Source organism: Mycolicibacterium sp. XJ2546, from assembly GCF_053483195.1.
Genome location: NZ_JBEFRW010000024.1, coordinates 1 through 56,277 on the forward strand (window position 1 = coordinate 1; position 56,277 = coordinate 56,277).

Annotated in this window: 55 protein-coding genes, 1 other RNA gene and 1 pseudogene (1 of these 57 only partly in view); 38 read left to right on the forward strand and 19 right to left on the reverse strand. The window is 66.5% G+C overall.

Annotation, left to right across the window (positions count from 1 at the left end; translation table 11 throughout):
* Positions 1-67: 67 nt before the first annotated feature.
* The 9 genes from ssrA to prfB form a co-directional block, all read right to left on the reverse strand.
* Positions 68-436: a transfer-messenger RNA gene (gene ssrA, locus ABQE44_RS24510) on the reverse strand.
* 106 nt (positions 437-542) lie between these two features.
* A complete protein-coding gene (locus tag ABQE44_RS24515) occupies positions 543-1,385 on the reverse strand; it encodes a maleylpyruvate isomerase family mycothiol-dependent enzyme (RefSeq protein ID WP_448395441.1) in 843 nt (280 codons plus the stop codon).
* A 15-nt stretch (positions 1,386-1,400) separates the two neighbouring features.
* A complete protein-coding gene (locus ABQE44_RS24520; protein WP_448432419.1) occupies positions 1,401-3,692 on the reverse strand; it encodes a putative bifunctional diguanylate cyclase/phosphodiesterase in 2,292 nt (763 codons plus the stop codon).
* Between the two features lie 136 nt (positions 3,693-3,828).
* A complete protein-coding gene (gene smpB / locus ABQE44_RS24525; RefSeq protein ID WP_448395439.1) occupies positions 3,829-4,323 on the reverse strand; it encodes an SsrA-binding protein SmpB in 495 nt (164 codons plus the stop codon).
* Position 4,324: 1 nt separating this feature from the next.
* Complete coding sequence (ftsX, locus tag ABQE44_RS24530) at positions 4,325-5,221, reverse strand: permease-like cell division protein FtsX (RefSeq protein WP_448395438.1); 897 nt, start codon at positions 5,219-5,221, stop codon at positions 4,325-4,327.
* Positions 5,221-5,910, reverse strand: coding sequence for a cell division ATP-binding protein FtsE (gene ftsE, locus ABQE44_RS24535; protein WP_448410613.1), 690 nt, complete (start codon positions 5,908-5,910; stop codon positions 5,221-5,223). The genes ftsX and ftsE overlap by 1 nt, the downstream gene beginning before the upstream one ends.
* 20 nt (positions 5,911-5,930) lie before the next feature.
* On the reverse strand, positions 5,931-6,383 hold the full coding sequence (locus tag ABQE44_RS24540; RefSeq protein WP_448432421.1) for an Rv3103c family proline-rich protein: 453 nt from the start codon (positions 6,381-6,383) through the stop codon (positions 5,931-5,933).
* Positions 6,376-7,326: a mechanosensitive ion channel family protein gene (locus ABQE44_RS24545; protein ID WP_448432423.1), complete on the reverse strand. Its 951-nt coding sequence runs from the start codon at positions 7,324-7,326 to the stop codon at positions 6,376-6,378. The genes ABQE44_RS24540 and ABQE44_RS24545 overlap by 8 nt, the downstream gene beginning before the upstream one ends.
* Positions 7,316-8,422 (reverse strand): peptide chain release factor 2, encoded by a 1,107-nt coding sequence (prfB, locus tag ABQE44_RS24550; protein ID WP_448395434.1) that lies wholly within the window; start codon positions 8,420-8,422, stop codon positions 7,316-7,318. Before prfB ends, ABQE44_RS24545 begins: the two co-directional genes overlap by 11 nt.
* A gap of 164 nt (positions 8,423-8,586) precedes the next feature.
* On the opposite strand from prfB, the gene ABQE44_RS24555 reads away from it, so the two are divergent.
* Positions 8,587-9,963: an FAD-dependent oxidoreductase gene (locus ABQE44_RS24555; RefSeq protein ID WP_448395433.1), complete on the forward strand. Its 1,377-nt coding sequence runs from the start codon at positions 8,587-8,589 to the stop codon at positions 9,961-9,963.
* Between the two features lie 21 nt (positions 9,964-9,984).
* Here the strand turns inward: ABQE44_RS24555 and ABQE44_RS24560 are convergent, their stop codons facing one another.
* Positions 9,985-10,338 carry a hypothetical protein gene (locus ABQE44_RS24560; protein ID WP_448395432.1) on the reverse strand — a complete coding sequence of 118 codons (354 nt, stop codon included), beginning with the start codon at positions 10,336-10,338 and terminating at the stop codon, positions 9,985-9,987.
* 22 nt (positions 10,339-10,360) lie between these two features.
* Here ABQE44_RS24560 and hisN point away from each other — a divergent pair, with 22 nt between their 5' ends.
* The 4 genes and pseudogenes from hisN to ABQE44_RS24580 all read left to right on the forward strand — a co-directional run bounded on the left by hisN (position 10,361) and on the right by ABQE44_RS24580 (position 14,670).
* Entirely contained in the window at positions 10,361-11,149 is a 789-nt protein-coding gene (hisN, locus tag ABQE44_RS24565) for a histidinol-phosphatase (protein ID WP_448395431.1), read from the forward strand.
* A gap of 113 nt (positions 11,150-11,262) precedes the next feature.
* Complete coding sequence (locus tag ABQE44_RS24570; protein WP_448395430.1) at positions 11,263-12,666, forward strand: acyl-CoA dehydrogenase family protein; 1,404 nt, start codon at positions 11,263-11,265, stop codon at positions 12,664-12,666.
* Positions 12,667-12,700: 34 nt separating this feature from the next.
* Positions 12,701-13,915 (forward strand): acyl-CoA dehydrogenase family protein, encoded by a 1,215-nt coding sequence (locus tag ABQE44_RS24575; RefSeq protein ID WP_448432425.1) that lies wholly within the window; start codon positions 12,701-12,703, stop codon positions 13,913-13,915.
* 122 nt (positions 13,916-14,037) lie between these two features.
* A pseudogene (locus tag ABQE44_RS24580) lies at positions 14,038-14,670 on the forward strand (alcohol dehydrogenase catalytic domain-containing protein).
* A 75-nt stretch (positions 14,671-14,745) separates the two neighbouring features.
* Here ABQE44_RS24580 and ABQE44_RS24585 read toward each other — a convergent pair.
* Positions 14,746-15,723: an esterase family protein gene (locus ABQE44_RS24585; protein ID WP_448395428.1), complete on the reverse strand. Its 978-nt coding sequence runs from the start codon at positions 15,721-15,723 to the stop codon at positions 14,746-14,748.
* A gap of 309 nt (positions 15,724-16,032) precedes the next feature.
* Here ABQE44_RS24585 and ABQE44_RS24590 point away from each other — a divergent pair, with 309 nt between their 5' ends.
* The 11 genes from ABQE44_RS24590 (at position 16,033) to ABQE44_RS24640 (ending at position 25,944) form a co-directional block, all read left to right on the forward strand.
* Positions 16,033-16,590 carry a TetR/AcrR family transcriptional regulator gene (locus ABQE44_RS24590; protein WP_448432427.1) on the forward strand — a complete coding sequence of 186 codons (558 nt, stop codon included), beginning with the start codon at positions 16,033-16,035 and terminating at the stop codon, positions 16,588-16,590.
* Between the two features lie 48 nt (positions 16,591-16,638).
* Positions 16,639-17,802: an acyl-CoA dehydrogenase family protein gene (locus ABQE44_RS24595; RefSeq protein ID WP_448395426.1), complete on the forward strand. Its 1,164-nt coding sequence runs from the start codon at positions 16,639-16,641 to the stop codon at positions 17,800-17,802.
* 14 nt (positions 17,803-17,816) lie between these two features.
* Positions 17,817-18,206, forward strand: a complete 390-nt coding sequence (locus tag ABQE44_RS24600; protein WP_448395425.1) for a nitroreductase/quinone reductase family protein — start codon at positions 17,817-17,819, stop codon at positions 18,204-18,206.
* A gap of 65 nt (positions 18,207-18,271) precedes the next feature.
* The gene (locus ABQE44_RS24605; RefSeq protein WP_448395424.1) at positions 18,272-19,384 is read left to right on the forward strand and encodes a homogentisate 1,2-dioxygenase; all 1,113 of its coding nucleotides are present in this window, start codon (positions 18,272-18,274) and stop codon (positions 19,382-19,384) included.
* Complete coding sequence (locus ABQE44_RS24610; protein ID WP_448432429.1) at positions 19,384-20,565, forward strand: alpha/beta hydrolase family protein; 1,182 nt, start codon at positions 19,384-19,386, stop codon at positions 20,563-20,565. The genes ABQE44_RS24605 and ABQE44_RS24610 overlap by 1 nt, the downstream gene beginning before the upstream one ends.
* On the forward strand, positions 20,562-21,767 hold the full coding sequence (locus tag ABQE44_RS24615; RefSeq protein WP_448395422.1) for a CaiB/BaiF CoA transferase family protein: 1,206 nt from the start codon (positions 20,562-20,564) through the stop codon (positions 21,765-21,767). The genes ABQE44_RS24610 and ABQE44_RS24615 overlap by 4 nt, the downstream gene beginning before the upstream one ends.
* On the forward strand, positions 21,764-22,669 hold the full coding sequence (locus ABQE44_RS24620) for a hydroxymethylglutaryl-CoA lyase (RefSeq protein WP_448395421.1): 906 nt from the start codon (positions 21,764-21,766) through the stop codon (positions 22,667-22,669). Before ABQE44_RS24615 ends, ABQE44_RS24620 begins: the two co-directional genes overlap by 4 nt.
* Positions 22,670-22,676: 7 nt before the next feature.
* Positions 22,677-23,297, forward strand: a complete 621-nt coding sequence (locus ABQE44_RS24625) for a TetR/AcrR family transcriptional regulator (protein WP_448395420.1) — start codon at positions 22,677-22,679, stop codon at positions 23,295-23,297.
* Positions 23,298-23,390: 93 nt separating this feature from the next.
* Positions 23,391-24,629: an acyl-CoA dehydrogenase family protein gene (locus ABQE44_RS24630; RefSeq protein WP_448395419.1), complete on the forward strand. Its 1,239-nt coding sequence runs from the start codon at positions 23,391-23,393 to the stop codon at positions 24,627-24,629.
* Positions 24,626-25,585, forward strand: a complete 960-nt coding sequence (locus tag ABQE44_RS24635; protein ID WP_448395418.1) for a phosphotransferase family protein — start codon at positions 24,626-24,628, stop codon at positions 25,583-25,585. The genes ABQE44_RS24630 and ABQE44_RS24635 overlap by 4 nt, the downstream gene beginning before the upstream one ends.
* Positions 25,582-25,944 carry a DUF6285 domain-containing protein gene (locus ABQE44_RS24640; RefSeq protein WP_448395417.1) on the forward strand — a complete coding sequence of 121 codons (363 nt, stop codon included), beginning with the start codon at positions 25,582-25,584 and terminating at the stop codon, positions 25,942-25,944. The genes ABQE44_RS24635 and ABQE44_RS24640 overlap by 4 nt, the downstream gene beginning before the upstream one ends.
* Before the next feature lie 21 nt (positions 25,945-25,965).
* Here ABQE44_RS24640 and ABQE44_RS24645 read toward each other — a convergent pair whose 3' ends face one another.
* Positions 25,966-26,601 (reverse strand): class I SAM-dependent methyltransferase, encoded by a 636-nt coding sequence (locus ABQE44_RS24645; protein ID WP_448395416.1) that lies wholly within the window; start codon positions 26,599-26,601, stop codon positions 25,966-25,968.
* A 50-nt stretch (positions 26,602-26,651) separates the two neighbouring features.
* On the opposite strand from ABQE44_RS24645, the gene ABQE44_RS24650 reads away from it, so the two are divergent.
* The 17 genes from ABQE44_RS24650 (at position 26,652) to nuoN (ending at position 43,671) form a co-directional block, all read left to right on the forward strand.
* Positions 26,652-27,041 (forward strand): nuclear transport factor 2 family protein, encoded by a 390-nt coding sequence (locus ABQE44_RS24650; protein WP_448395415.1) that lies wholly within the window; start codon positions 26,652-26,654, stop codon positions 27,039-27,041.
* Position 27,042: 1 nt separating this feature from the next.
* Positions 27,043-27,576 carry a YceI family protein gene (locus ABQE44_RS24655; RefSeq protein WP_448432431.1) on the forward strand — a complete coding sequence of 178 codons (534 nt, stop codon included), beginning with the start codon at positions 27,043-27,045 and terminating at the stop codon, positions 27,574-27,576.
* Between the two features lie 15 nt (positions 27,577-27,591).
* Complete coding sequence (locus ABQE44_RS24660; RefSeq protein ID WP_448395413.1) at positions 27,592-27,993, forward strand: Rv3143 family two-component system response regulator; 402 nt, start codon at positions 27,592-27,594, stop codon at positions 27,991-27,993.
* A gap of 166 nt (positions 27,994-28,159) precedes the next feature.
* A complete protein-coding gene (locus ABQE44_RS24665) occupies positions 28,160-28,534 on the forward strand; it encodes an NADH-quinone oxidoreductase subunit A (RefSeq protein WP_448395412.1) in 375 nt (124 codons plus the stop codon).
* Positions 28,525-29,079 carry a NuoB/complex I 20 kDa subunit family protein gene (locus ABQE44_RS24670; protein WP_448395411.1) on the forward strand — a complete coding sequence of 185 codons (555 nt, stop codon included), beginning with the start codon at positions 28,525-28,527 and terminating at the stop codon, positions 29,077-29,079. Before ABQE44_RS24665 ends, ABQE44_RS24670 begins: the two co-directional genes overlap by 10 nt.
* Complete coding sequence (locus ABQE44_RS24675; RefSeq protein ID WP_448395410.1) at positions 29,076-29,765, forward strand: NADH-quinone oxidoreductase subunit C; 690 nt, start codon at positions 29,076-29,078, stop codon at positions 29,763-29,765. The genes ABQE44_RS24670 and ABQE44_RS24675 overlap by 4 nt, the downstream gene beginning before the upstream one ends.
* A complete protein-coding gene (gene nuoD / locus ABQE44_RS24680; RefSeq protein ID WP_448395409.1) occupies positions 29,765-31,123 on the forward strand; it encodes an NADH dehydrogenase (quinone) subunit D in 1,359 nt (452 codons plus the stop codon). Before ABQE44_RS24675 ends, nuoD begins: the two co-directional genes overlap by 1 nt.
* Positions 31,120-31,983, forward strand: a complete 864-nt coding sequence (gene nuoE, locus ABQE44_RS24685; protein ID WP_448395408.1) for an NADH-quinone oxidoreductase subunit NuoE — start codon at positions 31,120-31,122, stop codon at positions 31,981-31,983. The genes nuoD and nuoE overlap by 4 nt, the downstream gene beginning before the upstream one ends.
* Positions 31,980-33,296, forward strand: a complete 1,317-nt coding sequence (gene nuoF, locus ABQE44_RS24690) for an NADH-quinone oxidoreductase subunit NuoF (RefSeq protein WP_448395407.1) — start codon at positions 31,980-31,982, stop codon at positions 33,294-33,296. The genes nuoE and nuoF overlap by 4 nt, the downstream gene beginning before the upstream one ends.
* Positions 33,297-33,385: 89 nt before the next feature.
* On the forward strand, positions 33,386-35,734 hold the full coding sequence (locus ABQE44_RS24695) for an NADH-quinone oxidoreductase subunit G (RefSeq protein WP_448395445.1): 2,349 nt from the start codon (positions 33,386-33,388) through the stop codon (positions 35,732-35,734).
* Positions 35,735-35,742: 8 nt separating this feature from the next.
* Positions 35,743-36,972 carry an NADH-quinone oxidoreductase subunit NuoH gene (gene nuoH, locus ABQE44_RS24700; protein WP_448395444.1) on the forward strand — a complete coding sequence of 410 codons (1,230 nt, stop codon included), beginning with the start codon at positions 35,743-35,745 and terminating at the stop codon, positions 36,970-36,972.
* Positions 36,965-37,489 (forward strand): NADH-quinone oxidoreductase subunit NuoI, encoded by a 525-nt coding sequence (nuoI, locus tag ABQE44_RS24705; RefSeq protein WP_448395406.1) that lies wholly within the window; start codon positions 36,965-36,967, stop codon positions 37,487-37,489. Before nuoH ends, nuoI begins: the two co-directional genes overlap by 8 nt.
* Positions 37,486-38,256 (forward strand): NADH-quinone oxidoreductase subunit J, encoded by a 771-nt coding sequence (locus tag ABQE44_RS24710; protein WP_448395405.1) that lies wholly within the window; start codon positions 37,486-37,488, stop codon positions 38,254-38,256. Before nuoI ends, ABQE44_RS24710 begins: the two co-directional genes overlap by 4 nt.
* On the forward strand, positions 38,253-38,552 hold the full coding sequence (gene nuoK / locus ABQE44_RS24715) for an NADH-quinone oxidoreductase subunit NuoK (RefSeq protein WP_448395404.1): 300 nt from the start codon (positions 38,253-38,255) through the stop codon (positions 38,550-38,552). The genes ABQE44_RS24710 and nuoK overlap by 4 nt, the downstream gene beginning before the upstream one ends.
* Before the next feature lie 72 nt (positions 38,553-38,624).
* On the forward strand, positions 38,625-40,505 hold the full coding sequence (nuoL, locus tag ABQE44_RS24720) for an NADH-quinone oxidoreductase subunit L (protein ID WP_448432433.1): 1,881 nt from the start codon (positions 38,625-38,627) through the stop codon (positions 40,503-40,505).
* Positions 40,499-42,082 (forward strand): NADH-quinone oxidoreductase subunit M, encoded by a 1,584-nt coding sequence (locus ABQE44_RS24725; protein WP_448395402.1) that lies wholly within the window; start codon positions 40,499-40,501, stop codon positions 42,080-42,082. Before nuoL ends, ABQE44_RS24725 begins: the two co-directional genes overlap by 7 nt.
* The gene (nuoN, locus tag ABQE44_RS24730) at positions 42,079-43,671 is read left to right on the forward strand and encodes an NADH-quinone oxidoreductase subunit NuoN (RefSeq protein ID WP_448395401.1); all 1,593 of its coding nucleotides are present in this window, start codon (positions 42,079-42,081) and stop codon (positions 43,669-43,671) included. Before ABQE44_RS24725 ends, nuoN begins: the two co-directional genes overlap by 4 nt.
* Before the next feature lie 7 nt (positions 43,672-43,678).
* On the opposite strand, the gene ABQE44_RS24735 is transcribed toward nuoN, so the two are convergent.
* Both ABQE44_RS24735 and ABQE44_RS24740 read right to left on the reverse strand, forming a co-directional pair.
* Complete coding sequence (locus ABQE44_RS24735; protein WP_448432451.1) at positions 43,679-44,224, reverse strand: TetR/AcrR family transcriptional regulator; 546 nt, start codon at positions 44,222-44,224, stop codon at positions 43,679-43,681.
* A gap of 56 nt (positions 44,225-44,280) precedes the next feature.
* Positions 44,281-45,780: an FAD-dependent monooxygenase gene (locus tag ABQE44_RS24740; protein ID WP_448432435.1), complete on the reverse strand. Its 1,500-nt coding sequence runs from the start codon at positions 45,778-45,780 to the stop codon at positions 44,281-44,283.
* An 85-nt stretch (positions 45,781-45,865) separates the two neighbouring features.
* Here ABQE44_RS24740 and ABQE44_RS24745 point away from each other — a divergent pair, with 85 nt between their 5' ends.
* Positions 45,866-46,642 carry an enoyl-CoA hydratase gene (locus tag ABQE44_RS24745; RefSeq protein ID WP_448432437.1) on the forward strand — a complete coding sequence of 259 codons (777 nt, stop codon included), beginning with the start codon at positions 45,866-45,868 and terminating at the stop codon, positions 46,640-46,642.
* A gap of 89 nt (positions 46,643-46,731) precedes the next feature.
* Here ABQE44_RS24745 and ABQE44_RS24750 read toward each other — a convergent pair whose 3' ends face one another.
* A complete protein-coding gene (locus tag ABQE44_RS24750) occupies positions 46,732-47,415 on the reverse strand; it encodes a PIG-L deacetylase family protein (RefSeq protein WP_448395398.1) in 684 nt (227 codons plus the stop codon).
* Positions 47,416-47,419: 4 nt separating this feature from the next.
* Positions 47,420-48,022, reverse strand: coding sequence for a TetR/AcrR family transcriptional regulator (locus ABQE44_RS24755; RefSeq protein ID WP_448395397.1), 603 nt, complete (start codon positions 48,020-48,022; stop codon positions 47,420-47,422).
* Between the two features lie 47 nt (positions 48,023-48,069).
* Between ABQE44_RS24755 and ABQE44_RS24760 the strand changes: the two genes are divergently transcribed.
* Together ABQE44_RS24760 and ABQE44_RS24765 are read left to right on the forward strand one after the other, a co-directional pair.
* Positions 48,070-49,203, forward strand: coding sequence for a phosphotransferase family protein (locus ABQE44_RS24760; protein ID WP_448395396.1), 1,134 nt, complete (start codon positions 48,070-48,072; stop codon positions 49,201-49,203).
* Positions 49,203-50,342: an Rv3169 family protein gene (locus ABQE44_RS24765; protein ID WP_448395395.1), complete on the forward strand. Its 1,140-nt coding sequence runs from the start codon at positions 49,203-49,205 to the stop codon at positions 50,340-50,342. Before ABQE44_RS24760 ends, ABQE44_RS24765 begins: the two co-directional genes overlap by 1 nt.
* A gap of 70 nt (positions 50,343-50,412) precedes the next feature.
* Here the strand turns inward: ABQE44_RS24765 and ABQE44_RS24770 are convergent, their stop codons facing one another.
* Both ABQE44_RS24770 and ABQE44_RS24775 read right to left on the reverse strand, forming a co-directional pair.
* On the reverse strand, positions 50,413-51,927 hold the full coding sequence (locus ABQE44_RS24770) for a flavin-containing monooxygenase (RefSeq protein ID WP_448432439.1): 1,515 nt from the start codon (positions 51,925-51,927) through the stop codon (positions 50,413-50,415).
* A gap of 40 nt (positions 51,928-51,967) precedes the next feature.
* On the reverse strand, positions 51,968-52,951 hold the full coding sequence (locus ABQE44_RS24775) for a TIGR03617 family F420-dependent LLM class oxidoreductase (RefSeq protein WP_448432441.1): 984 nt from the start codon (positions 52,949-52,951) through the stop codon (positions 51,968-51,970).
* A gap of 19 nt (positions 52,952-52,970) precedes the next feature.
* On the opposite strand from ABQE44_RS24775, the gene ABQE44_RS24780 reads away from it, so the two are divergent.
* Complete coding sequence (locus tag ABQE44_RS24780) at positions 52,971-54,332, forward strand: flavin monoamine oxidase family protein (protein WP_448432443.1); 1,362 nt, start codon at positions 52,971-52,973, stop codon at positions 54,330-54,332.
* Here the strand turns inward: ABQE44_RS24780 and ABQE44_RS24785 are convergent.
* The gene (locus ABQE44_RS24785; RefSeq protein WP_448395391.1) at positions 54,329-55,273 is read right to left on the reverse strand and encodes an alpha/beta fold hydrolase; all 945 of its coding nucleotides are present in this window, start codon (positions 55,271-55,273) and stop codon (positions 54,329-54,331) included. The genes ABQE44_RS24780 and ABQE44_RS24785 overlap by 4 nt on opposite strands.
* Positions 55,274-55,432: 159 nt before the next feature.
* On the opposite strand from ABQE44_RS24785, the gene ABQE44_RS24790 reads away from it, so the two are divergent.
* A protein-coding gene (locus ABQE44_RS24790) for an NADPH:quinone oxidoreductase family protein (RefSeq protein WP_448432445.1) crosses the window boundary here: on the forward strand, positions 55,433-56,277 show its 5' portion. 127 nt of this gene lie beyond the right edge of the window; the window shows 845 of its 972 coding nt (coding positions 1-845); the start codon lies at positions 55,433-55,435; the stop codon falls past the right edge of the window.

Genomic DNA, 56,277 nt, shown 5'->3' on the forward strand with positions numbered 1-56,277 from the left:
CGGTGGCGCCAGGCATCCGAAAAAACGAAGCGGGCCGGAGCTTTCACTCTGGCCCGCTTCACCATGGTTGTGGAGCTGCCGGGAATCGAACCCGGGTCCTGCGGTGTTCCCTCAAGGCTTCTCCGTGCGCAGTTCGCTATGCCTCTACTCGGATCTCTCGGTCACGCGAACAAGCCGAGATGACGATCCCAGTCGCTGTTGGTTGTCCCGATGAGTCCCGCGACCGGACTCACCGGTGGATCCCTCTAGCTGATGCCAGACACCGGGTCGAGGGCTCTCCCGGGCTGACAGACTAGCTGTCGCTTAGGCAGCGAGAGCGTAGTCGCGCTGATTGGAATCGGCGCTTAATTGGTTGCAACGACGCTTACGGTGGTCTCTTGCCTGCACCGGCACGCTTCCCTTGATTCGACACTCGAAGTCGAAACCGTTCAGCCCCTTGTCTAGTTGTCCAAACATCACCTGCCGAAACCGGCAGGACCATTCATGGTACGCCCTGATCAACAATGTGTTCCACCGATATCTTCCCGGCCGCGAAGGACCAGTCAGATTACGTAGTTGAGGCGCTCGACGATCCGCCTGCCGACGGCCTCGTCGCCGCCGTAGGTGACCGCAGCGTGGTCTAACGCGGTGCGTCCACCGGCCAGCCGCGTGAACAGCAGGCCGTCGAGCCGGATCGTCGACGTGGGCTCCTCGCCGCCGAAGTCGTCGACCACCTGTGCCCTACCGGCGACCGCCACGTTGATCGTGCGCCCCAGCGGACCCGTCAGCTCGATCGACACCCGGGAGCCGTCGGGCGCCCCGCCCAGCTTTCCGACGACGAAACCCATGCTGGCCGCCATCTCGTCGAGCGCCTGCTCGGCGGCGGGTCCCGCCATTTCGGCATCGGAGGCCGGGAGACCGACGCCGTCGCGGATGTCGTGCTCGTGCATCCAGCAGTCGAAGACCCGCACCCGCATGAACCGTCCGTAGCTGTCCGGTCCGGCCGGGGTCATCGTGACGGCGTTCCATTCGTCCTCGGACATCGCCGTCAGCGCCTCGCGGCGGCCGGCGGTGACGGCGCGGAACCGCTCGAGCAGCTCCGCGGAGCCGATTTGGCGCAGCCGGCGCACCCAGCGTTCGTTCATCGCCCCGATGTCGTTGCGCACATGCTCGAGCGCGGACACGTCGACATCGGTGTCCGGGGTGTCCGCGCCCGCCAACATCGATTCGGTGCCAACCATGTGCGCCGTGACGTCGTGCACCGTCCAGCCGGGCAGCGCCGTGGCCGCTTTCCAGTCGGCTTCGGAGAGACCCGTCAACAGGTCGGCGGTAATTCGCCACTCGGCGAACAGGGCGTTGAGGACTGCGCTCTTGTCGAGATTCGTCACTGGACGCGAGGAGCTCACGGCCTGACCGTACCGTTACGGTCTGTCGACGGTAAGAGATTCGACCGCACGGTCGGCGATACCGGTAGCTCTTCCGAACAGGTGCCCCTGCGCCAAGCCGCAGCCGGCGAGAAACACCATCTCCGCCTGCTCGTCGGTCTCGACACCCTCGGCGACCACTTCCAGGCCCAAGGGGTTGCACACTGCGATCACCGACCGGTACAACGTCACGTCCCGCGCCCGTTCGACGCCGGCCACCAGGCTGCGGTCGAGTTTGACGACCTGGACAGGCAACGCGTGCAGATAGGTCAACGAGTTGTATCCAGCGCCGAAATCGTCCAGAGCGACATTGACTCCGAAGGCGTTGAGCCGCTCGATCTGTGCGGCCGCCTCGTCGAGATCGATGATTGGCACGGTCTCGGTGATCTCCAGCGTCAACCGGCTGGGCTCCATACCGTAGCGGGCCAGGGTCCTGGCCACGATGTCGTGAAAACGACCCCCATGTAGCCGCGCCGCCCCGATGTTCACATGTAAATCAAGGTCCGTGCCAGCGGCGGTGAACTCCCGACAGCTCAGATCCAGGATCATCGCGTCCAGGACATGCCCGAGCCCCGCGGCCTCGGCAGCCGCCACGAACGTCTCAGGCGCGATCTGTGTGCCGTCGGGCGCTGTCCACCTCGCGAGCGCCTCGACGGCCACCGGAGTCGCCTCGGGCAGCCGAACGATCGGCTGGTAGAGCAGGTTGAACCCGGTGGGCGCATCGCCATGGGCGTGGCGCAGCGCGGTGGGAAAGTCCACGGCCAGACCCGCGATCGACGGATAGACCACGGCGATGTCTTTTCCCAGGCGCTTGCCTTCATACATCGACTGGTCGGCCTTGCGCAGCAGATCGTCCGGGGTCTGGCTGGTTTCGTCGGCGCGGTGCCGAACCAGGCCCATGCTGGCGCGGATCTGCACACTGGCACCGTGCACGGCGAACGGCTCTCGAAGCGCCGCCTGGATGCGGTCGGCGACGACTTCGGGGGGCGCCATTTCGCCGTTGATCAGGATTGCGAACTCGTCGCCGCCGATGCGGGCCAGGGTGTCTGTCTCTGCCACGCATCGAAGGAGACGTTCGCCTACGGCACGCAGCAATGCATCACCGCCGGCGTGCCCGAACCGGTCATTGACGTCCTTGAAGTCGTCGAGGTCGACGAATATCAGCACGAAATCGCCTCTGGCGGCGGCGCTTTCGAGTCTCTTGCCGAATAACAACCGGTTCGGCAGCCCGGTCAATGTGTCATGGTGCACTTGGTGCTCGAGCCGGCGCTGTGCGTCGTACAGTCGCACTGTGAGCCGCTGCTGTGCGCGCATCGCAAGGGCTTGGCGCGCGGCGACCAGCACGACCATCACCACCGCTCCACTGACCAGCACCGCGTCAAGTTGCTGGCCGATCATCACGTGGTAGCCGTAAAGCATTGCACTGCCGACAAATCCGGCGTACGGCAGGAGCAGCTGGACCCAGTCCATCACCCGATCACCGGCTTGCGCCGCCGAGTCCGATCGTGGTTTCGGTTCGGCCAGCGCGTACACCACCAGCACCATTCCGATGACGAACAGGCCGCCGCCCCACAGGTCACCGTTGTGCACACCGACGGTCCGGAAATAGGCCACGATCCGGTCCGCTGACGTGAGCAACATGATTCCGCCGGTCAGCAGCAGGCAGTTTGCCCGAGACGGCCGGCCGGGCCGGTAAACAATGGCCAAGGACACCGCCGCCACCACCGCGCACAATTGCAGTAGCGAATAAATCACCAATACGGCGGGGTCGTTCGACCGAGGGAACGCCGCGGCAGCCAGTCCGCCGTATCCGGCGATGTAGGACAGTAGCGAGAACGCGATGGCGGCCACCACCCCGTCCAGCACGAAAGCGACGAGGGAATACGGGCGCACCGGAATGGTCGCAGTACCGGCAGCCAAGCCGTCCGAACGGCCCAGCACGATCACGGCAGCGAAGATCAGCACCGCAGGGAGCAGATACGCCACGATCTCACTCGCGCCCGCCACGCGACCGCCGGCCGAACCCCCGTCCGTCCACCACAGCAACTCGCCGATGAGCCAGCTCAGACAAGAGACGGCGATGAGCACTCGCCACCATCGAGACGGACCGTGCATCCTGCGTGCCACCGCCAAGCCTCGGACCACGATCACTGTGCCCAGCACCGCCTGCAACGCCGTCAACCCGGCGGTGGCGACGTCGTGTCCCCACGGGGCCAGCGCGTTCACCACGACCAGCACGAGCAGGGCCAGCAAGTCGCCGTAACGCCTCCGCTGACCCCTGAGCGACACGCTTTCCACCTTCCCGCTTCGTCATGATGCCTTAACCGAAGCGGTAGCCCGGCCCGCTCGGCAAATACCGCATCCAACTTTTGCGGGAGGGAAAGTTACGGCGTGACGGGCGCACTCCCGCCATCAGCCCGATCGATCAGGTCATGCCTTTGGCGCGCCGCCCCAGCTCGCGGATGATCTCCCGGTCCGCATCGCGGCGGGCCAGGTCCTGGCGTTTGTCGCGGGCCTCCTTACCGCGCGCCAACGCCAACTCCACCTTGACCTTGCCGTCGGAGAAGTACAGCGACAACGGCACCAGGGTCAGGTTGCCGTCGCGGATCCGCCCGATCAGCCGGTCGATCTCCCGACGGTGCAACAGAAGTTTGCGGTTGCGCCGCGGGGTGTGGTTGGTCCAACTGCCGTGGTGGTATTCGGGGATGTGCACGTTGCGCAGCCACACCTCGCCGTCGTCGACGGTGGCGAACGCGTCGGCGAGCGACGCATGCCCCTCGCGCAGGCTCTTCACCTCGGTGCCCACCAGCTGGATGCCGGCCTCGAAGGTTTCCAGTATCGAATAGTTGTGTCGCGCTTTGCGGTTGGTCGCGACGACCTTGTTGTTACTGGACCTGGTCGGGTCGGCTTTTTTGGCCATATCAGCGCCGTATGTAGAGCCGCAGCGTGATGTAGGCGGTGACACCGGACATCGCGAGCCCCAGGAACAGCATGAACGGGGCGCTGAAGTACAGCACGTCGGCGTAGTCGACCTTCGCGATCAGGTTGGCTTGATAGAACTGGTTGAGCGCGTTGTCCAGGAACAACGCCCGCACCACGATCAGCCCGATGATCGCGATGATCACCCCGATGAGCGCGGCGAGCATCGCCTCCACTAGGAACGGCAACTGTGTGTACCAGCGGCTGGCGCCGACCAGTCGCATGATGCCGATCTCGGTACGACGGGTGTAGGCCGCGACTTGAACCATGTTGGCGATCAACAGCACCGCGCCGACCGCCTGCACCAGCGCCACGGCGAACGCCGCGTTGCTGATGCCGTCGAGCACCGCGAACAGCCGGTCGATGAGGTCCTTCTGGTTGAGCACGTTGAGCACGCCGGGCTGGCCGACCATGGCCTCGTCGAACTCGTGGTGTTGTTCAGGGTTCTCCAGCTTGACGATGAACGACGCCGGAAACGCGTCGCGCCCGGCGACGTCCTTGTACTGCGGGAACTTCTGGATCGCGTCCTCGTAGGCCTGATCGCGGTTGAGGAAACGCACCGAGCGCACGTCATCTCGGTTCTCGATCTGCTCACGCAGCGCCTGACACGGGTCGGCATCGCAGGTCGGGTCGTTGGCGGAGACATCGTTGGTCAAAAAGACCTGGCTCTCCACCCGATCGAGATAGATGTCGCGCGACTGGTCGGCCAACCGCAACACCAGCAGCCCACCGCCGAACAAGCCGATCGAGATGGCGGTGGTCAGGATCATCGCCACCGTCATGGTGACGTTACGACGAAATCCGGTCAGAACCTCGTTGATCAGGAAGCCGAAGCGCACTAGCGGTCCATTCCGTACACGCCGCGCTGCTCGTCACGAATCAGCCTGCCCAGTTCGAGCTCGACAACGCGCTGACGCATCGAGTCGACGATGTGATGGTCGTGGGTGGCCATCAGCACCGTCGTGCCCGTGCGGTTGATGCGCTCAAGCAGGTCCATGATGTCCTTACTGGTTTCCGGGTCGAGGTTGCCGGTCGGCTCGTCGGCCAAAAGCACCAGCGGCCGGTTGACGAACGCCCTGGCGATGGCCACGCGTTGCTGCTCACCGCCGGACAGCTCGGCGGGCAGCCGGTTGGCCTTGCCCGACAGCCCGACCATCTCGAGCACGTCGGGCACCACCCGGTTGATCACCTCGCCGCGCTTGCCGATCACCTCCAGCGCGAACGCGACGTTTTCGAACACGGTCTTCTGCTGCAGCAGCCGGAAATCCTGGAACACGCAGCCGATCACCTGGCGCAGGCCGGGGATGTGTCGGCCCGGAAGCTTGTTGACGTGGAACTTCGAGACGCGGATGTCGCCGGACGTCGGCGTGTCTTCGGCCAGCAGCAGCCGCATGAACGTCGACTTGCCCGATCCCGATGGCCCGATCAAGAAGACGAACTCGCCCTTGTCGATCTTGACCGAGATGTTGTCCAACGCAGGGCGCGCCGACGACTTGTACTGCTTGGAGACTCGATCGAGGGTGATCACGGTCGGCCAGTGTAGCGGGACTAGCTGGGTGGAGCCGTCGTCGTCACCGGCGGCTCGCCCGGCGCGGTCGGCGGCGAAGTCTCCGGAGCCGTTTCGGCGGTGTCGGTCTGCGGCGACAACGGGCCCGGCCCGTCCGGGTCCAGGGTCGTGGTCGGCGTCGTCTCGGTCGGCGAGGTCGGCGAGGTCGGCGTGGTCATGGTGGTGGTTGGCGTGGTGGTGGTTGGCGTGGTGGTCGTCGGGTACGACGGTTCGGTCGTGCGGCGCACGTTGGTGCGCGGCACCCACGTGTAGTTGGGGTCAGGGACGAAGCCCGGCGGCACGAACTGCGTTGACGGTGGGGGCGGCTCCGGTGCGGGCTCGTAGGTCTGCTGCAGCCACACCGCCGCGGCGAAGGCCACGATCAGCACAACTGTCGACGTGCGGAGCCGGCCGCCCAACAGACGGCTCGGGACGCGGAATTTGCGCTCAGCCACCGGGTCGCTCCGCCTTGGCTGCCGCAGGGGGCAGGGTTTCCACGGCCGGTGTCGCTCCGGTCTGGGTGACGACGCCGGCGCCGCTCAGCGCGCGGACCACGAGCACGCGCAGCCGCCTGCCGGCCTCGAACTGCTTACCGGGCAGCGTGCGCGCCACCATCCGAACGTTGACGTTGTCGAGGCTGATGCTTTCCACACCCATCAGCGACGGGGCGTCCAGCAGCAGGTCCTTGAGCAGGCGGTCGTCCATCGACGCCTCGCACACCTCGTGCAGGACGTCGTTGACGCGGTTGAGGTCGGCGGTGACGGGCACCGGGATGTCGACCACCGCACGCGCCCAGTCCTTGGACAGGTTCAACGAGCGCACGATGTTGCCGTTCGGAATGGTGAACACCTCGCCGTCGGCGGTGCGCAGCTTGGTGACCCGCAACGTGACGTCCTCCACGGTGCCCTGCGCGCCGTCGGGTGCGCCGAGCATGTTCAGCTCCACCAAATCGCCGAAGCCGTATTGCTTTTCGGTGATGATGAAAAATCCGCTGAGCAGATCCTGGACCAGGTTCTGGGCGCCGAAACCCAGCGCCGCGCCCAGTACGGCCGCCGGCGCCACCAACGAGCCGACCGGCACGTTGACGATGTTGGTGATCTGTACGGCGACCACCACACCGAGCAGCACGATGGACACCCACGAAATCACCGATGCGACGGCCTGCCGGTGCTTGGACGCCTCCGAACGCACCAGCGCGTCGCCGGTCTCGAAACCCACTTCGAGTCGTCGGGTGATTTTGTGCGCCGCCCAGTTGATAAACCGGGCGATCAGCACGGCGGCGAGCAGCAAGACAGTGATGCGAAGCCCCTTGGTGAGGATCCATTCGCCGATGTTGCCGTGCCAGAAGTCATGCCAGCCCTGGGCCGGCGAAAATGCTAGATAGCTGCTACTCGTCATCGCGTCTGTTGCGCCACCGAATTCCGGCTTCGAGGAACCCGTCGATGTCACCGTCCAATACGGCCGCCGGGTTTCCGACCTCGTAGTCGGTGCGCAGGTCCTTCACCATCTGATACGGATGCAGCACGTAGGAACGCATCTGGTTGCCCCACGAACTACCTCCGTCGCCTTTCAACGCATCGAGCTCAGCGCGTTCTTCTAAGCGCTTGCGCTCCAACAACTTCGCTTGAAGTACCCGCATCGCGGCCACCTTATTCTGCAGCTGCGACTTCTCGTTCTGACAGGTCACCACGATCCCCGTCGGAACGTGGGTGAGCCGGACTGCGGAGTCGGTGGTGTTGACCGACTGACCGCCGGGGCCGCTGGAGCGGTACACATCGACGCGCACATCGCTTTCCGGGATGTCGATGTGGTCGGTGGTGTCCACCACGGGCAGCACCTCGACGTCGGCGAACGACGTCTGTCGGCGGCTCTGGTTGTCGAACGGGCTGATCCGCACCAGCCGATGGGTGCCCTGCTCGACCGAGAGCGTGCCGTAGGCGAACGGGGCGTGCACCGCGAACGTCGCGCTCTTGATGCCCGCTTCTTCGGCGTAGGAGGTGTCGAACACCTCGACCGGGTAACCGTGCTGCTCGGCCCAGCGGATGTACATCCGCATCAACATCTCGGCCCAATCCGCCGCGTCCACCCCGCCGGCGCCGGACCGGATCGTGACAACCGCCTCGCGCTCGTCGTACTCCCCCGACAACAGCGTGCGCACTTCCATCGCCTCGATGTCCTCGCGCAACTGTTTGAGCTCAGCGTCGGCCTCTGCCAGCTCGTCGGCACCGCCCTCTTCGTCGGCCAGCTCGTAGAGCACCGGCAGGTCGTCGAGGCGCTGACGCAGCTCCTCGACGCGCCGCAACTCGCCCTGGGTGTGTGACAACTCGCTGGTGACCTTCTGCCCGCGGGTCTGGTCGTCCCACAAACTGGGATCGGAGGCTTCGTGTTCCAGCTTCTCGATCCGACTGCGCAGCCCTTCGATGTCGAGCACCCGCTCCACCGTGGTCAGGGTGGAGTCCAGGGCTGCGATATCGGCTTGACGGTCGGCATCCACGAGAAATCAGCGTACCGGCGTGTCGGTTCTGGATCACTGGCGGCAACGAGGCGACCGCACGTTTAGCATCGGGTGGGTAACCAGGCCCGCGAGGACGCGACAGCCCCCTGCGTCTCGCCAGGGCAGTGACACGGCCTACAGAAGGTTCTACAGAAGGTTGAGGTATGCGTCCATACCACGTGGCGATCGTCGGCTCGGGCCCCTCGGGTTACTTTGCCGCGGCATCGCTGCTGAAGTTCGCCGATGCCCAAGACGACTCCGATCAGAAGCGCGACGTGCGCGTCGACATGCTCGAGATGCTGCCCACCCCCTGGGGGTTGGTGCGCTCCGGTGTGGCACCCGACCATCCCAAGATCAAGTCGGTCAGCGCCAAGTTCGAGGCGACCTCCGCCGACCCCCGGTTCCGCTTCTTCGGCAACATCGCGGTCGGCGAGCACGTGCAGGCCGCCGAGTTGGCCGAACGGTATGACGCCGTGATCTATGCCGTCGGCGCCCAATCCGATCGGCCGCTCGGCATCCCCGGCGAGGATCTGCCCGGCAGCGTCGCCGCCGTCGACTTCGTCGGCTGGTACAACGCGCACCCGCATTTCGGGGAGATCGGGCCGGACCTGTCGAACGGGCGCGCCGTGGTCATCGGCAACGGGAACGTGGCGTTGGATGTGGCCCGCATCCTGGTCACCGACCCCGATGTGCTGGCCGCCACCGACATCGCCGATCACGCGCTGCAGGCGCTGCACGACCGCGGCGTCGAGGAGGTCCTCATCGTCGGTCGGCGCGGCCCGCTACAGGCTCCGTTCACCACATTGGAGCTGCGTGAGCTCGGTGACCTCGACGGCCTGGCCGACGTGGACGTGATCGTGGATCCCGACGACTTCGCTGACATCACCGACGAGGATCTCGACGCGGCGGGCAAGACCGTGCGCAACAACATCAAGGTGCTGCGCAAATACGCCGAGCAGCCACCGCGCGGCGCCAAACGGCGCATCGTGTTCCGGTTCCGCACCTCCCCGATCGAGATCAAAGGCGACGGCAAGGTGGAGTCCATCGTGTTGGGCCGCAACGAACTGGTCACCGACAACGGCCGCGTCGTCGCCAAGGACACCGGTGAGCGCGAGGAGGTGCCGGCCCAACTGGTGGTGCGCGCGGTCGGCTACCGCGGCGTGCCCACCCCGGGCCTTCCGTTCGACGAGCGCAGCGGCACCATCCCGCACACCGGCGGGCGCGTCGAGGGCAGCCGCAACGAGTACGTCGTCGGCTGGATCAAGCGCGGGCCCACCGGTGTCATCGGTAGCAACAAGAGCGACTCACAGGAGACCGTCGACACCTTGATCGCCGACCTGAGCGAGGCCGAGTTGCCCGAGCGCGACGCCGATCACGCCGAGCAGCTCGCGCGGTGGCTGACGCGGTGCCAGCCCAAGGTGATCACCAGCGAGCACTGGAAGCTGATCGACGAGTACGAGCGCTCGGCAGGTGAACCGCACGGTCGGCCCCGGGTGAAGGTGACCAGCATCGTCGAGTTGCTGCGAATCGGACACCGCTAGACGACGGCAGGCGCCGGGGACTCAGGCCGGCGGCGGATCCTGCGCCGGCGGGCCCTCCTGCGGGGCGAACCGCCAGTTGTCGGGGTTTTTCGGTGAGTACACGACGGGGAACAGTGCGCCCATCGTGGGCCAGTTGTCGACATCGACCTCGAGGCGCTGGTACACCACGTGCTCGTTGACCGTGGGCCCGTTGATGACGCCGGTGATGGTCGCGTACTGCTGCCCGGTGACGTCGGTGGGTCGTGGGCTGACCCCGGTGACCAGCAAGGTGCCCGACGGCCAGTCGGCTCCGGCGCCGCGACGACGCATGAGCATGGGCCCGGCGATCACGACGAGGGCACCGATGATGAGCAACATCGCCAGGAATTCCCACACACCGACATGGTAGGACCACAGCATGAGTTCCGAGGCCGATGACCTGACGTTGGCGCTGACGCTCGCCGATGAGGCCGATGCGTTGACGACCGCCCGCTTCGGTGCCGTCGACCTTGTCGTGGAAACCAAACCGGACCTGACGCCGGCCACCGACGCCGACCTCGATGTCGAGTCGATGATCCGCGGACGGCTTGGTGAACACCGGCCCGACGATGCGGTGCTCGGCGAAGAGTTCGGCGGCACCACGGAGTTCACCGGGCGCCAGTGGGTGGTCGACCCGATCGACGGCACCAAGAACTTCGTCCGCGGGGTGCCGGTGTGGGCGACGCTGCTGGCCCTGCTGCAGGACGGCATCCCGGTGCTCGGTGTGGTGAGTGCCCCTGCGCTGCAACGACGTTGGTGGGCACGTGCGGAGCACGGCGCCTATGCACGCGCGGGCGCGCAACCCGAGCGGCGGCTGCGGGTGTCGAAGGTCGACGACCTGGGTTCGGCGAGCCTGTCGTTCTCCAGCCTGTCGGGTTGGGCGGTGCGTGGACTGCGCGAGCACTTCATCGGGTTGACCGACGACGTGTGGCGGGTGCGGGGCTACGGCGACTTCCTGTCCTACTGCCTGCTGGCGGAGGGGGCCGTCGACATCGCCGCTGAACCCGAAGTGTCGCTGTGGGATCTGGCCGCCCTCGACATCCTGGTGCGGGAAGCCGGCGGCACCTTCACTGACCTGGCCGGGAAATCCGGTCCGCACGGCGGCAGCGCGGTGGCCAGCAACGGCCTGTTGCACGAAGCGGTCCTGGCCAGGCTTTCTGCGCCGTAGCTGTGAGGTGCGCTACAAAGCCAACGATCTTACTCAAGAGTCAGTTCCGATACCTTACTCTGGAGTCAGTTCGGTAAGCGCGAACGACAATTCCCATAGCGAGGCAGCTGAAAATGACCAATACCCTGCCGTCGAAAAACGGATCAAAGCCCCGGCGCACCGGCAAGGAAAGCGCCGTCGGCCTGCACAAACACAAGCGCACCGTGACCGACCTGGGCCTGGCCCTGGTGACGCCGCTGGTCGGTCAGGAGTTCCTCGACCGCTACAAGCTGCGTGATCCGCTCAACCGTGGCCTGAGGTACGGCGTCAAACAGGCGTTCTCGGTCGCCGGCGCGGCCACTCGGCAGTTCAAGCGGGTGTCGGGCAGCACCAGCGGCCCGACGCGGCTGAAGACCAGTGGCTCCGACTACTTCGACCTGACCCCCGACGACGAACAGCAGATGATCGTCGAGACGGTCAACCAGTTCGCCGAAGAGGTGATGCGCCCGGCCGCCCGCGAAGCCGACGATTCCGCGTCGTATCCCGACGATCTCGTCAGCAAGGCCGCCGAGATCGGGATCACCGCGATCAACGTGCCCGAGAACTTCGACGGGATCGCTGGGCATCGGGCGGCGGTCACCAACGTGCTGGTCGCCGAGGCGCTGTCCTACGGCGACATGGGGTTGGCGCTGCCCATCCTGGCGCCCGCCGGTGTCGCGTCGGCCCTCACCCACTGGGGCAGCGCCGATCAGCAGGCGACCTACCTCAAGGAGTTCGCCGGCGAGAACGTCCCCCAAGGCTGCGTGGCGATCGCCGAACCGCATGCTCTTTTCGATCCGACGGCGCTGAAGACGACGGCGGTGCGCACCCCCAGCGGCTACCGCCTCGACGGCGTCAAGTCGCTGGTTCCTGCCGCGGCGGCCGCCGAAATCTTCATCGTGGCAGCACAACTGGCCGGCAAGCCGGCGCTGTTCATCGTCGAGTCGTCAGCTGAGGGGCTCAGCGTGACGGCCGATCCCAGCATGGGCATCCGCGCCGCGGCACTCGGCCGGGTCACCCTGGACGGGGTGAAGGTGCCGCTGTCGGCGCGGCTGGGCGAGGAGGAGGCGCCACCGGCTGACTTAGACCGCGACTACTCCGAGGCCGTCGCGCTGTCGCGGCTGGGCTGGGCGGCGCTGGCGGTCGGCACCGCGCACGCGGTGCTCGACTACGTGGTGCCCTACGTCAAGGAGCGGCACGCGTTCGGTGAGCCGATCGCGCACCGGCAGGCGGTGGCGTTCATGTGCGCGAACATGGCGATCGAGTTCGACGGGCTGCGGCTGATCACCTGGCGCGGAGCATCCCGCGCCGATCAGGGGCTGCCGTTCGCCCGGGAAGCCGCGCTGGCCAAGCGCCTCGGCGCCGACAAGGGCATGCAGATCGGCCTCGACGGCGTGCAGCTCCTCGGTGGCCACGGCTACACCAAGGAACACCCCGTCGAACGCTGGTACCGCGATCTGCGCGCGATCGGCGTCGCCGAAGGCGTCGTGCTCATCTAGTTGACACTTACCTGGCCTATCCGAAAGACGAATCATGGCAATCAATCTGGAACTGCCGAAGAAGCTCGAGGCGGTCATCGAGAAGGCCCATCAGGGCGCCGCGGAGATGCTGCGGCCGATCTCGCGCAAGTGGGATCTGCGCGAGCACGAATACCCTGTCGAGCTCGACACGTTGGCCACCCTGTTCGAGGGCATCTCTGAGGCCAAGACCATCGCGTTCGCCGGCGCCGAGGCGTTCCGCGAAGGTGACGAGCCCAGGGCTGCAAACCACAACGGCGCCAACATGTCCGCGGTGCTCAACGTGATGGAGATCAGTTGGGGTGATGTGGCATTGATGCTGTCGGTGCCGCGTCAAGGGCTCGGCAACGCCGCGATCAGTAGCGTGGCCACCCCCGAGCAGCTGGAGCGGCTCGGCAAGGACGTCTGGGCGGCGATGGCCATCACCGAACCCGACTTCGGCTCCGACTCGGCTGCGGTGTCGACGACGGCCACCCTCGACGGTGACGAGTACGTGATCAACGGCGAGAAGATCTTCGTCACCGCCGGATCCCGGGCGACCCACATCGTGGTGTGGGCGACGCTGGACAAGTCGTTGGGCCGGGCGGCGATCAAGTCGTTCATCGTTCCGCGCGAGCACCCCGGTGTCACCGTGGAACGGCTCGAGGACAAGCTGGGCATCAAGGCCTCCGACACCGCGGTGATCCGGTTCGACAACGCCCGCATCCCCAAGGACAACTTGCTCGGCAGCCCGGAAATCCACGTGGAGAAGGGTTTTGCCGGGGTCATGGAGACCTTTGACAACACCCGCCCGGTCGTGGCCGCGATGGCCGTCGGCATCGCCCGCGCCGCACTGGAGGAACTCCGCAAGATCCTCACCGAGGCCGGGGTGGAGATCTCCTACGACAAGCCGTCGCACGCCCAGCGCGCCCCGGCCGCGGAGTTCTTGCGGATGGAATCCGACTGGGAGGCTGCCTATCTGTTGATGGTGCGGTCGGCATGGCAGGCCGACAACGACATCCCCAACTCCAAGGAAGCGTCGATGGGCAAGGCCAAGGCGGGCCGTGTCGCCAGCGACGTCACCCTCAAGGCCGTCGAATTGGCCGGCACTGTCGGCTATTCGGAGCAGACCCTGCTGGAGAAGTGGGCGCGCGACAGCAAGATCCTCGACATTTTCGAGGGCACCCAGCAGATCCAGTTGCTTGTGGTGGCGCGCCGGTTGTTGGGCCTGTCCTCGGCCGAACTGAAGTAACTACTTCTAGGCCGAGCACCTCCTCTGGCGAGCAGACGCAAAGTCGTACAAATCCGCCAAGATTCATGCGACTTTGCGTCTGCTCGCCGAAGAAAAGCATGCGGCGACTAACGTCGAGAGCCATGGAGAGCTTTCAGGCGCTGGTCGCGCAGCAGGTCGAAGATCGCATCGAAACGCAAGTCCAGACGCTGGACGAATCGGCGTTGCCCCCCGGCGACCTGACGATCCGCGTGCTCTATTCCAGCGCCAACTACAAGGATGCGCTGGCACTCACCCCCAAAGGCGGTGTGGTGCGCGACTACCCGATCGTGCCGGGCATCGATCTCGCCGGCGAGGTCGTGGCGTCGACCTCCAATGAGTTCGCGGTCGGCGACGCGGTGCTGGCCCACGGCTACGACATCGGCACCGGGCGCCACGGCGGCTACGCCGAGTACGCCCGGCTTCCTGCCGACTGGGTCGTCAAACTCGGCGGGTTGAGCCCACGCGAGGGCGCCGCGATCGGCACGGCCGGCTTCACCGCCGCGATGAGCGTGTAGGCGCTGCAGCGCCACGGCGTCACACCGGACGACGGGCCGGTGGTGGTCACCGGCGCGACGGGCGGCGTCGGCTCGGTCAGCGTCGGTCCGCTGAAGCCAGCACACCTCTCGGATTACGCCCGCGATGTCGACGTCAAGGACGTCGTGGGGGTGCTCGACGAGATTCGTGGCGGGCAGTACTCCGGGCGCGCGGTGGTGCGGGTGGCCGGCGGGTTCTGACGCACGCCGACGCAAAGATCCCCGGCGCTCGGGCGAACCGAGCACAACCGGGGATCTTCGCGTTGTGTTGAACCGTCAGGCGGCGCCGAGGTAGCGCTGCAGGTCAGGCTTCATCTCCTGCAGCTGCTGGCCCCAGTACTCCCAGCTGTGGGTGCCGTACGGCGGGAAGTTGAACACGCCGTTGTTGCCGCCCGCGGCGATGTAGTTGTCGCGGAACGTGATGTTGGTGCGGATCGTCAGACCCTCGAGGAACTCGGCGGGCAGGTTCGCCCCACCCAGCTCGTTGGGCGTGCCGTTACCGCAGTACACCCAGAGGCGGGTGCCGTTGGCGACAATTTTGGGAATCTGCACCATCGGGTCGTTACGCAGCCACGCGCTGTTGGGGTCCTCGGTCCTGCCCCACATGTCGTTGGCGTCGAACCCGCCGGCATCACCCATCGCCATGTTGATCAGGAACGGCCAGGTGCCCTCGGACGGGTTGAGGAACGCCGACAGCGCTCCGGCGTAGATGAACTGGTCGGGGTGGTAGACCGACAGGATGATCGCCGAGTTACCCGACATCGACAGGCCGACTGCGGCGTTGCCGGTGGTCGAGATGCCCCGGTTGGCGGACAGCCACTGCGGCAGCTCACTGGTCAGGAAGGTTTCCCACTTGTAGGTCTGGCAGCCGTTGTTGCCGCACGCCGGCTGGTACCAGTCGCTGTAGAAGCTGGACTGTCCGCCGACCGGCATGACGACCGAAAGGCCCGATTCGTAGAACCACTCGAACGCCTGGGTCTCCATATCCCAGCCGTTGTAGTCGTCGCGGGCACGCAGACCATCGAGCAGATACACCGCATGCGGGCCGCCGGGCTGAAACTGGACCTTGATATCCCGGCCCATCGATGGTGACGGCACCATCAGGTACTCCACCGGCAAGCCAGGCCGGGAGAACGCCTCGGCGGTGGCGGTGTTTCCGGTGAGGCCCAGCAGGCCGGGCATCACAGCCGCCGCTACCGCGGCCACCGCGAACCGACGGGCCCATGGGCCACGGATCTTGTCAATGACGCTCATACTGCAATTCCATCCATTTCCGGTCTACCGGGTTAACACCCCATTCCCCGGCGATCGAGCGATCGCCATCGACGGCGCAGCGATGTCTTCACTGCGTCGTCGTGCCCGCTCGACTGCCCCGGGGCCGTCGAACGGACCGAGAAACTTCAGTTGTCGCGTGAGCAGTAAAACATGTGACCAGCATGTGAGAAAGCCCGACCGGCCACGACTGCTGATTTGCCTGCGCCAACCTACTCTGCGAATCGGCCCGCAACAACGCGGTGATCGAGGGCCCGGTGGGGCTCGTTTTGGGGTCGTAGGCTGCGGTTCATGGCTAATGAGCGGGTGTCGCGGCTGTCGGTGGACAGCTGGATCGAAGCCGGCTACACGATCTTGGCCGAGGAAGGCATCAAGGCCCTCAAGCTCGACCGGCTGTGTGCCCGCGTCGGGGCCACCAAAGGCAGCTTCTACTGGCATTTCTCCGATATGGCCAGCTATCGCGCCGCGCTCGTGAAGGCGTGGGGCGAACTGCGCGACGAGGATCGACGGTTCTTCGCCGACGCGAGTGGCATGCCGCCACGCGCGCGACTGTCGCAGATGATGGCGTCCCTGGTGACGCCGCGGCACTGGACATTGGAACGGGCGATGCGCGAGTGGGCCCGCACCGATCCGGCGGTGGCCGCCAGCGTGCGCGCCTCGGATCAACGTGTGTTGGACGCGGTCCGGCAGGCGTTTCGTGATCACGGGTTCGACGCCAACGAAGCCGACCTGCGTGCCAACGCCACCTTCGCCGCCGGTATCGGCTTTCTGCACCTGCCCGGTCGTCGGCCCAGTTCCCGGGCGGCCGACCAGCGGGAACGTTTCCTCGACATCATGCTGCGGCGCTGACCCGCACACCCGCTTTCCATACAAAAAAGTATGGTAGCGTCCGCCGATATGCCCACGTTCTCCGCAGCCGACGCGATTACCAGCGAGTTCGTGGCCAAACTCGCCGATCGCGCCGTCGAAGCCGAGCGGCTGCGGCGGCTGCCGGCCGACACGGTCAGCGACTTCACGGCGACCGGTTTCACGGAGTTGTTGGTGCCCGCGCGCTACGGCGGTGAACAGGGCGCGTTTCCCTCGCTGCTCGACCCGGTGCGCCGGATGGCGCACGGTTGCGCCTCGAGCGCGTGGACGATCGGTTTCTACGCCCTGCACAACTGGATGCTCGCGCTGTTCGACGAACGGGCCCAGCAGGAGGCGTTCGCGACGCGCCCATTTTTGGCCCCCGCTCCCCTGGCACCCACCGGACGCGGTGTGCCGGTTACTGGCGGGGTGCGCGTGAGCGGCCGATGGTCCTGGGCCACCGGAGTGATGGACGGCAACTGGATCATCGTCGGAGCATTGTGCGGGCCGGACGACGCCATCTACCCCGCGCTGGCGCTGCTGCCCATCGACGCGGTGACCATCGATGACGTCTGGCACACCGACGGCATGCGCGCCACCGGCTCCAATGACGTGGTGATCGCCGACGCGTTCGTACCCGAGCACCGCCTCGTGCGGGTCGTCGACATCTATACCGGCACCGCGCCCGGCGCCGCCCTGCACGACGGTGACACCTACCGGTGGCCGATGGTGCCCGCATTGGCGTTGCTGGCGGCCATGCCCGCGCTGGGCAGCGCCGAACGCGCTGTCCAGATCTACGCCGAACGGCTTTCGGCGCGCATGCTGGCCTATGAGGGCGTCATGCAGAAGGACAAACCGATCGCCCAGGCCCGGCTCGCCGAGGCCGAGGTGCGGTTGCGCGCGCTGCGCGCCCTGCTGGCCGACACGGTCGGCGAGATCGAAACCGGCCTCGGCGCAGGCGATGAGATCGGGCGGCCGGTGCGCGCGGCGGCGCGCCTGGCCGCCGCGCACATCGTGGCCGAATCGCGCGCGGTGATCGGTTTGGTCCTGGAAGCGTCGGGCGCGAGCGCGCACTTCGTGGACAACGCGCTGCAACGCATCAGGCGCGACGTCGATGTGATCGCCGGGCACGTGGTGTTCGACTACGACACCAGCCGCGAACTGGCCGGCGCCCTCAGACTGGGTATGAAAGTGTCACGCACCGCAATGATCTAGACCGAAGGGGAACCATGGCCAAGGACCTACGCGACAAGATCACGATGCTCTTCCAGAAGAACGTCGCGAACCGGTTGACGCGACTGATGCCGTTCCAAACCCTGCTGGAGACCACCGGCCGCAAGACCGGCCAGCCGCGCCAGACCCCGTTGGGCGGCAAGCGCGTCGGCGACCAGTTCTGGTTCGTCTCGGAGTTCGGGGACAAGTCTCACTACATCCGCAATATCAAGGCCAACCCCAACGTGCGGGTGCGGCTCAACGGGCGCTGGCACAACGGCGTCGCGCATCTGATGCCCGACGACGACCCGCACGAGCGGCTGCAGTCGCTGCCTGGGTTCAACAGCTTGGGCGTGCGCACGTTTGGCACCAACCTGCTCACCGTGCGCGTCGACCTCACCGATTGACCGGACACCGGAACTAAAACTAAAGTCAGTTTTAGTTCTGTACCGGCCACGTCGAGGGAGTCGCCATGGAATCATTCGTCCACCTGCGCAAAGGCCGAACGCCGCGGCGGTTACACGCCGACCTCGACGGGCTGAAGGACGACGAGTTGGGGCGCGGCGGGTTCACCGGCCGCACGGCGAACATGTATCGCCGCAACGATCCCACCGCCTACCGCAGCAAGGGGCCGCTGCGGCCTCTCGACGTGTTGTCCAGCGAGCTCAAGCCCAGCGACGCCACCGACGCGGCCGGCGGCCCGCTATTGCTGTTCTCCAACCCCGATTGCCGGGTGTCGTTGAGTCGGCGCGGTGAGCCGATGCCGTTCTACACCCGGTACGTGGACGGCGATCTGCTGTGCTTCGTACATGCCGGAGCGGGCTTGTTCGAGACCGAGTTCGGCCCGCTGACCTACCGCACCGGCGATTGGGTGTACCTGCCCAAGGCGTGCACGTGGCGGCAAGTGCCCGAATCCGAGACCACCATGCTGATGGTGCAAGCCACCGACGAGTTCCGGGTGCCACCACCGGGCCAGCTCGGACGCCATTTTCCGTTCGACCCGTCGCAGGCCACGATTCCGGAGCCCGCCCCGTCAGAGGACGGTGCGGGCCCGACCGTCGACGGCGAATACGAGGTGCGGCTGATCCACCCGTCGGTACCCGGCGGGCCGACATCGCTTTACTACCAACACCATCCGCTCGACGTCGAAGGGTGGCGCGGGGACAACTTCGCGTTCACGTTCAACATCGAGGACTACAACGTGGTCACCTCCGACAGCGTGCACCTGCCGCCGACCGTGCACCTATTCATGGAGGCCACCGGTGTCTACGTGATGAACTTCCTGCCCAAACCCGCCGAGAGCGTGCCAGGGACCGAACGCACCCCGTGGTATCACCGCAACGTCGACTACGACGAGATCGCGTTCTTCCACGGCGGATCGCTCTACGGCATCCCGATGCCACCCGGGTTGATTTCGCATGCGCCGCAAGGTGTTCACCACGGCGCACCGGAGAAGGCTCGCGAGCGAGCGCGGCGCAAGTTCGACGACCACCAGCGGGTCGACTGGTCGGTGATCGCCGTCGACACCCGACGCCGACTCGTCCCGTCGGAGGAAGTTCTCGCCAACGACCTGGGGCAACACTGATGACAACCGCGGTGAAGCACGAATACGAGCGTATCCCCTATCTCGTTGCATACCAGAACAACTCGGGTGTGCGCGACGTGTACGGCGGGGTGGCCGAGTTGGTGGTGCTGGAAAGCCACCTATTGCGGCCCAAGGCCAAGCCGTCCGATACCGTGCTGGTGTTCATGCACCCGATCGGCGGCGGCGCGTACCTGCCGATGATGAACGGCCTGGCCCGAGCAGGCCATCACGTCATCTACTGCAACAGCCGGTTTCGGGGCACCGACTCGGCGCTGCTGATGGAGAAGGTCGTCGAGGACCTCGGCGAGTGCATCAAGGACGCCAAGAACCGGTTGGGCTACGAAAAGGTCGTGCTGGCCGGGTGGAGCGGCGGCGGGTCGCTGTCGGTGTTCTACCAGCAGCAGGCCCAACACCCCACGATTACGGCCAGCCCGTCCGGCGACGGCCCGGACCTGACCAAGCTCGGCCTGATCCCCGCCGACGCGCTGATGCTGCTGGCCGCCCACATCAGCCGCCACGGCACCATGACCGAGTGGCTCGACGCGTCGATCCTCGACGAGTTCGACCCGTCCAGACGCGATCCCGAGTTGGATCTGTACAACCCGGACAACCCCAACCAGCCGCCCTACACCCAGGAGTTCCTGGCCCGCTACCGCCAAGCGCAGATCGACCGCAACCGCCGAATCACCAAGTGGGTCAGGGAAAAACTAGCCAAACTGGCCGCTGACGGCCGGCCCGATGACGAGTTCGCGTTCGTCGTGCACGGCACGATGGCCGACCCGCGCTGGCTGGACCCGGCCGTCGATCCCAACGAACGCGCGCCCGGCACCTGCTATCTGGGCGACCCGCAGGTGGTCAACAACAGCCCCGTCGGCCTGGCCCGGTTCTGCACGCTGCGCAGTTGGTTGTCGCAGTGGAGTTACGACGACGCCAACGGCGACGCCGTCAAGTGCGGTGCCGACATCGCGGTGCCGACGCTGGTGATCGGCAACCTGGCCGACGACGCGTGCACGCCGAGCCATACCCGCAGACTCTTCGAGGCGATCGGGCATCATGACAAGGAGATGCACGAGATCCCTGGCGCGAACCATTACTACGCGGGCGCCGACCAGCGCGACAAACTGCGCGCCGCGGTCGGCGTCGTCACCGACTGGCTGCACAGGCACGGGTTCTCGCTATGAGCGTGGCTGGTCCGCTCGACGGTATCCGGGTCATCGAGGTCGGCACGCTGATCTCCGGGCCGTTCGCCGGGCGCCTGCTCGGCGACATGGGGGCCGAGGTGATCAAGATCGAGCCGCCAGGAGCGCCCGACCCGTTGCGCACCTGGGGCCAGGCTGAACTCGACGGGCACCGCTTCTTCTGGACGGTGCACGCGCGCAACAAGAAGGCCGTCACGCTCAACCTGCGCACCGAGGCCGGTCGGGCGCTATTTCTCGAGCTGGTCGAGCGCTCCGACCTCATCGTGGAGAACTTCCGGCCGGGCACGCTGGAGAAGTGGAACCTCGGCTACGACGTGCTGCGCGAGCGCAACCGCGGCATCATCCTGGTCCGCGTCTCCGGCTACGGGCAGACCGGACCCGAGGCCCACAAGGCCGGATATGCCTCGGTCGCCGAGGCGGCCAGTGGGCTGCGGCACATGAACGGCTTTCCCGGCGGCCCACCGCCGCGGCTGGCGCTGTCGCTGGGCGACAGCCTCGCGGGCATGTTCGCCGCGCAGGGCGCGTTGGCCGCGCTGTACCGCCGCACGGTCACCGGTGAGGGCCAGGTCGTCGACGCCGCACTGACCGAGGCGTGTTTGGCGGTGCAGGAGTCCACGATTCCCGACTACGACGTCGGCGGGGTGGTCCGAGGGCCGTCGGGCACCCGGCTCGAAGGCATTGCGCCGTCGAACATCTACCGCAGCGCCGACGGCAGCTGGGTGGTGATCGCGGCCAACCAGGACACCGTGTTCCGCCGGCTCTGCGGCGCGATGGGCCGCCCTGAACTCGCCACCGACCACCGGTTCGCCGACCACGGCGCCCGAGGCCGCAACCAGGACGAACTCGACAGGATCATCGGCGACTGGGCGGCGGAGCGGGCCCCCGACGACATCATCGAAACCCTCAGCGCCGCTGGGGTGATCGCCGGCCCCATCAACACCGTCGCCGAGGTTGTCGAGGACCCGCAGCTGCGGTCGCGCGGCATGCTGGTCGAGCACTGGGACGAACGCGTCGAACGCTCGGTGCTGGGGCCCGGGATCGTGCCGGTGCTCTCCGACACCCCGGGCACGGTGCGCAATGCCGGCTCGGCCGCCCCCGGCCAGCACAACGATGAGATCTACCGCGGCCTGCTCGGCAAGTCTGCCGACGAACTCGATGCGCTGCGGGCGGAAGGAACGCTGTGAGCGAGCTACCCGACCATGTCGACATCCGCGACGTCTCGCTGCGCGACGGTCTGCAGATCGAAGATCCCATTCCGTTGGCGGCCAAGCTCGAACTGCTGGCCGCCGTGGCCGCCACCGGCGTGCGTGAGATGGAGGCGACGGCGTTCGTCTCGCCCACCAAAGTGCCCGCGCTGGCCGACGCGGCCGAGCTCGCCGCGCAGCTGCACAACTTCCCCGACATCGAGTTCTCCGCGCTGGTCGCCAGCCCCAACGGCGCCAAGCGCGCGATCACCGCAGGGCTGTCGTCGATCGAGTACGTGGTCTCGGCGACCGACGGGCACAGCCGCGCCAACGTCGGGCGCAGCACCGCGGAGGCGACCGCGCAGATCGCCGAGATCGTCGCGATCGCCCACGACAGCGGGGTATCCGTCGAAGTCATCATCGCCACCGCGTGGGACTGCCCGTTCGACGGGCCGACCCCGCCGCAGCGCGTCGTCGACATCGTGGCCGCGGCAACCGACGCCGGGGTGGACCGGCTCGCCATCGCCGACACCATCGGCACCACCACGCCGCGGCGGGTCACCGAGCTCATCGACCGGATCCGCCCGTTCGTCGGTGACCGCCCCCTTGGGGCGCACTTCCACAACACCCGCGGCGCCGGGCTGGCCAGCGCCTACGCCGCGGTCTGCGCCGGGATCACCCGGCTCGACGCGTCCTCCGGCGGGCTCGGCGGCTGCCCCTTCGCGCCGGGTGCCAGCGGCAACATCGCCACCGAGGACCTGGTGTATCTGTTGCGTGACAGCGGAATCCACGTCGACGTGGACCTCCCGTCCGCGATCGCAGCCGCCGAAGTCGCGCAGCGCGTCGTCGGACATGAGCTACCCAGCTCGCTGTTGCGCGCCGGCGACCGGATACTGGGCTGAGACCGACGTGGCCACGGCGACATCTGCGACACTCAGCGCCAAGGGTCGCCAGACCCGGGAGACCATCGAGCGGGCAGCCCGAAAACTGTTCGCTGAACGCGGGTTTCACGGCACCACGCTCAGCGACATCACCTCGGCGGCGGGTAAGTCGCCCGCAGCGTTCTACCGCTACTTCGCCGACAAGGAAGACCTGCTGGCCACGCTCGCGCAGTCCTTTCTGCACGACGTGGTGGAGCCGTCGGGCTCGAACCTGACGCTGCCTGACTCGCCCGATGACGACGCGTTCTTCCGCTCGGTCGTCACCGGCTACTGGAACATGTTCAAGCAGAACATCGGCATCATGATCGCGGTCGCCCAACTCGCCGCCACCCAACCACGGTTCGCCCTCGTACAGAACGAGTTTCGCCGGCTCGGCATGGACGTCGTCGCCGCCTCCGTATGCCGTGCGCAGGCGCAGGGCTACGCTGAGGACCTCGATCCCGAACATACCGCGGCCGCGATCGCGCTGCTGTTCGAGAACTTCACCACCGTCTTCGTCGGCGGCTCGGGTCTGGACCTCGAACTCACCGACGAGGACGCGATAGCCACGCTGGCCAAGATCTGGAAGAAGACGCTGTATGGCCGCTAGCCCAATGCCGCCCAGCGCACGGTTGTTGTATACAAATCGCGAGTGGACCCGCGAACAACCGTGCGCTGGGCGAACCAATTGAAAGGAATCACCGTGGATTTCGCCCTCCCCGACCGCCTGCAGAACCTGCTCACCGAGATGGATGCTTTCATCGAGGCCGAAATCAAGCCGCTGGAGCGCGAGCACATCCAGTACTTCGACCATCGCCGCGAGCATGCGCGCACCGACTGGGACAACGGCGGTATCCCGAGGCGGGAGTGGGAGGACCTGCTTTCGGAGATGCGGCAACGCGCCGACAAGGCCGGCTGGTTGCGCTACGGATTGCCGGCACAGTTCGGCGGCCGCGACGGCTCCAACCTGGACATGGCGGTCATCCGGGAACACTTGGCACACAAAGGGCTTGGGTTGCACAACGACCTGCAGGACGAATCCTCGATCGTCGGCAACTTCCCGCAGGTCATCATGATGGACCGGTTCGGCACCGACGACCAGAAGAAGGTCTGGACCGAGGCGCTGATCACCGGTGAGCGGTCGATGGCATTCGGCCTCACCGAACCCAACCACGGCTCGGACGCCACCTGGATGGAGACCCGCGCAGTGCGCGACGGCGACAGCTGGGTTATCAACGGCGCCAAGCGGTTCAACACCGGCGTGCACCGCGCCACCCACGACCTGGTGTTCGCGCGCACCTCTGGCGAGGACGGTCAGGCGCGCGGCATCACGGCGTTCCTGGTTCCGATGGATACCCCGGGTGTCACGGTGCCGTACTACTGGTGGACGTTCAACATGCCGACCGATCACGGCGAGGTCGAGTTCAACGATGTCCGGGTGCCCGCCGACGCCGTGCTCGGCGAGGTCGACCGCGGGCTCGAGGTCGGCCAGACCTTCCTGCACGAGAACAGGATCCGCCAGGCCGCCAGCAGCCTGGGTGCCGCCCAGCACTGCATCGACCGGGCGGTGGCCTATGCGAGCGAGCGCAGGGTATTCGGCAAACCGCTATCGGTGAACCAGGCGGTGCAGTGGCCGCTGGTCGAACTGCAGACCGAGGCGCAGATGGTGCGGCTGCTGGTCCGCTACGCCGCCACGGAATTGGACCGCAACCACCACATGGAGGTATCCGACAAGGTGTCGATGGCCAATTACCGCGCTAACCGGCTGGTGTGTGAGGCCGCCGATCGCGCAATGCAGGTGTTCGGCGGCGTCGGCTACAGCAGACACGAACCGTTCGAGCACATCTACCGTCACCATCGCCGCTACCGCATCACCGAGGGCGCCGAGGAGATTCAGATCCGCCGGGTGGCGCAGCGGCTCTTCGGGTTCGGCCGCAAGTGAAACAAGCCCTGGAGTCGGTGCTGCAGCCGGTGCTCGGCACCGACGTCGTCGTCGAGAACCTGCACAGGCTGACCGGCGGCGCCAGCCGCACCACGTGGGCCTTCGACGCGGTCACCGATACCCGCCTGGCGCTCATCCTGCGCACCGGACCACCCGACGACGTGCACGCCAGCATGGAGCTGGAAGCCGCCGTGCAACAGCGCGCCGCAGCTGCCGACGCACCGGTGCCCCGCATCCTGACCGCCGACAACTCCCCTGCAGCGCTGGGTAATCCGTACCTGATTTGCGATGCTATCGACGGCGAGACGATCGTGCGCAGAATCTACCGCACCCTCGACGACGGCGGGCGCAAGCGACTGCTGAAGCAATGCGCCGACGCGCTGGCCGCGATCCACCGCGCCGACTACCAGGGCATCGACGTGCCGCCGTCGGACCAGCTCTCCGAGTGGCGTGACCGGCTCGACGAGATGGGGGACACCACAGCCACGTTCGAGTGGGCGTTTCGCTGGCTGGCACGCAACCGTCCCGCCCCGACGCCGCAGGTATTGGTGCACGGCGACTTTCGAATGGGCAACCTGATCGTCGACGACAACGGTCTGGCCGCGGTGCTGGACTGGGAACTGGTGCACGTCGGCGAGGTCTATGAAGACCTGGCCTGGTTCTGTATCCGGGCGTGGCGCTTCGGCGCAGCCGAAGACCTCGGCGCCGGCGGACTGGGCAGCGTCGAGAGCTTCCTGTCGGCCTACGAGTCGGCGGCCGGGGTGACGTTGGACCGCGACACGTTTCGGTGGTGGCTGGCCGTCGCAACCTTGCGCTGGGGTGTCATCTGCCGATATCAGGCCCAACGGCATCTGTCGGGCATGACGGAGTCGGTCGAGCTCGCCGCGATCGGGCGCCGGGTCAGCGAAACCGAATGGGACGTCTTGGATCTGCTGGAAGGCGGTGGCCCACGATGAACTGGCTGTACGGTAGGCCGACCGCGGCCGAACTCGTCGCCGCGGTCGCCGGGTTCTTGGAGAACGACGTGCGCGGCGCCACCGGTCCGGACAGTCCGTTCACCGACGCCGGGCAGCTCAACTTCCACGCGCGCGTGGCGGCCAACGTCTTGCGCATCGTCGAACGCGAACTGCTCGACACCTCCGCGGGCGAGGTCACCGCCGCAGTGGCCGACATCGGTTACCGAGACGAACCGCAACTGGCCGCCGCGATCCGCGCCGGTGAGCTCGACAAGCGCGCCGCCGAGTTGCTGCCGGTGCTGCGCACGCTGGTGCGACACCGCCTCGACATCACCCACCCGGGCTACGCCAATGAGTGATTTCGGCGCGCTTATGCCCCGTCACGGGCTATGAGCGCGCCGAAATCGTGCGAGCCAGGCCGGCTCGTCGACGACCGTTCCTGGCGGCAACCCGATGGCGTCGGCCTGGGACTGCGCCACGACACCGCGGTAGGTGGTCTCCGCTAGCCCGTCCAGCGTCCAGCCCTGGGCGAACGCGCCCCGCATGTCGGCTTCGCTGACCTGCGGACCGAACCCGCGGCCCCGGTCGGACAGCGCCAGGACATGGACCAACCCGCCGGCCCGGCACGCCGCGTGCAGGCTGCGCACGTAGCGCGCGCGGTCCGCCGCGTCGAAAATGTGAAACAGCGCGCTGTCGAGGATGGTGTCGTAACGCTGAGATCCCAGATCCATTGCGTCGGCGACTTCGAAGCGCGCGTCGACGCCCTTGGCGGCGGCGTTGCGGCGCGCGTAGTCGACGGCCGACGGGGCGTAGTCGACGCCGAGCACGTCGTAACCCAGCCCGGCGAGCACGATCGTATGCTCGCCGGCGCCGCAGCCGACGTCGAGTACGTTCCCCCGGATCAGGCCCGCCCGTTCGAGGGCGACGACCGCGGGCTGCGGCTCGCCGATGACCCACGGTGCGGTACCGGCCTTGTAGGCGTCGTCGAATAGGGAGAGAGTAGGTGTCACATCCATGCCGCCAAGTGTTCAACCTCAACGCCTGTTGAGGTCAAGAGAGGAGCGATATGGTCGCCGACCCCGATGTCGTCGCCGACGTCGCCGATCGCCTGTTCGCCGCCATCGAGAAGGGCGACATCGCTGCTGTTGGGCAGATGTGGAGCGACGACGTGGTGGTCTGGAAGGTCGCCGACCGCGACCGCGACAAGGACCGGGCGCTGCGGGTCATCACCTGGTTCATGAACGCCACGACCGACCGTCGCTACGAGATCCTCGAGCGCAAGCTATTCGACGGCGGGTTCGTACAGCAGCACATCCTGCACGCCAACGGCAACAAGGGCGGATTGATCGCCATGCGGGTCTGCATCGTGATCAAAGTGGGAACCGACGGGCTGATCCGCCGCATCGACGAATACTTCGACCCCGCGCAGATCAGCCCACTACTCGACGGCAGGTGACATGACACGCGTTCAGGAACTCCTCGACGATCCGGCGTCGGCAGGCGAATGGCGCGTCGTACCCGACAGGTCCACCCTCGGGATCAACGTCAAGTCGATGTGGGGACTGATGCCCGTCAGAGGACGCTTCACCGACATCAGCGGTGAGGCTCAACTCACGGGCGGACCAACGATATTCGGCCGCCTCGGCATCAAAGCCGCGTCGCTGCGGACCGGAATCCGCAGGCGCGACACCCATCTGCACTCCGCCGACTTCTTCGACGCGCAGAAATTCCCGGACATCACCGTGGAGATCAATGGGTTGACAGCGACGGGCGTCGACACCGTCGAGTTGCGCGGGCAGCTCACGATCAAAAGCACCACCAAACCGCTGGAGCTCATTGCTGACGTCACGGTGCTCGACGACCGGACGGTGCAGCTTCGCACCCGCGTCCAAATCGACCGCCAGGAGTTCGGCGTCGACGGCAACATGATGGGCATGATCGTTGACATCGCGGCGATCTCGGGCGACATCGTGTTCCAGCGGGTGGGCTAGCCGTACCATCGGCGCATGGTCGAGTCATCGCGTCCGTTGCGGATCCTCGTTTACAGCGACAACCCACGAGTCAGGGAACAGGTGCAGCTGGCACTCGGCAAGCGGGTGCACCCCGACCTGCCCGAGTTGACCTACCTCGACGTTGCCACTGGTCCGATGGTGATCCGGCAGATGGACAAAGGCGGGTTCGACCTCGTGATCCTGGACGGGGAAGCCGCCCCCGTCGGCGGTATGGGCATCGCCAAACAACTCAAGGATGAGATCGCCGACTGCCCACCGCTCCTGGTGCTCACCGGCCGCGTCGACGACGCCTGGCTGGCCCGGTGGTCGCGCGCGGAGGCCGCGGTCCCCCACCCGATCGATCCGATCCGCTTGGGCGATGCCGTGGTGTCTCTGCTGCGCACCCCGGTGCGATAGCCAGAAATCACCAAATAAACTGTCGCACTTGCCTATTCAAGGCACGACGACATAGCCAGACGCGGCCAATAGCGATACTAACCAAAACGTGTGGCGCTGATCGCAAAGCCCGCTAGGGTGTGGGTAAGCTCACATCGAACAGCCCACGAGGGAGCGATTTCGCGGTATGGATTTGTACACGCCAATCCTGGTGCTTGGCGCTATTGCGGCGGCGTTCGCGGTCGGTTCGGTAGGCATTGCGTTGCTTGTCGGTCCGCGCCGCTACAACCGCTCAAAGCTCGAGGCCTACGAGTGCGGCATCGAGCCGCTTCCGCCCGGCGATTTGTCGCGCCTCGGCGTCGGTCAACGGTTTCCGATCAAGTACTACCTGACCGCGATGTTGTTCATCATCTTCGATATCGAGATCGTGTTTCTGTACCCGTGGGCGGTGGCGTTCGACAGCCTGGGGTTGTTTGCGCTGGTAGAGATGCTGCTGTTCATGGCGACGGTGTTCGTCGCCTACGCCTACGTATGGCGGCGGGGAGGCCTGACATGGGACTAGAGGAAAAGCTGCCCGCCGGGATTCTGCTGTCCACCGTGGAGACGGTGGCCGGCTACATCCGGAAGGGCTCGTTGTGGCCTGCGACGTTCGGCCTGGCCTGCTGCGCAATCGAGATGATGGCCACCGCGGGCCCGCGGTTCGACATCTCCCGGTTCGGTATGGAGCGGTTCTCCGCCACACCCCGACAGGCCGATCTGATGATCGTCGCAGGTCGAGTCAGCCAGAAGATGGCCCCGGTGCTGCGCCAGATCTACGACCAGATGGTCGAGCCCAAGTGGGTGCTTTCCATGGGAGTGTGCGCGTCATCGGGCGGGATGTTCAATAACTACGCGATCGTGCAGGGCGTCGACCACGTCGTCCCGGTGGACATCTACCTGCCGGGTTGTCCGCCGCGGCCGGAGATGTTGTTGCACGCGATCCTCAAGCTGCACGACAAGATTCAGCAGATGCCGCTCGGCGTCAACCGCGAGGAAGCGATTCGCGAAGCCGAGCAGGCCGCGCTGGCCGTGCCACCCACCATCGAACTCAAGGGTTTGCTGCGGTGAGTGAGAACGACAACGGCAACTCCCCTGACACGCCGGACATCATCGGCGTGCGCCACGGCATGTTCGGTGTCGAGGGCACCGGCGACACGTCCGGCTACGGCCGCCTGGTCCAGCCAATTGAGCTCCCTGGCAGCTCACCGCGCCCATACGGCGGCTACTTCGACGACGTCGTCGACACGCTGCAGGCCACGTTGGGTGATGACGGCTACCGGGAGTCGATCGAGCGGGTCGTCGTGTACCGCGACCAGCTGACACTGGAGGTGTTCCGCGGGCAGCTACCCGCGGTCGCGCAGGCGTTACGCGACGATCCGGGGCTGCGCTTCGAGTTGTCCCTCGGCGTCAGCGGGGTGCACTACCCCGACGACATCGGACGTGAGCTGCACGCCTTCTACCCGCTGATGTCGATCACCCACAACCGGCGGATCCACCTGGAGGTGGCGGCGCCGGACGCCGATCCGCACATCCCGTCGCTGTTCAGCGTGTATCCGACCGTCGACTGGCACGAACGCGAAACCTATGACTTCTTCGGGATCATCTTCGACGGGCATCCTTCGCTGACCCGCATCGAGATGCCCGACGACTGGGTCGGGCATCCGCAACGCAAGGACTACCCGTTGGGCGGCATACCGGTGGAGTACCACGGCGCCGAGATCCCACCGCCCGATCAGCGGAGGGCCTACAACTGATGAGCGCATCCCCCACCCCGCCCCAGCAGGGCGGCGTTAATACCTCGGGCGCATCCGAGGACGGACCGGTTGTCATTGTCGGCGGCCAGGATTGGGAACAGGTCGTGCAGGCCGCCAGGGAGGCCGCGGCGACGCACGCCGACGAACGGATCGTCGTCAACATGGGCCCGCAGCACCCCTCGACGCACGGCGTGCTGCGCCTCATCCTCGAGATCGAGGGCGAGACGATCATTCAGGCCCGCTGCGGAATCGGCTACCTGCACACCGGGATCGAGAAGAACCTCGAGTTCCGCAACTGGGCTCAAGGCGTCACGTTCGTGACCCGGATGGACTACCTCTCACCGTTTTTCAACGAGACGGCATACTGCCTCGCCGTCGAAAGGCTGCTGGGCGTCACCGACGACATCCCGGAGCGGGCCAGCGTCATCCGGGTGATGATGATGGAGCTCAACCGGATCTCATCGCATCTGGTCGCGCTGGCCACCGGCGGTATGGAACTCGGTGCGATGAGCGCGATGTTCTACGGCTTCCGCGAGCGCGAGTTGGTGCTGAACGTCTTCGAGGCGGTCAGCGGGTTGCGGATGAACCACGCCTACATCCGTCCCGGCGGGGTGGCGATGGACCTGCCCGACGACGCCATTCCGCAGATCCGCGATCTGCTCGAGCTGTTGCCGAAACGGATCAGTGACCTCGAGGACCTGCTCAACGAGAACTACATCTGGAAGGCCCGCACCAAGGACGTCGGTTACCTGGACCTGACCGGGTGCATGGCGCTTGGCATCACCGGACCCTGCCTGCGCTCCACTGGTCTGCCCCACGATCTGCGCAGGGCCCAACCCTATTGCGGTTATGAGGATTACGAGTTCGACGTCATCACCGACGACGGTTGCGACTCCTACGGCCGCTACATCATCAGGGTCAAGGAGATGCACGAGTCGATGAAAATCGTCGAGCAGTGCCTCGACAAGCTGAAGCCGGGCCCGGTGATGTTGGCTGACAAGAAGTTGGCGTGGCCGGCCGACCTGAAAGTCGGACCCGACGGCCTTGGCAACTCACCTGAACACATCGCGAACATCATGGGACATTCGATGGAGGGGCTGATCCACCACTTCAAGCTCGTGACCGAGGGGATCCGAGTCCCTGCGGGCCAGGTGTACACCGCAATCGAGTCGCCCCGCGGCGAGCTCGGCGTCCACATGGTGTCCGACGGCGGCACCCGCCCCTATCGCGTGCACTATCGCGACCCGTCGTTCAACAACCTGCAGGCGGTGGCGGCGATGTGCGAGGGCGGCATGGTCGCCGACCTGATCACCGCGGTGGCGTCGATCGATCCGGTAATGGGCGGGGTGGATAGGTGAGCATATTCTTCGAGCTCGGTCAGCGACCCGAAGAACCCGGCCCACCGATCGACGGGCCCACGTCGTATCCCGAGGACGTCACGGTACGGCTCGCCGCCGATGCCGAGAAGCTCATCGCACGCTACCCGGAACCGCGCTCAGCGCTATTGCCGCTGCTGCACCTGGTGCAGTCCGAGGATGGCCGCCTGACCAACGCGGGTATCTCGTTCTGCGCCAAGCAGTTAGGGCTGACCGACGCTGAAGTCACCGCGGTAGCCACGTTTTACACGATGTACCGGCGCACCCCCACCGGTGACTATCTGGTCGGCGTATGCACCAACACGTTGTGCGCGATCATGGGCGGTGACGCGATCCTGGACTCGCTGCAGGACCATCTCGGCGTTCACGCAGGCGAAACCACCGAAGACGGCCGCGTCACGCTGGACCATATCGAGTGCAACGCCGCATGCGATTACGCGCCGGTCGTGATGGTGAACTGGGAGTTCTTCGACAACCAGACACCGGCCTCGGCGCGCGACCTGGTCGACGGGTTGCGCGAAGGGAATCCGCCCGAGCCCACGCGCGGCGCACCGCTGTGCACGTTCCGTGAGACGGCCCGCACGCTGGCGGGCCTGCCCGATCCGCGCTCCGGCGGCGACAAGATCGGTGACGCCACTCTGGTGGGCCTGCGCGTGGCGCGCGAACGGCGGATGACGGCGCCCGAACCCGACGCCGCGCCGATACCCGGCGACGCGCCCGACGACCAGAAGGCGGCGGCAGAAGCGACGAAGGACGCTCCGGCACCGGGACCGTCGGCCACCGTGCCGCCCAAGCCGGACACACCCGAGACCAACCCAGACGCAACGGATTCACCGAAATGACCCCTCTGACACCCGTACTCAGCAAGTTCTGGGACGAACCCGAGCCATGGTCAATGGACACTTACCGGCGGCACGGCGGTTACCGCGGCCTCGAGAAGGCGCTGGCCATGGATCCCGACGACGTCATCGCGCTCGTCAAGGATTCCGGCCTACGCGGCCGCGGTGGCGCGGGCTTCCCGACCGGCACGAAGTGGTCGTTCATCCCCCAGGACGACACCGGGGCGGGCGCGAAACCGCATTACCTCGTCGTCAACGCCGACGAGTCGGAACCCGGTACGTGTAAAGACATTCCGCTGATGCTGACGACGCCGCACTTCCTGATCGAAGGCGCGATCATCGCATCGTACGCGATCCGGGCACACCACGCGTTCATCTACCTGCGCGGTGAAGTGGCTCCGGTGCTGCGGCGGCTCAACGCCGCGGTGGCCGAGGCGTACGAGGCCGGCTTCCTCGGAAAGAACATCGGCGGCTCCGGGTTTGATCTGGAGTTGATCGTGCATGCCGGTGCCGGCGCCTACATCTGCGGTGAGGAAACCGCGTTGCTGGACTCGCTGGAAGGTCGACGCGGTCAGCCACGGCTGCGTCCGCCATTTCCCGCGGTCGCCGGGCTGTACTCCTGCCCCACAGTGGTCAACAACGTGGAGTCGATCGCCAGCGTGCCACCGATCGTGCTCAACGGGGTGGACTGGTTCCGGTCGATGGGCACGGAGAAATCGCCTGGTTTCACGCTGTATTCGCTGTCCGGGCATGTCACCAACCCCGGGCAGTACGAAGCGCCGCTCGGCATCACGCTGCGCGAACTCCTCGAGTACGCCGGCGGCATCCGGGCGGGCCACAAACTCAAGTTCTGGACACCGGGCGGTTCGTCGACGCCACTGTTGACCGATGAACACCTCGACGTGCCCCTGGATTACGAAGGTATGACCGGTGCGGGGACCATGCTCGGCACCAAGGCGCTGCAGATCTTCGACGAGACCACCTGCGTGGTGCGGGCGGTTCGTCGGTGGAGCGAATTCTACGCCCACGAGTCGTGTGGTAAATGCACACCGTGCCGCGAAGGCACCTATTGGTACATCCAGATCTATGAGCGCCTCGAAACAGGTGCCGGTACCGCGGCCGACCTCGAGAAGCTTCTCGACATTTCCGACAACATCTTCGGAAGAGCGTTCTGCGCGTTGGGCGACGGCGCGACCGCCCCGGTCGTGTCCTCGATCCAGTACTTCCGCGACGAGTACATCGCCCACCTCGACGGCGGCTGCCCGTTCGATCCGCACGCTTCGACGTTGATGGCGACCGAAGGGGTGGGAATATGACCGTTCCGGCGAGCAGACGCGAAGACCCCCAAAACAGCACCGAGAAGGGGGATTTCACGACTTCTCATGCGGGAGAGCCCCAGGTCGAAATGGTGACCCTCACCATCGACGGCGTCGAGGTCAGTGTTCCCAAGGGCACTTTGGTGATCCGGGCCGCGGAGTTGATCGGCGTGGAGATCCCGCGGTTCTGCGACCATCCCCTGCTTGATCCCGTCGGCGCGTGCAGACAATGCCTGGTCGATGTCGAAGGTCAGCGCAAGCCGATGGCGTCGTGCACGATCACCTGCACGCCCGACATGGTGGTACGCACCCAACTCACCTCCGAGGTCGCCGACAAGGCTCAGCAGGGCATCATGGAGTTCCTGCTGATCAACCATCCGCTGGACTGCCCGGTGTGCGACAAGGGCGGCGAATGCCCGCTGCAGAACCAGGCCATGTCCGCGGGTCGCCCGGAAACCCGTTTCGAGGACGTCAAACGGACGTTCCCCAAGCCGATCAACATCTCCTCGCAGGTGCTGTTGGATCGGGAACGCTGTGTGATGTGCGCGCGCTGCACCCGGTTCTCCGAGCAGATCGCCGGAGACCCGTTCATCGACCTGCTGGAACGTGGTGCGCAGCAACAGGTGGGCATCGCGACGGGCGAACCGTTCGAATCGTACTTCTCCGGGAACACCGTGCAGATCTGTCCGGTCGGCGCGCTCACCGGCTCGGCGTACCGGTTCCGGGCTCGGCCGTTCGACCTGGTGTCCAGCCCCAGTGTGTGCGAGCACTGCGCATCCGGATGCGCCCAACGTACCGACCACCGCCGCGGAAAAGTGATGCGCCGCTTGGCCGGTGACGATCCACAGGTCAACGAGGAATGGAACTGCGACAAGGGCCGATGGGCGTTCACCTACGCCACCCAGGGCGATCGCATCACGACCCCGCTGATCCGCGAAGACGACGGCAGCCACCGGCCCGCCTCCTGGGCGGAGGCGCTCGCGCTGACCGGTTCCCGCCTGGCGGCGGCCAACGGCCGTACGGGCCTGCTCGTGGGCGGACGGGTGACGATGGAGGACGCCTACGCCTACGCCAAGTTCGCGCGGATCGCGCTGGATACCAACGACGTCGACTTCCGCGCCCGTCCGCACAGTGCTGAGGAGAGCGACTTCCTCGCCAGCGATGTCGCCGGACAGCCGATGACGGTGACCTACACCGATCTGGAGAACGCGCCGGTGGTGCTGCTGGCCGGGTTCGAGCCGGAAGAGGAATCACCGATCGTCTTCCTGCGGTTGCGCAAGGCCGCCCGCAAGAAGGGGCTTCAGGTCATCGCCGTCGCCCCGTTCGCCACCCGCAGCCTCACCAAGGTGCAGGGACGCCTCGTCGCGGCGGCACCGGGTGGCGAGGCCGCCGCCCTTGACAGCCTGGCCGACGACGACCAACTGAAACAGCCGGGAGCGATCATCCTCGTCGGCGAGCGCCTGGCGACCTCGCCCGGTGCCCTTTCGGCGGCAAGCAGATTGGCCGCGCAAACCGGTGCCCGCCTGGCCTGGATACCGCGCCGTGCCGGCGAGCGCGGCGCCGCCGAAGCCGGTGCGCTGCCGAACCTGCTACCCGGCGGGCGACCGGTCGCCGACGCGACCGCACGTGCGCAGACCGCCGAGGCGTGGAATGTCGACGACCTGCCGAGCACACCGGGTCGTGATACCTCGGAGATCCTCGAGGCCGCGCGCAGCGGCGAACTGGCCGCCTTAGTGGTCGGCGGTGTGGAGCTTGCCGATCTGCCCGACCCCGACGCCGCGCTGGCCGCACTCGAGGCCGCCCCGTTCGTCGTCAGCCTCGAGCTTCGGGAAAGCGCGGTCACCGCGGTCGCCGATGTGGTCTTTCCCGTCGCGCCGGTGGTGGAAAAGGCGGGCTCCTACATGAACTGGGAAGGCAGGCTGCGCCCGTTCGAGCCGTCGTTGCACACCAACGCCATTCCGGATTCCCGGGTGCTGAACTACTTGGCTGACGAACTCGGCGTCGCGCTGAACATGGCGAACCCGTCGGTCGGTGTCGACGAGATGGTGCAGCTGGGGGTCTGGGCGGGGCCGCGGCCCGCCGCACCGCAGGTGCCTGCCGCACCGCCGGCTACGCCGAGCGCGGGTCAAGCCGTGCTGGCGAGTTGGCGTCTGCTGCTCGACGCGGGACGCCTGCAGGACGGCGAACCGCATCTCGCGGGTACCGCGCGCGCCCCGGTCGTGCGGCTCTCGGCAACCACCGCCGCTGAGATCGAGGCCGCCGAGGGTGATTTAGTGAGCGTTCGCACCGAGCGGGGCGCTATCACGCTGCCGCTGGTGATCACCGACATGTCCGACCGCGTGGTCTGGTTGCCGCTGAACTCGCCGGGCTCCGCAGTGCACCGGAGCCTGGGTGTGACTGCGGGAACCGTGGTTTCGATAGAACGGGCTTCATCATGACGCCTGCAATGATCCATCCGGATCCGACACTGTTCGGGCACGACCCGTGGTGGTTGATCGTCGCGAAAGCGGTCGGGATCTTCGCGTTCCTGATGTTGACCGTCCTGGCGGCGATCTTGATCGAACGTAAGCTGTTGGGCCGCATGCAGATGCGGTTCGGCCCGAACCGCGTCGGTCCGCGCGGGCTGCTGCAGTCGCTGGTCGACGGCGTCAAGCTGGCGCTCAAGGAGGGGCTGATCCCCGCCGGTGCCGACAAGTTCATCTATCTGGCGGCGCCGGTGATCGCGGCGGTCCCGGCGTTCATCGCCTTCGCGGTGATCCCGATGGGCGGCGAGGTTTCGATCTTCGGGCACCGCACAGCGCTTCAGCTCACGGACATGCCCGTCGCGGTGCTCTACATCCTGGCCGCCACCTCGATCGGCGTGTACGGGATCATGTTGGCCGGCTGGGCATCCGGATCCACCTACCCGCTGCTGGGCGGTCTGCGCTCCACTGCGCAGGTGATCTCGTACGAGATCGCGATGGGGCTGTCGTTCGTCGCCGTGTTCATCTATGCGGGCACGATGTCGACATCGGGCATCGTCGCCGCCCAGGACGGAATCTGGTTCATCTTCCTGCTGCTGCCGTCGTTCGTCATTTACGTGACATCGATGGTCGGCGAGACCAACCGGGCGCCGTTCGACCTGCCCGAGGCCGAAGGTGAGCTGGTCGGCGGATTTCACACCGAGTACTCGTCGATCAAGTTCGCGATGTTCATGCTCGCCGAGTACGTCAACATGACGACCGTGTCGGCGCTGGCCACCACGCTGTTCCTCGGCGGCTGGCACGCTCCCTGGCCGATCAACATATGGGATGGCGCCAACACCGGCTGGTGGCCGCTGCTGTGGTTCACCCTCAAGGTGTGGGGCTTCTTGTTCATGTACTTCTGGCTACGCGCCACGCTGCCGCGGATGCGCTACGACCAGTTCATGGCGATGGGCTGGAAGGTGCTCATCCCCATCTCGCTGGCCTGGATCATGATCGTCGCCGTCGCCCGCGGCCTGCGCAACGAGGGCGTCGACGAGATGGCGACGGTGCTGTTCTCCGCCGGTGCGATCATTGCCCTGCTGATCGTCATCGTGCTGTGGAGAACGGTGCGCGGCAAGGAGGGCCGCAAACCCCCCACGCAGACGCTGGATCCAGACATCTTCCCCATACCGCCGCTACCGACTGCAACGAAGGAGCGAGCCGATGCGTAAGTTTTTCGACGCGATAGCGGGTTTCGCGGTCACGTTCGGGACCATGTTCAAAAAGCCGATCACCGAGGAGTATCCGGAGAAACCGGGCCCGGTCGCACCCCGCTACCACGGCAGGCACCAACTCAACCGCTACCCCGACGGCTTGGAGAAGTGCATCGGTTGCGAACTGTGCGCATGGGCATGTCCGGCCGACGCCATCTATGTCGAAGGTGACGACAACACCGAGGAGGCTCGGTACTCGCCCGGCGAGCGCTACGGCAGCGTCTACCAGATCAACTACCTGCGATGCATCGGCTGCGGCTACTGCGTCGAGGCCTGCCCCACCCGCGCGCTGACGATGACCAACAACTACGAAATGGCCGACGACAACCGCACCGACCTGATCCTGGGCAAGGACAAGCTGCTGGCACCGCTCGAGCCGGGGATGCTGCCGCCGCCGCACCCGATGGCCGAGGGCAGCACCGATGAGGACTACTACCTCGGAAACATCAAGCCGATCACCGAGGACATCGGATGACGCTCGAGTGGGTCGCCGCGATGGCCGCCGACACCGCGGGCCGCACGACAACCACCGAAGCGGTGCTGTTCTGGGTGCTCGGCGCTGTCGCGGTAATCGGCGCACTGGGTGTGGTGATATCGCCCAAGGCGGTGTACTCCGCGATGTTTCTGGCCATGACCATGATCGTGCTGGCGGTGTTCTACATCGCGCAGGGAGCGTTGTTCCTCGGCGTCGTCCAGGTGGTGGTCTACACCGGCGCGGTGATGATGCTGTTCCTGTTCGTGATGATGCTCATCGGCGTCGACTCCTCAGAATCGCTGGTGGAAACGATTCGCGGACAACGCGTTGCCGCGATCGTGTTCGGGATCGGCTTCGGGGTCCTGATGATCGCCGGAATCGGAAACGTCTCCGCAGGCGGGTTCGTCGGGCTGGAGCAGGCCAATGCCGGCGGCAACGTCGAGGGTTTGGCGACGTTGATCTTCATCCGCTACCTATGGGCGTTCGAGTTGACCAGCGCGCTGCTGATCACCGCCGCCCTCGGCGCGATGGTGCTGGCGCACCGGGAACGCTTCGCACGTCGCAAGACTCAGCGTGAACTCGCTGAAGACCGGTTCAAACCCGGCCGTTATCCGACGACATTGCCCAATCCCGGTGTCTACGCCCGCAATAACGCCGTCGACGTCGCTGCGCGTCTGCCCGACGGTTCCGATTCGGAGCTGTCGGTCAGCCCCATGCTGCAGAAACGCTCCGTCACCTCGGCCAACGGCGGGAACGGTGACACATGAACCCCGACAACTACCTGTACCTGTCGGCGCTGTTGTTCACCATCGGCGCCAGCGGAGTGCTGCTGCGCCGCAACGCCATCGTGATGTTCATGTCCGTCGAGCTGATGCTCAACGCCGCGAACCTGGCTCTGGTCGCGTTCTCGCGTATGCACGGCCAACTCGACGGGCAGGTGGTGGCGTTCTTCACCATGGTCGTCGCCGCATGCGAGGTTGTGGTCGGCCTGGCGATCATCATGACCATCTTCCGTGCGCGCCGCTCGGCCTCCGTCGACGACGCCAGTCTGTTGAAACACTGATGAGCGCTCGCGTGAAGAAGAGACAACCCTGATGAGCGCTCGCGTGAAGAAGAGACAACCCAGGTGGGCACGATGACAACTCCGGTGTGGCTTACGATCGCGCTTCCGTTGGTGGGTGCCGCGATACTTCTGATCGGCGGCCGACGCACCGACAGCTGGGGTCATCTGTTGGGGTGTGCGGCGTCGATCGCGTCGTTCGTGGTCGGTGCGGCGCTGTTCACCGACATGCTCGGCCGCGACGCCGAGAACCGCACGCTCCACGAGCATCTGTTCTCCTGGGTGCCGGTGGCCGAACTGCAGGTCGACTTCGGGTTGCAGCTCGACCAGCTGTCGATGTGCTTCGTGCTGCTGATCACCGGCGTCGGCTCGTTGATCCATATCTACTCCATCGGCTATATGGCCGATGACCCGGACCGGCGACGGTTCTTTGCCTACCTGAACCTGTTCCTCGCCGCGATGCTGCTGCTGGTGCTTGCCGACAACTACCTCGGCCTCTACGTCGGGTGGGAAGGCGTGGGCCTGGCGTCGTACCTGCTGATCGGCTTCTGGGCGCACAAACCGTCGGCGGCCACCGCGGCCAAGAAAGCCTTCGTCGTCAACCGCGTCGGCGACATGGGCCTGGCGATAGCCATTTTCGCGATGTTCGCCCACATCGGCTCGATCTCGTATGAAGCCGTCTTCGCCGCCGCCCCCCAGGTGAGCGATACCGCGCTGACGGTGATCGGCCTGCTGCTCCTGCTGGGCGCGTGCGCCAAGTCCGCGCAGGTGCCGCTGCAGTCCTGGCTCGGTGACGCGATGGAAGGCCCGACGCCGGTGTCGGCGCTCATCCACGCCGCGACGATGGTGACCGCCGGTGTCTACCTCATCGTGCGCTCCGGTCCGGTGTTCGAGCTGTCGCCGACCGCGCAGTTGGCCGTCGTCATCGTCGGTGCGGTCACGTTGCTGTTCGGCGCGATCATCGGCTGCGCCAAGGACGACATCAAGAAAGCGCTTGCGGCGTCGACGATGTCGCAGATCGGCTACATGGTGCTGGCCGCCGGCCTCGGGCCCGTCGGATACGCCTTCGCGATCATGCACCTGCTGACCCACGGCTTCTTCAAGGCCGGGCTGTTCCTTGGGGCGGGGTCGGTGATGCACGCGATGGACGACGAAGTCGACATGCGTCGCTTCGGGGGCCTGCGCAAGGCGCTGCCGATCACCTTCGCGACGTTCGGGCTCGGTTACCTCGCGATCATCGGTGTGCCGCCGCTGGCCGGATTCTTCTCCAAGGACGGCATCATCGAAGCGGCGCTCGGCGCTGGCGGGGTCAAGGGCTTGATCCTCGGCGGCACCGCGATCCTCGGTGCGGGCATCACCGCCTTCTACATGACACGGGTGATGCTGATGACGTTCTTCGGTGAGAAACGGTGGGCTCCAAACTCACACCCGCATGAAGCGCCGAAGGTGATGACGTGGCCGATGATCCTGCTGGCCGTCGGCTCGGTGGGTTCCGGTGCGGCGTTCGCGATCGGCGGCACCCTCGAACACTGGCTGGAGCCCGTGGTCGGAGCGGAGGAAGTGCATCACGTCGCGCCGGTCTGGGTCGTCACCGCCGTCATCCTCACCGTGGTGGCCGTCGGCATCGTGATCGCCTACCGGATGTACGGCGTCCGGCCGGTGCCAGAGGAGGCGCCCGCCGGTTCGCTGCTGACAGTGGCCGCCCGGTCCGATCTGGGTGGCGACGCCTTCAACGAAGAGGTCTTCATGGTGCCGGGACAGCGGCTGACCAAGGGGCTGGTCGAGCTGGATGACCAAGCCGTCGAGGGGGTGGCGACCGGGCTCGCCTCCCTGGTGTCTCGAATCTCGAGGTGGCTGCGGCAGCTGCAGACCGGGTTCGCCCGCTCGTACGCAATGGCCATGCTGGCCGGCGCCATGCTGCTGGCCGGCGCGATCTTGGCGGTGCAGCTATGGTGACCTCCTTTCCCTGGCTGACCGTGCTGTGGGCGGTGCCGATCGTCGGTGCGGCCGTCGTGATTCTGCTGCCGGCGGCGCAGCGTGCGTTGGCCAAGTGGCTGGCGCTCGTGGTCTCGCTCGTGGTGCTGGTCATCACCGTATTCCTCGCGGTCAGCTTCGATCCCGGCGGTGAGCAGTACCAGTTCGTCGAATCTCACCGCTGGATACCGTCGTTCGGCACCGGATACATATTGGGCTTGGACGGCATCGCGCTGGCGATCGTCGCGCTGGCCGCGGTGTTGGTGCCGCTGTTGCTGATCGCCGGCTGGAACGACGTCCGCGACCACGCGGCATGGGGTGGGCGCTCGACGCACACGTATTTCGCGCTGACCTTGGCCGTCGAGGGCATGGTGATCATGTCGCTCGTCTCGCTCGATGTGCTGCTGTTCTACGTGTTCTTCGAGGCGATGCTGATCCCGATGTACTTCCTCATCGGCGGCTTCGGCCACGGCGAGAACCGCGGCAAGGCAGCGGTGAAGTTCTTGCTGTACAACCTGTTCGGCGGCCTGATCATGCTCGCCGCGGTGATCGGGCTGTACGTGGCGACCGCGCAGAGCGATGCGTTCGCCGGTGGCACGTTCGACTTCCGCGAGATCGTCGCCGCGGTGTCCAGCGGCGAGTTCGTGGTCAACCCGGCCGTGATGAACCTGTTGTTCCTCGGGTTCATGTTCGCGTTCGCGATCAAGGCGCCGCTGTGGCCGTTCCACCGGTGGCTGCCCGACGCCGCCGTGGAGGCCACCCCCGCCAGCGCGGTACTGATGATGGCCGTGATGGACAAGGTCGGCACGTTCGGCATGCTGCGGTACTGCCTGCAGTTGTTCCCGGACTCCTCAACGGTTTTCCGGCCGCTGATTATCACGCTCGCGGCGATCGGCATCGTGTACGGCGCGATCGTGGCGATCGGCCAGACCGACGTGATGCGGTTGATCGCCTACACGTCGATATCTCATTTCGGGTTCATCATTCTCGGCATCTTCGTGATGACCAGCCAGGGTCAGTCCGGTTCGACGCTGTACATGATCAACCACGGCCTCTCGACGGCTGCGCTTTTCCTGATCGCCGGGTTCCTGGTCACACAAAGAGGCACCCGCCTGATCAACGCGTACGGCGGGGTGCAGAAGGTGGCGCCGGTCCTGGCGGGCACCTTCCTGGTCGCTGGATTGGCCACCCTGTCGCTACCCGGGTTGGCGCCGTTCATCAGCGAATTCCTGGTCCTCATCGGCACATTCACCCGCTACCCGGCGCTGGCGGTGTTCGCGTCGAGCGCGCTGGTGTTGTCTGCCATCTACATCCTATGGACCTACCAGCGGATGATGGGCGGGCCGGTGGCCGACGAACTCGCCAACGGTGAGGACCGAATACGTGACCTCGTGCCGCGCGAAATCCTCGTCGTCGCACCGCTGATCGCGCTGCTGCTGGTGTTGGGTGTCTATCCCAAACCCGCACTGGATGTGATCAACCCTGCGGTCACCCACACCCTGACCACCATCGACCAACCTGATCCGGTACCCCAGATCGCGGAAGGGCCGACGCCATGACCCTCTCCCCGCCGGTCGTCGAATACGACCTCGTCTCCCCGATGCTGATCGTGTTCGGGGCCGCTGTCGCCGGTGTGCTCATCGAGGCGCTGCTGCCGCGGCAACGTCGGTACGCCGCCCAAGTCGTGCTCAGCCTCGGCGGTCTGGTCGCTGCGCTGGTGGCGGTGGTGCTGGTGGCGCGCGACATGCATGGCACCGTCGGACAATCGGCGGTGATGGGCGCCATCGTCATCGATATGCCAGCGTTGTTCATCCAGGGCACCGTGCTGCTCGTCGGCGTGCTGGGCATCCTGTTGATCGCCGAGCGGCACATCCCCGCGTCGGTGGAATCCGAGCGCAGCGAGAGCCAGAGCCAAAGCCGAACCCTGGACGGTTTCACACCGCAGGCGTCCGCGGTGCCGGGAGACGTGGCGGAGAAGTTGGCCACGCGGGCCGGTGTGATCCAGACCGAAGTGTTCCCGCTGACGATGTTCGCCATCGGCGGCATGCTGCTGTTTCCGGCATCCGACGATCTGCTGAGCCTGTTCGTCGCGCTCGAAGTGCTGTCGTTACCGCTGTACCTGCTGTGCGGGTTGGCGCGCCGCCGCCGGCTGCTGTCGCAGGAAGCGGCGATGAAATACTTTCTGTTGGGCGCGTTTTCGTCGGCGTTCTTCATTTACGGCGTCGCCATGCTGTACGGCTACGCCGGCACCTTGGAATTGCGCGGCATCGCCGCGGTGATCGAGGACGGCTCGGGCAAGACCTCGCTGGCGCTCATCGGCATCGCGCTGCTGCTGGTAGGCGTGCTGTTCAAGATTGGTGCGGTGCCGTTCCACTCCTGGGTTCCCGACGTCTACCAGGGTGCGCCCACCGCCGTCACCGCGTTCATGTCCGCCGCCACCAAGATCGCCGCGTTCGGCGTGATGTTGCGGCTCTTCTACGTCGCGTTCCCGCTCCTGCACGACTACTGGCGTCCCGCGCTGTGGGCGGTGGCGATCCTGACCATGGTCGTGGCCACCGTGGCCGCGATCACCCAGGCCGACGTCAAACGCATGCTGGCGTATTCGGCGGTGTCGCACACCGGTTTCATCCTCACCGGCGTGGTCGCCGGCAACGACGCCGGCGTTTCGGCGACGCTGTTCTACCTGTTCGCCTACGGCTTCAACACCGTCGGCGCGTTCGCGGTGGTGGGCCTGGTCCGCAACTCCGCCGACGAGGAGGACACCGCGATGGCCCGCTGGGCCGGCCTGGGACGGCGTCATCCCGTTGTCGCCGTGGTCTTCTCGCTGTTTCTCCTTGCGTTCGCCGGCATCCCGTTGACCAGCGGGTTCGTCAGCAAGTTTGCGGTGTTCAAGGCCGCAGCCGAGGGCGGTGCGATGCCGCTGGTCATCGTCGGCGTGATCGCCAGCGCCGTGGCCGCGTACTTCTATGTGCGGGTGATCGTGTTGATGTTCTTCACCGAACCGCCCGCCGACCCGCCGACGGTGGCGGTCCCCAGCGTGCTGAGCACCGCCGTCGTCACGGTCACCGCGGCCGTCACCTTCGCGCTCGGCGCGCTGCCGCAACCGCTGCTGGATCTGGCGAATCACGCTGACCAGTTGCTGAGCTGAACGGTCTTTACGGCAGCAGACCGACCTGGCGGTACGCGGCCGTCAGATAGCGCTTCATCCGCCGGAAGTTGATCGGATCGGGTTGCAGCACCCGGTATGTCACCGCGCCGGCGAGCATGTCGACGATGACGTCGAGATCGGCGTCGGCCGCGACAATACCGTCGGCCTGCGCGCGCCGCAGCATCGTCTTGGACAGTTCCCGTCGCGGCAAGATGTAGTGCCTCCAGTAGGTCTGCATCAGCATCGGATGGGTGACCGCCGAACCGTAGACCTGAGCGACCAGCGCGCGAAACGTCGGATCGGCCGCGGTGCGGGCGGCCGCGTCGATATTGCGCCGCACCAGCTGTTGCGGTGGTGTCGCGGCGATCTCCTGGGTATCCGGCCACTGGATCTCCGCGCCGACCAGGCTCTCGATCGCGTCGGACACCAACCGCTCCTTCGATGGCCACCTCCGGTAGACGGTTGGCTTACCCACACCGGCGCGTTTGGCGACCTGCTCAATGCTCATTGCCGAAATACCCTGGGCGATAAACAACTCCAGTGCCGCAGTCATGATCACCGTGTCCAGCGCCTGGTCACGCGGACGCCCCCGAGCCGGCGTCGTCGCTGTCACCGCACGTCGCCCCTGCCCAGCGCGCGATGCAGCCAGCCAGCCAACTCCGGATCGGAGCGGCCGCGCCAGCCCAGGTGTCCGTCGGGCCGCACCAGCATGGCGTCGGTTTGATCGGTTTGGCAGCACAGGGCGACGACGCGCTCACCGAGATGGGCGTGCGCGGTCGCCGACAGGGCGTCATGGTCACCCGATGCCAGCAGCGCCCATCGTCCGCCGAGCTCGGCGTACAGCCGGGTCGGCTCGCCGTCGCGGACGCGTCGGCATTCGGTGTCGGCGATTCGGTCGCCGGGACGGGGTTTCTTCGTGCACCAATGCTTTTCGGCGAGAGGACCGTCCCGGTAATCCACCCACAGTTGCGAGGTTCGGTAGGTCAACGAGCGCTGCACCCTCGGCAGGCTGAGCAGCGGCAAGACCACCCGGTCACGCAGAAACCGGCCCACCGGGCCCTGCGCGATGTTGATTTTGGTGACCGCGCTGGTGTCGCGCAGCACCTCGGTGGCCAACGGCCGTCGCTCAGCCTGGTAGGTGTCCAGCAGTGCGGCATCGGCACGCCCGCCGATCACCAGAGCCAGCTTCCAGGCGAGGTTTTCGACGTCGCCGAGTCCGGTCAGCATGCCTTGGCCGCCGAACGGGGCATGGGTGTGGGCGGCGTCCCCGGCGATCAGCACGCGGCCGCGACGATAGGTGTCGGCCAGCCTGCGGTGCACCTGGAACATCGACAGCCACTCGGTGCCGGTGACGCGCACGTCACGACCGCTGCGCTCGGGCAGGATGTGTTGCAACCGGTCGAGGATCTGTTCGTCGGTGGGCTTTTCGGCGGGCTGGCCGGGGTCATAGGCGATGACGCGCCACATGTCGCCAGGCATCGGCATCACGCCCAGCATCCCGTCCGGGTGGATCCAGCCGGTGGTTCCTGACCGGTCGAGGTCCCAGTCCAGCGCTACGTCAGCGAGCAGAAACCGTTCGGTGAGCTTGGCGCCGGGAAACCCGATATCCGCGCGCCGCCGCGTCGCGCTGCCTGCACCGTCGCAGCCGACCAACCACGCAGCGCGCGCGTCCTCACCGGTGCCCAGGGTGGCCACCACGACGTCGTCGTCCTGGCGCAGGTCCACCAGCGGGGAGTTCCACTCGACGGTGCCGCCGAGTGCCCTCAGCCGGTCCCTGAGCGCCGCTTCCACGCTGGCCTGCGAAATCACCATCGGCGGTGCGGCCGTGTCCAATCCGGGATCGCCGAAGCGCAGACGCATCACAGGCTTACCACCGAGATAGCTGGTGATCTGCATGGCCCGCACCGAGCGTTGCGGCAGTTCACCGAGAGCCCCCAACCGATCGAGCACCTCGGAGCCCCGCGCGTGCAGGAAGTTCGCCCGTGACGTCGTCGCCGGACCGCTGGCTTTGTCGACGACGCGCACGTCGACCCCCTGCATCAGCAGCCCGCACGCCAGCGCCAGCCCGGACGGGCCCGCGCCGACCACGATCGTCTCCGGATGTGCCATTTCAGGTCCTCCAATACGAAACGGGGTCGTAACGGAAGGCTACGCCTTGTGGTCGCCGGGAGTCCACCGCCGCTACCTTCGACACATGACCAGCGCAGAACTTGTCCTCGTCACCGACCACGGTTCGGTTCGGGTGCTGACGATGAACCGGCCCGCCGCCCGCAACGCGCTGGGCCGCGAGTTGATCCGCGAGCTGTATGTGGCGCTGACCGAGGCCGACGCCGACGACAATGTCCGCGCCGTGGTCCTGACCGGCGCCGACCCGGCATTCTGTGCGGGGGTGGACCTCAAGGAGGCGCAACGCGACGGGTCGGCCTACTTCGATGAGTTCCGGTCGCAGAGTTGTATCACCGCGACCGCCGACATGCGCACACCGATCATCAGCGCCGTCAACGGCGCGACGTTCACCGGCGGTCTCGAGATGGCGCTCGGCTGCGATTTCCTCATCGCGTCGGAGCGGGCGGTGTTCGCCGACACCCACGCCCGCGTCGGCATCCTGCCCGGCGGCGGGATGACCGCACGGCTACCCCAGGTGGTCGGCCACGCGATGGCGCGACGACTGTCGATGACCGGCGAGGTCGTCGACGCCGCGCGTGCCGAACGGATCGGGTTGGTGACCGAGGTCGTCGCGCATGACCGGCTACTGGACCGGGCCGTCGAACTGGCAACTCAGATCGCCGAGGTTCCGGGCCCGATCATGCTCGGGCTCAAGGAGATCTACACCACCGGAGCGGCCGCCGTCATCGACCCCGCACTGGGCGCCGAGGAGCGGATCGCGATGGCCCAAGACCGCGACTTCGCCGGGCTGGGCGAGCAGTTCCGCGCGGTGAGCGAGCGCAACAAACGCCAGATCGACGGCTGAGCCCGTCGGCGTGGCCCACGCGAAGCTGGGGACGTGCGTGAACTTCGGCCGAAAATCGGTGTGTCGCGCGCAAACACGCGCGCTCGCGGTCAAGCCAGCGGGCGCTTGAGGATGAAGCCGACCGTCGGCGCGCCGTCGAAGTCCGGGTGCGGCGCGGCCATCATCTCCACCTGTTTGCGGGCCTGCTCGACGACGGGTGTGTTGGGGTCGAGCACCGACAGGTACTTCTCGTGCGCGGCAAGGGCTTCGACGGCGTGGTCCACAAAGCCGTCGACGGTTTCTCCGTGGGTCAGCTCCGGACCGTTCTCGAACAGCCAGCGCGGCCGGTCGGACAGCGAATCATAGGCCTGCGCAACGGCGTTCGCGAACTCGATGTGGTCACGCTGGTTCGGCGCGTCAGGTGCCCACTGCGGGCCGCTGTAGATGGTGATCACGATGTCGGGCGCCAACGCGGTGATGGTCTCGGCGATCTTGGCCCGGAGCGCCGGGGTGTTGCGGATCTCACTGTCCGGAAAGTCCCAGAACTCCACGTCGTCGGCGCCGACGACGGCCGCCGACCGGCGTTGCTCGATTTCGCGCAGCGGGCCGGCCTGTTCGGGCGCCATCCCTTCGATGCCCCGCTCGCCGCGCGAGGCCAGTCTGTAGTGGACCTTCCTGCCTGTCGATGTCCACTTGGCGACGGCCGCGGCGATGCCGTACTCGGGATCGTCGGGGTGCGGCACCAGAACCAGGCAGGTGCGCCACTCGGAGGGAAACGGTTGTACTGAAGGCACGCCGCTATGCCACCACACCGTGGATCAGAATGGCAGCGGTCTGCTCGACCCAGTCGTCGCCGAGGGGCTCACCGGGTTGCAGCAGCACCCGGAGCAGGGTGGCCCCGCCGATCACCTCGACCAGCCGGTCGGGGTCGACGTCGGGATGCACCTCGTCGCGGTGCACGGCGTCGGCCAACCGCATGCGCACGGCGGCGAACAGTTCGGTGAACCGGTCCATCACCCTGGCGTTGAGTTCGGCGTCGGCGGCCATGTCGGCGATCAGCCCGGGCAGCGCGGCGCGCACCACAGGAGTGGTGAAAACGTCGCGGGCAGCGGCGATCATCGCGCGGACATCGGCGGTGATGTCGCCCGGCGGCGTCTCGATCGCGGTGGGGGCAGCGGGAAACGCCGCCTCGTGAACCAGTTCGGCCTTGCTCGACCAGCGGCGGTACAGCGCGGTCTTCGTCGTGCCCGCATGCTTGGCGACAGCAGCCATCGTGAGGTTCGAATAGCCAATTTTCACAAGCAGATCCGCCGTGGCGCGCAAGATGGCAGCGTCGATGCGCGGATCCCTGGGCCGCCCGGCGCCAGGGGGCTTGTCAACCGATGACAGGTCTGCTTTCATAACGCTACTTACCGTATCGTAATTTGGTCAACGAAGGATGGTTCCGGATGGCTAGCGAACCGGCTGTCGAGGATGTCGGCCGCCTCGAGCATTCCAGTCGTGACGTCAGCACCCTGCCCGGTGTGATGTCGCAGTGGCTGTCGACGGTGCTACCCGGCGGCGTCGCTCCGGAGATCACCGTGGAGAGCGGCGTCGACGCCAACGGCATGTCCTCGGAGACCATCATCCTGACCGGCCGTTGGGAACAGGACGGGCAACCGCAAGAACAGAAGTGGGTCGCGCGCGTCGCCCCCGCTGCCCACGACGTCCCGGTGTTCTCGTCCTACCGGATGGATCACCAGTTCGACGTCATCCGGCTGGTCGGCGAGAAGACCGACGTGCCGGTACCGCCGGTGCGCTGGCTGGAGAACAGCGGGTCGGTTTTGGGCACGCCGTTCTTCTTGATGGACTACGTCGACGGCCGGGTGCCGCCCGACGTCATGCCCTACACCTTCGGCGGCAACTGGTTCTTCGACTCCCCCGCCGAACAGCAACGGGAACTCCAGGACAACACCGTCGACGTGTTGGCCAAGGTGCACTCGATTCCGGACCCGCAGACCACATTCGGCTTTCTCGACGACGGCTCCGACGACAACGCGTTGCGCCGAAACCTCAACTGGCTGAAATCCTGGTATCAGTTCGCGGTTCCCGACATCGGGCGCTCACCGCTTGTCGAGCAGGCCCTGGAGTGGCTGGAGGCCAACTGGCCGGCCGGAGTCGCGGCCACGGACCCGGTGCTGGTGTGGGGCGACTCCCGTGTCGGCAACGTCCTCTACTCCGGGTTTGCGCCGGTGGCCGTACTGGATTGGGAGATGGCCACCTTGGGCCCGCGCGAGATGGACGTCGCGTGGATGATATTCGCGCACATGGTTTTTCAAGAGCTAGCGGGCCTGGCCGGTCTGCCCGGTCTGCCCGACTTCATGTGCGAAGACGACGTCAAGGCGGCCTACACCGAACGCACCGGGGTGAAACTCGGTGATCTGAAGTGGTTTTACGTGTACTCGGGCGTGATCTGGGCGTGTGTGTTCATGCGGACCAGCGCCCGTCGGATGCGCTTCGGTGAGATCGAGCGGCCCGAGGACGTCGAATCGTTGTTCTATCACGGGTCGTTGCTCAAACGGCTCATTACAGGAGAAGCCTGATGCTCGGACCTATCGACGAATACCCCGTACACCAGATCCCGCAGCCGATCGCCTGGCCGGGATCGTCGGACCGCAACTTCTACGACCGCTCCTATCTCAACGCCCACGACCGCAGCGGCGACATCTTCCTGATCACCGGCATCGGGTACTACCCCAACCTCGGGGTCAAGGACGCGTTCGTTCTGGTTGCCCGCCGCGGAGGCGGCAGATTCGGCGGAAGCGCCGACACCCAGACGGCGGTGCATCTGTCCGACGGCATCGACGCCGACCGGCTCAACCCGCACGTGCTGGGATATCGCATCGAGGTCACCGAACCGCTCAACAAGCTGCGGGTGGTGCTCGAGGAGACCGACGGTATGGCCGTCGACCTGACCTGGGAAGCTCTGTTTCCCGCCGTGCAGGAGCAACGCCACGTGCTGCGCACCGGTACCCGGGTCACCCTCGACGCGCAGCGCTTCGCGCAGGTCGGCAGTTGGAGCGGGACCATCGCGATCGACGGTGAGGAGATCTCCGTCGACCCGTCGGTGTGGATCGGCACCCGCGACCGCTCGTGGGGTATCCGACCGATCGGTGAACCCGAGCCGGCGGGCCGTCCCGCTGATCCGCCGTTCGAGGGTATGTGGTGGCTCTACGTGCCGATGGCGTTCGACGACTTCGGGATCGTGCTGATCATCCAGGAAGAACCGACCGGGTTCCGCAGCCTCAACGACTGCACACGGGTCTGGCGCGACGGGCGCGTCGAACAACTCGGCTGGCCCCGGGTGAAGATCCACTACACGTCGGGAACGCGAATCCCTTACGGCGCCACCATCGAAGCCACCACACCCGAGGGCAAGCCGGTGGTGTTCGAGGTCGAGTCGAAGCTGGCGGTGCCCATCCACATCGGTGGCGGGTACGGCGGCGATTCCGACTGGTTGCACGGGATGTGGAAGGGCGAGAAGTTCACCGAGCGGCTGACGTACGACATGACCGACCCGTCGGTCAACGGCAAGGCCATGTTCGGCGTCATCGATCACGTCGGCCGCGCGGTGTGCACCGAGGGCGGCAAGTCGGCCGAGGGGTGGGGGCTGTTCGAGCACGGCGCGCTGGGCCGCCATGACCCGTCGGGCTTCGCCGACTGGTTCACCGTCGCGCCGTAATCGGTGATTTCGGTGCGCTGACCAGCGTTGGGCGCATGTTCGCGCACCGAAATCACCGCGCAGCGTGTCCTCAGCTGGCCGTCGGCTGCGCGACGCTGACCCGGCCGAACACCATCGACTCCTCGATGCGGTCGAAGCGGTGATCGATGGCGTCCAGGACGTAGTTGTGCCGCACATTCCAGGGCCGTTCGGTACCGGACTTCGGTAGCTCGTGGCCGGTGCGCTGCACGTAGCCGGCGTTGATGTTCCACGCCGGCTTCTCCTGCATCGGCCGCTCCCCCAGATGCGGGTAGGCGTGGGTGTAGCCGTGCTCGTCCATGTAGGCGATCAACCGGGCGAACGCGCGGGCGGTCAGATCGGCGCGCAGTGTCCACGAGGCGTTGATGTAGCCGATGCACCAGGCCACGTTCGGCACGTCTTCGAGCATGTGCTCCTTGTAGACGAACCGGTCCTGCGGTTTGAACTCCTCGCCGTCGATGCTCAACGCGGCGCCGCCGAGCGCCTGCAGCTGGATCCCCGTCGCGGTGATGATCACGTCGGCGTCGATCCGCTCCCCCGACCGCAGCACGATCCCGGCGGTGTCGACGTAATCGATCTGGTCGGTCACCACGTCCAGGCGGCCGGCGCTGATCACCTCGTAGAAGTCATCGTCCAGCATGGCGCACAACCGTTGGTCCCACGGGTCGTAGCGGGGGTTGAAGTGCACGTCGACCGGATAGCCCTCGGGCAGGTTGCGTTTGGCGTGGCTTCGGATATAGCGCCTGCTGAGCTTCGGCGCCAACCGGGCGAACCCGTAGACGAAGACCGTGAACAGCGTGTTGTAGAACCGCGCAGCGCGGTAGGCGGCCCGCTTCGGCAACACCTTCCGCAACGCCTGCACAACGGGGTTGATCCGCTGGGTCGACAACATGTAGGTGGGTGAGCGCTGCAGCATGGTGACGTGGCCGGCCTTCTCGCTCAGCGTCGGGATCATGCTTACCGCCGTTGCACCGCTGCCGATCACCACGATGCGTTTACCCGCGTAGTCCAGCGACTCGGGCCAGTGCTGCGGATGCACCACGTCACCGGCGAACTCGTCGAGGCCGGGGAAATCCGGCTGGAACGGTTCGTCGTAGTTGTAGTAGCCGGTGCCGAAGAACAGGAACCGCGCGCGGTAGGTCTTCGGCGCCCCGTACTGCTCGGTCTGCACCGTCCACGTGTCGGTTGTCGAATCCCAATCCGCCGACAGCACACGGGTGTTGAAGCAGATGTGCTTGTCGATGCCGTGCTTTTGGGCCGTCTGCTCCAGGTAGTCGCGGATATCGGGCCCGTCGGCGACGTTCTCCGGGCGGGTCCACGGCTCGAAGGGGTAGCTCAGCGTGATGATGTCGCTGTCAGAGCGGATACCCGGATAGGTGTGCAGATCCCAGGTCCCGCCGATCCGCGCGCGTCGTTCCAGCACGGTGTAGGACGCCGTCGGGTTCTTCTCCTGCACGCGGTAGGCGGCGCCGATTCCCGAGATCCCCGCACCGATGATCAGCACGTCGGAGTAGTCAGCCAACTCGCCACCAGTCTGCTCTTCGCCCAAGCGCTCATCGCCACTCATCTCGAACCTCCTTTGGTCCTGCTGAGTACCACGATATGTGTCAGCGACCCAGCGCGTCGACGATCTCCGCCAACGACGCGACCGCGATGGGTCCCGGCTGGTAGAGGCAGATGCGGTGAGAGACGCCGTCGACGCGGTCGCGGATGTGCGCGGCGACCTGCCCGGGGCTGCCACATGCGGCGATGGTGTGCAGGATGTCGTCGTCGATCAGGGTCGCCATCTCCTGCCAGCGGCCCTGTTTGGACAACGCGTTGAGTTCCGGCTGAAGTTCCCCCCAGCCGTGTACGTCCAGGACCGGGCGGTACGCCGGGGTGGACCCGTAGAACGAGAGCAACCGGCGCGCCGCCGCGTGGTCGTCGTCGTCCACCGACACGATGATCTCCGGAACGACGGCGAAGTCCTCGGCGCGACGGCCGGCGGCGGCCAGCCCGTCACGAACCGCCGGCATCGTCACCTCGTGCAAGAACCGCTTCGTACCGAACGGCATCACCAGCAGGCCGTCGGCGACCTCGGCGGTGGCCCGCGTCAACCGTGGGCCCAACGCGCCCAGGTAGATCGGCGGCGGTCCGTACGGGTTGGGCCCGGGGTCGAAGGTCGGCGTCATCAGGGTGTGCCGGTAGTACTCGCCGCGGAAATCCAGCCGTCCGCCGCTGTTCCACGCGTCGAACACCGCGCGCAGCGCTCCGACCATCTCCTTCATCCGCGCCACCGGTCGGTCGAAGGCGGCGCCGTAGCGCTTCTCGACCTGCGCGCGCACCTGCGTGCCCAGCCCCAGAATGAAGCGGCCCTGCGCCAGCAGCTGCATGTCGTTGGCCTGGTGCGCGAGCTGGATTGGGTTGCGGGGAAAGGCGATCGCCACGTTGGTCATCAAATCGAGGCCGGACACCGTCGAGGCCAGCGTCAACGGCGCGAACACGTCGTGTGGGCCCTCGAAGGTGAACACCCCACTGGCTCCGGCCTCGCGTAGCGCCTGCGCCCGCTCGATCGCATCGGTTGGGCCGAACAGCGCTGTCATCACCCTCACGACGTGAGAGCCTAACCGGGTGACTACGCCTGTGCTGCCCGCCCGCGCCGACGTCGTGGTCGTCGGCGCCGGGTTCGCGGGGCTGACGGCGGCCAGGGATTTGACGCGACTCGGCCACGACGTGCTGGTGCTGGAGGGCCGCGGCCGGGTCGGGGGTCGTTCGATGACCGCGACGATCGCCGGGGTGCCGGTCGATCTCGGTGCGACGTTCGTCGGCCCGACGCAGGACGCCGTGGTCGCACTCGCCGAAGAGCTCGGTTGCCCGACCGAACCGACCTATGTGCGCGGCAAGAACCTCATCCACTGGCGCGGCCGGGTGCGGTCGTATCGCAGTACGATTCCGCGGCTGTCGATTCTCGAGCTGCTCGACGTGTCGCGCATCCAGTGGCGGTTCGACCGGGTCTGCCGCCGGGTGCCCGTCGATGCGCCGTGGACCTCCCCGATCGCCGACACCCTGGATTCCAAAACTCTCGACGACTGGCTGCGCTACGTGCGCGCGAGCGCGTCGACGCGGGATCTGATGGCGATCATGGCGCGGGTGACGTGGGGCGCCGAACCCGACGAGGTGTCGATGTTGCACGCCGCGCGTTACGTCAAGGCTGCAGGCGGTATCGGCCGCATGCTCGACGTCGAAGGCGGCGCCCAACAGGACCGTTTTCCGGGCGGCACCCAGCAGATCGCGTTGCGGATCGCCGATGAGCTTGGGCCGCGGGTGGTGTTGGGCACCGTCGTGCGCCGCGTCGAACGCCATTCCGACCGCACGCTGACCGTGGGTTGTGACCGTGGCGCCGTCATGGCCAAAGCGGTTGTGGTGGCTGTCCCGCCGGCGCACCGCGGCGGTATCGAGTTCCACCCCGAGCTGCCGCCTGAGCAGGAGAAGCTGGTAAACCATTGGCCCCAGGGCAATCTCAGCAAGGCCTATGTCGCCTACGAGACACCGTTCTGGCGGGCCGGCGGATGTTCGGGTGAGGCGCTCTCCGACGAGGGACCGGTCTTCATCACGTTCGACGTCAGCCCCGGCGACGACGGCCCGGGAATCCTGTTGGGGTTCACCGACGCCCGGGCATTCGACGCGCTGGCCCCCGAACAACGCCGCGAACGCGCGCTGGCCGGTTTCACGGCGTTGTTCGGCGAAGACGCGGCACACCCAATCGACTACCTCGACCATCGTTGGAGTGCAGAGGAATTCGCCCCCGGCGGCCCCACTGCGGCGGTACCGACCGGGTCGTGGACCACGTACGGGCCGTGGCTGCGCAAGCCGGTCGACAACATCTTCTGGGCGGGCACCGAAACCGCCGACAAGTGGAGCGGGTTCCTCGACGGGGCAGTGCGCTCCGGTAAGCGCGCCGCCGAAGAAGTGCACCGCGCGCTGACGGCCTAGGAGCTCACGCGGCGCTTGGCAGCGACCGACTCGACCAGTTGGCGCAGCTGGCTGTTGACCTCCTGCGGGCGCTCCAGAATGGCGCAGTGCCCGCCGGGCAACTCGACGTACTCGGCCAGGTTGGGCACCTCCTTGGCGATGCGCCGAGCCGACGTTACCGGCAGCAGCCGATCCTTCTCGCTGCCGATCACCAGCGTCGGCACGACGAGGTTCTTGAGCCCGATGTGCTGAGGACCCAGGTGGTCGACGAGCGTGCGGGCCCAGCCGCCGCGGCCTGCGGCAGGCGTGGCGGCGAACAACTCGTGCACGAACGCCGCGATCGCGGGGTCGGCGTCGCGGCCCACCGCCAGCATCGACAGAAAACGCTGGTTCGGACCGTAGATGGCACGCGGTACCGGCGTCGCGCCGAACGTCTTGAGCAGCGTCCCGGCGGCGGCGATCCGGGCGCCCGCAAGCGCCCCGGGCACCGGCAGCAACTGCACGTCGCGCAGCAGGTCACCGGTGGTGGTGTTGATAAGCGCGACGGCGGCCGCACGGTCTGAGACCCGGTGGGGGTAGCGCTCGGCCCACGAGGTGATCGCGATGCCGCCCATCGAGTGGCCCGCCACGACGGCGCGTTCACCGGGCTCCACCGTCGCATCGAGTACGGAGTCGAGGTCAGCGGCCAGGTGTTCGAGGCTGTAGCCGCTGCGGCGCGGGGGGACGCTGCTGCGGCCGTGACCGCGGTGGTCGTAGGCGATCACCCGGTAGTCGCGGGACAGGTCGGTGATCTGGTGGGCCCACACCCGCAGCGCGCAGGTGATGCCGTGGGCCAGCACGATGGGCTGGCCGTTGTCGGGCCCAAAAACCTCGGCGTGCAGGCGGGTGCCGTCCGTCGCGCGCACGGTGACGGGCCGACCCGGCGGTAGTGCCTGGGCGGGGGCGAAAGCTCCTGCCTGCATGCTTGCGGTGTGACCGCGTCCCATTGGTGCTCCGATCGATCTCAGCAACGCTGCCTGGATAAGTTAGCTTATCTTCGCGTCTGGGTGGCGAGTAGCACCGAAACGCCCCTTTGGGCGGCGAGCCGGGGGCCGGGCGTCCGGGCAGGTTAAATGGGCACCATGCGCGCAATTCAGATAGCCAGCCTGGACGGGCCGCAGGCCGCCAAACTCGTCGAGATCGACGAGCCCGACGGCCGCGACGCCGTTGTCGTCGATGTGCACGCGGCCGGTGTCGCATTTCCCGACGTGCTGCAGTCCCGTGGGCTCTACCAGTACAAACCGGAGATGCCCTACACCCCGGGCGGTGAGGTGGCCGGCGTGGTGCGCAGCGCACCGGTCGATGCGCACGTGACCGCAGGTGACCGGGTGGCCGCGTTGACCATGCTGTGCGGGGGGATGGCCGAGGTGGTCGCGCTGCCCGCCGAACGGGTCTTCAAGCTGCCCGACAACGTGTCGTTCGAAGCCGGCGCCGGTCTGCTGTTCAACGACCTGACCATGCACCACGGCCTGCGGACCAGGGGCCGGCTGGCCGAGGGCGAGACCGTGCTGGTGCACGGGGCGGCCGGCGGCATCGGTACGTCGACGCTGCGGTTGGCGCCGGCGTGGGGCGCGTCGCGGGTGATCGCGGTGGTCAGCACCGAGGACAAGGTCGAGGCCGCCCGCGCCGCCGGGGCATCCGATGTGGTGCTTGCCGACGGCTTCAAGGACAAGGTGAAGGAGTTGACGGACGGGCGCGGGGTGGACATCGTCGTCGACCCCGTCGGCGGCGACCGGTTCACCGACTCGTTGCGTTCGCTGGCTCCCGGCGGCCGGCTGCTGGTCATCGGGTTCACCGGCGGGGAGATCCCGACCGTGAAGGTCAACCGACTGCTGCTCAACAACATCGATGTCGTCGGAGTCGGTTGGGGCGCATGGACTTTCACCCATCCCAACTATCTCGCCGAGCAGTGGGCCGAGCTGGAGCC

What these genes read in the sequence shown, in the direction of transcription:
- smpB (WP_448395439.1), bottom strand. Translation starts at nt 4,323, where the DNA reads ATGGCCAAAAAAGCCGACCCGACCAGGTCCAGTAACAACAAGGTCGTC.
- ABQE44_RS24545 (WP_448432423.1), bottom strand. Translation starts at nt 7,326, where the DNA reads ATGACGAGTAGCAGCTATCTAGCATTTTCGCCGGCCCAGGGCTGGCAT.
- ABQE44_RS24555 (WP_448395433.1), top strand. Translation starts at nt 8,587, where the DNA reads ATGCGTCCATACCACGTGGCGATCGTCGGCTCGGGCCCCTCGGGTTAC.
- hisN (WP_448395431.1), top strand. Translation starts at nt 10,361, where the DNA reads ATGAGTTCCGAGGCCGATGACCTGACGTTGGCGCTGACGCTCGCCGAT.
- ABQE44_RS24570 (WP_448395430.1), top strand. Translation starts at nt 11,263, where the DNA reads ATGACCAATACCCTGCCGTCGAAAAACGGATCAAAGCCCCGGCGCACC.
- ABQE44_RS24575 (WP_448432425.1), top strand. Translation starts at nt 12,701, where the DNA reads ATGGCAATCAATCTGGAACTGCCGAAGAAGCTCGAGGCGGTCATCGAG.
- ABQE44_RS24585 (WP_448395428.1), bottom strand. Translation starts at nt 15,723, where the DNA reads ATGAGCGTCATTGACAAGATCCGTGGCCCATGGGCCCGTCGGTTCGCG.
- ABQE44_RS24590 (WP_448432427.1), top strand. Translation starts at nt 16,033, where the DNA reads ATGGCTAATGAGCGGGTGTCGCGGCTGTCGGTGGACAGCTGGATCGAA.
- ABQE44_RS24595 (WP_448395426.1), top strand. Translation starts at nt 16,639, where the DNA reads ATGCCCACGTTCTCCGCAGCCGACGCGATTACCAGCGAGTTCGTGGCC.
- ABQE44_RS24600 (WP_448395425.1), top strand. Translation starts at nt 17,817, where the DNA reads ATGGCCAAGGACCTACGCGACAAGATCACGATGCTCTTCCAGAAGAAC.
- ABQE44_RS24605 (WP_448395424.1), top strand. Translation starts at nt 18,272, where the DNA reads ATGGAATCATTCGTCCACCTGCGCAAAGGCCGAACGCCGCGGCGGTTA.
- ABQE44_RS24610 (WP_448432429.1), top strand. Translation starts at nt 19,384, where the DNA reads ATGACAACCGCGGTGAAGCACGAATACGAGCGTATCCCCTATCTCGTT.
- ABQE44_RS24615 (WP_448395422.1), top strand. Translation starts at nt 20,562, where the DNA reads ATGAGCGTGGCTGGTCCGCTCGACGGTATCCGGGTCATCGAGGTCGGC.
- ABQE44_RS24640 (WP_448395417.1), top strand. Translation starts at nt 25,582, where the DNA reads ATGAACTGGCTGTACGGTAGGCCGACCGCGGCCGAACTCGTCGCCGCG.
- ABQE44_RS24645 (WP_448395416.1), bottom strand. Translation starts at nt 26,601, where the DNA reads ATGGATGTGACACCTACTCTCTCCCTATTCGACGACGCCTACAAGGCC.
- ABQE44_RS24650 (WP_448395415.1), top strand. Translation starts at nt 26,652, where the DNA reads ATGGTCGCCGACCCCGATGTCGTCGCCGACGTCGCCGATCGCCTGTTC.
- ABQE44_RS24655 (WP_448432431.1), top strand. Translation starts at nt 27,043, where the DNA reads ATGACACGCGTTCAGGAACTCCTCGACGATCCGGCGTCGGCAGGCGAA.
- ABQE44_RS24660 (WP_448395413.1), top strand. Translation starts at nt 27,592, where the DNA reads ATGGTCGAGTCATCGCGTCCGTTGCGGATCCTCGTTTACAGCGACAAC.
- ABQE44_RS24665 (WP_448395412.1), top strand. Translation starts at nt 28,160, where the DNA reads ATGGATTTGTACACGCCAATCCTGGTGCTTGGCGCTATTGCGGCGGCG.
- ABQE44_RS24670 (WP_448395411.1), top strand. Translation starts at nt 28,525, where the DNA reads ATGGGACTAGAGGAAAAGCTGCCCGCCGGGATTCTGCTGTCCACCGTG.
- nuoD (WP_448395409.1), top strand. Translation starts at nt 29,765, where the DNA reads ATGAGCGCATCCCCCACCCCGCCCCAGCAGGGCGGCGTTAATACCTCG.
- nuoF (WP_448395407.1), top strand. Translation starts at nt 31,980, where the DNA reads ATGACCCCTCTGACACCCGTACTCAGCAAGTTCTGGGACGAACCCGAG.
- ABQE44_RS24695 (WP_448395445.1), top strand. Translation starts at nt 33,386, where the DNA reads ATGGTGACCCTCACCATCGACGGCGTCGAGGTCAGTGTTCCCAAGGGC.
- nuoH (WP_448395444.1), top strand. Translation starts at nt 35,743, where the DNA reads ATGATCCATCCGGATCCGACACTGTTCGGGCACGACCCGTGGTGGTTG.
- nuoI (WP_448395406.1), top strand. Translation starts at nt 36,965, where the DNA reads ATGCGTAAGTTTTTCGACGCGATAGCGGGTTTCGCGGTCACGTTCGGG.
- ABQE44_RS24710 (WP_448395405.1), top strand. Translation starts at nt 37,486, where the DNA reads ATGACGCTCGAGTGGGTCGCCGCGATGGCCGCCGACACCGCGGGCCGC.
- nuoK (WP_448395404.1), top strand. Translation starts at nt 38,253, where the DNA reads ATGAACCCCGACAACTACCTGTACCTGTCGGCGCTGTTGTTCACCATC.
- nuoL (WP_448432433.1), top strand. Translation starts at nt 38,625, where the DNA reads ATGACAACTCCGGTGTGGCTTACGATCGCGCTTCCGTTGGTGGGTGCC.
- ABQE44_RS24725 (WP_448395402.1), top strand. Translation starts at nt 40,499, where the DNA reads ATGGTGACCTCCTTTCCCTGGCTGACCGTGCTGTGGGCGGTGCCGATC.
- nuoN (WP_448395401.1), top strand. Translation starts at nt 42,079, where the DNA reads ATGACCCTCTCCCCGCCGGTCGTCGAATACGACCTCGTCTCCCCGATG.
- ABQE44_RS24735 (WP_448432451.1), bottom strand. Translation starts at nt 44,224, where the DNA reads ATGACTGCGGCACTGGAGTTGTTTATCGCCCAGGGTATTTCGGCAATG.
- ABQE44_RS24740 (WP_448432435.1), bottom strand. Translation starts at nt 45,780, where the DNA reads ATGGCACATCCGGAGACGATCGTGGTCGGCGCGGGCCCGTCCGGGCTG.
- ABQE44_RS24745 (WP_448432437.1), top strand. Translation starts at nt 45,866, where the DNA reads ATGACCAGCGCAGAACTTGTCCTCGTCACCGACCACGGTTCGGTTCGG.
- ABQE44_RS24755 (WP_448395397.1), bottom strand. Translation starts at nt 48,022, where the DNA reads ATGAAAGCAGACCTGTCATCGGTTGACAAGCCCCCTGGCGCCGGGCGG.
- ABQE44_RS24760 (WP_448395396.1), top strand. Translation starts at nt 48,070, where the DNA reads ATGGCTAGCGAACCGGCTGTCGAGGATGTCGGCCGCCTCGAGCATTCC.
- ABQE44_RS24765 (WP_448395395.1), top strand. Translation starts at nt 49,203, where the DNA reads ATGCTCGGACCTATCGACGAATACCCCGTACACCAGATCCCGCAGCCG.
- ABQE44_RS24770 (WP_448432439.1), bottom strand. Translation starts at nt 51,927, where the DNA reads ATGAGTGGCGATGAGCGCTTGGGCGAAGAGCAGACTGGTGGCGAGTTG.
- ABQE44_RS24785 (WP_448395391.1), bottom strand. Translation starts at nt 55,273, where the DNA reads ATGCAGGCAGGAGCTTTCGCCCCCGCCCAGGCACTACCGCCGGGTCGG.